Source organism: Roseibium sediminicola, from assembly GCF_023156505.1.
Lineage (GTDB): Bacteria > Pseudomonadota > Alphaproteobacteria > Rhizobiales > Stappiaceae > Roseibium > Roseibium sediminicola.
In genome coordinates, this window is sequence record NZ_JALNMJ010000010.1 from 114,660 (window position 1) to 171,302 (window position 56,643).

Annotated in this window: 56 protein-coding genes (2 of these 56 running past the window's edge); 21 read left to right on the plus strand and 35 right to left on the minus strand. The window is 58.9% G+C overall.

The genetic code is table 11. The annotated features are described in order from the left end of the window. A protein-coding gene (locus M0H32_RS15450; protein WP_248155566.1) for a TerB family tellurite resistance protein crosses the window boundary here: on the minus strand, positions 1-533 show its 5' portion. Its footprint begins 160 nt before the window's first position; 533 of the gene's 693 nt are visible here — the first part of the coding sequence; it begins with the start codon at positions 531-533; its stop codon lies beyond the left edge, outside the window. Positions 534-782: 249 nt separating this feature from the next. Here M0H32_RS15450 and M0H32_RS15455 point away from each other — a divergent pair, with 249 nt between their 5' ends. Continuing rightward, positions 783-2,984 (plus strand): putative bifunctional diguanylate cyclase/phosphodiesterase, encoded by a 2,202-nt coding sequence (locus M0H32_RS15455; protein ID WP_248155568.1) that lies wholly within the window; start codon positions 783-785, stop codon positions 2,982-2,984. 2 nt (positions 2,985-2,986) lie between these two features. On the opposite strand, the gene arsH is transcribed toward M0H32_RS15455, so the two are convergent. The 7 genes from arsH to M0H32_RS15490 form a co-directional block, all read right to left on the minus strand. Next, positions 2,987-3,727 carry an arsenical resistance protein ArsH gene (gene arsH / locus M0H32_RS15460; protein ID WP_248155570.1) on the minus strand — a complete coding sequence of 247 codons (741 nt, stop codon included), beginning with the start codon at positions 3,725-3,727 and terminating at the stop codon, positions 2,987-2,989. Further along, positions 3,720-4,124, minus strand: a complete 405-nt coding sequence (gene arsC, locus M0H32_RS15465; protein ID WP_248155573.1) for an arsenate reductase (glutaredoxin) — start codon at positions 4,122-4,124, stop codon at positions 3,720-3,722. The genes arsH and arsC overlap by 8 nt, the downstream gene beginning before the upstream one ends. A gap of 7 nt (positions 4,125-4,131) precedes the next feature. Next, the gene (locus tag M0H32_RS15470; RefSeq protein WP_248155575.1) at positions 4,132-4,479 is read right to left on the minus strand and encodes an ArsR/SmtB family transcription factor; all 348 of its coding nucleotides are present in this window, start codon (positions 4,477-4,479) and stop codon (positions 4,132-4,134) included. Between the two features lie 68 nt (positions 4,480-4,547). Next, positions 4,548-5,006 carry a winged helix DNA-binding protein gene (locus tag M0H32_RS15475; protein ID WP_282449400.1) on the minus strand — a complete coding sequence of 153 codons (459 nt, stop codon included), beginning with the start codon at positions 5,004-5,006 and terminating at the stop codon, positions 4,548-4,550. A gap of 198 nt (positions 5,007-5,204) precedes the next feature. After that, positions 5,205-6,509 carry a TRAP transporter large permease gene (locus M0H32_RS15480; protein WP_248155579.1) on the minus strand — a complete coding sequence of 435 codons (1,305 nt, stop codon included), beginning with the start codon at positions 6,507-6,509 and terminating at the stop codon, positions 5,205-5,207. Next, positions 6,509-7,066, minus strand: coding sequence for a TRAP transporter small permease (locus M0H32_RS15485; protein WP_248155581.1), 558 nt, complete (start codon positions 7,064-7,066; stop codon positions 6,509-6,511). Before M0H32_RS15485 ends, M0H32_RS15480 begins: the two co-directional genes overlap by 1 nt. 279 nt (positions 7,067-7,345) lie before the next feature. Continuing rightward, positions 7,346-8,341, minus strand: a complete 996-nt coding sequence (locus M0H32_RS15490) for a TRAP transporter substrate-binding protein (protein WP_248155583.1) — start codon at positions 8,339-8,341, stop codon at positions 7,346-7,348. A 410-nt stretch (positions 8,342-8,751) separates the two neighbouring features. Here M0H32_RS15490 and M0H32_RS15495 point away from each other — a divergent pair, with 410 nt between their 5' ends. Further along, the gene (locus M0H32_RS15495; RefSeq protein WP_248155585.1) at positions 8,752-10,179 is read left to right on the plus strand and encodes a glycosyltransferase family 39 protein; all 1,428 of its coding nucleotides are present in this window, start codon (positions 8,752-8,754) and stop codon (positions 10,177-10,179) included. Between the two features lie 11 nt (positions 10,180-10,190). Here M0H32_RS15495 and M0H32_RS15500 read toward each other — a convergent pair whose 3' ends face one another. Beyond that, positions 10,191-10,469, minus strand: a complete 279-nt coding sequence (locus tag M0H32_RS15500) for a hypothetical protein (RefSeq protein ID WP_248155587.1) — start codon at positions 10,467-10,469, stop codon at positions 10,191-10,193. A 166-nt stretch (positions 10,470-10,635) separates the two neighbouring features. On the opposite strand from M0H32_RS15500, the gene M0H32_RS15505 reads away from it, so the two are divergent. The 3 genes from M0H32_RS15505 (at position 10,636) to M0H32_RS15515 (ending at position 17,454) form a co-directional block, all read left to right on the plus strand. After that, entirely contained in the window at positions 10,636-14,220 is a 3,585-nt protein-coding gene (locus tag M0H32_RS15505; RefSeq protein WP_248155589.1) for a hydantoinase B/oxoprolinase family protein, read from the plus strand. Between the two features lie 288 nt (positions 14,221-14,508). After that, complete coding sequence (locus M0H32_RS15510) at positions 14,509-16,263, plus strand: methyl-accepting chemotaxis protein (protein ID WP_248155592.1); 1,755 nt, start codon at positions 14,509-14,511, stop codon at positions 16,261-16,263. 345 nt (positions 16,264-16,608) lie between these two features. Beyond that, positions 16,609-17,454 (plus strand): diguanylate cyclase, encoded by an 846-nt coding sequence (locus M0H32_RS15515; protein ID WP_248155775.1) that lies wholly within the window; start codon positions 16,609-16,611, stop codon positions 17,452-17,454. A 37-nt stretch (positions 17,455-17,491) separates the two neighbouring features. On the opposite strand, the gene M0H32_RS29735 is transcribed toward M0H32_RS15515, so the two are convergent. Together M0H32_RS29735 and M0H32_RS15520 are read right to left on the minus strand one after the other, a co-directional pair. Next, positions 17,492-18,112 (minus strand): DUF1062 domain-containing protein, encoded by a 621-nt coding sequence (locus M0H32_RS29735; protein ID WP_425607324.1) that lies wholly within the window; start codon positions 18,110-18,112, stop codon positions 17,492-17,494. Between the two features lie 340 nt (positions 18,113-18,452). Next, complete coding sequence (locus M0H32_RS15520) at positions 18,453-19,295, minus strand: HugZ family pyridoxamine 5'-phosphate oxidase (protein ID WP_345779331.1); 843 nt, start codon at positions 19,293-19,295, stop codon at positions 18,453-18,455. Positions 19,296-19,413: 118 nt separating this feature from the next. On the opposite strand from M0H32_RS15520, the gene M0H32_RS15525 reads away from it, so the two are divergent. Then, the gene (locus M0H32_RS15525; RefSeq protein WP_248155594.1) at positions 19,414-19,869 is read left to right on the plus strand and encodes a BA14K family protein; all 456 of its coding nucleotides are present in this window, start codon (positions 19,414-19,416) and stop codon (positions 19,867-19,869) included. A 252-nt stretch (positions 19,870-20,121) separates the two neighbouring features. On the opposite strand, the gene M0H32_RS15530 is transcribed toward M0H32_RS15525, so the two are convergent. Further along, positions 20,122-21,342: an alanine racemase gene (locus M0H32_RS15530; protein ID WP_248155595.1), complete on the minus strand. Its 1,221-nt coding sequence runs from the start codon at positions 21,340-21,342 to the stop codon at positions 20,122-20,124. Between the two features lie 72 nt (positions 21,343-21,414). Beyond that, entirely contained in the window at positions 21,415-22,191 is a 777-nt protein-coding gene (locus tag M0H32_RS15535; RefSeq protein WP_248155597.1) for an extensin-like domain-containing protein, read from the minus strand. A gap of 94 nt (positions 22,192-22,285) precedes the next feature. On the opposite strand from M0H32_RS15535, the gene M0H32_RS15540 reads away from it, so the two are divergent. Beyond that, complete coding sequence (locus M0H32_RS15540) at positions 22,286-22,912, plus strand: LysE family translocator (protein ID WP_248155599.1); 627 nt, start codon at positions 22,286-22,288, stop codon at positions 22,910-22,912. A gap of 18 nt (positions 22,913-22,930) precedes the next feature. Here M0H32_RS15540 and M0H32_RS15545 read toward each other — a convergent pair whose 3' ends face one another. The 11 genes from M0H32_RS15545 to M0H32_RS15595 form a co-directional block, all read right to left on the minus strand. After that, positions 22,931-24,004 (minus strand): DUF2336 domain-containing protein, encoded by a 1,074-nt coding sequence (locus tag M0H32_RS15545; protein ID WP_248155601.1) that lies wholly within the window; start codon positions 24,002-24,004, stop codon positions 22,931-22,933. A gap of 812 nt (positions 24,005-24,816) precedes the next feature. Continuing rightward, positions 24,817-25,416 (minus strand): FMN-dependent NADH-azoreductase, encoded by a 600-nt coding sequence (locus M0H32_RS15550; protein ID WP_248155603.1) that lies wholly within the window; start codon positions 25,414-25,416, stop codon positions 24,817-24,819. Between the two features lie 173 nt (positions 25,417-25,589). After that, positions 25,590-25,844, minus strand: coding sequence for a hypothetical protein (locus M0H32_RS15555; protein ID WP_248155605.1), 255 nt, complete (start codon positions 25,842-25,844; stop codon positions 25,590-25,592). Then, positions 25,837-26,181: a hypothetical protein gene (locus M0H32_RS15560; protein WP_248155607.1), complete on the minus strand. Its 345-nt coding sequence runs from the start codon at positions 26,179-26,181 to the stop codon at positions 25,837-25,839. Before M0H32_RS15560 ends, M0H32_RS15555 begins: the two co-directional genes overlap by 8 nt. A 19-nt stretch (positions 26,182-26,200) precedes the next feature. Next, positions 26,201-26,422 carry a hypothetical protein gene (locus M0H32_RS15565; RefSeq protein ID WP_248155609.1) on the minus strand — a complete coding sequence of 74 codons (222 nt, stop codon included), beginning with the start codon at positions 26,420-26,422 and terminating at the stop codon, positions 26,201-26,203. Then, positions 26,419-26,883, minus strand: coding sequence for a lysozyme (locus M0H32_RS15570; protein WP_248155611.1), 465 nt, complete (start codon positions 26,881-26,883; stop codon positions 26,419-26,421). Before M0H32_RS15570 ends, M0H32_RS15565 begins: the two co-directional genes overlap by 4 nt. Next, positions 26,873-27,088, minus strand: a complete 216-nt coding sequence (locus M0H32_RS15575; RefSeq protein ID WP_248155613.1) for a DUF7940 domain-containing protein — start codon at positions 27,086-27,088, stop codon at positions 26,873-26,875. Before M0H32_RS15575 ends, M0H32_RS15570 begins: the two co-directional genes overlap by 11 nt. Before the next feature lie 82 nt (positions 27,089-27,170). Further along, positions 27,171-27,905 (minus strand): TylF/MycF/NovP-related O-methyltransferase, encoded by a 735-nt coding sequence (locus M0H32_RS15580; protein WP_248155615.1) that lies wholly within the window; start codon positions 27,903-27,905, stop codon positions 27,171-27,173. 482 nt (positions 27,906-28,387) lie between these two features. Continuing rightward, a complete protein-coding gene (locus M0H32_RS15585) occupies positions 28,388-28,861 on the minus strand; it encodes a hypothetical protein (RefSeq protein ID WP_248155617.1) in 474 nt (157 codons plus the stop codon). Positions 28,862-29,201: 340 nt separating this feature from the next. Next, positions 29,202-29,582 carry a hypothetical protein gene (locus M0H32_RS15590; protein ID WP_248155619.1) on the minus strand — a complete coding sequence of 127 codons (381 nt, stop codon included), beginning with the start codon at positions 29,580-29,582 and terminating at the stop codon, positions 29,202-29,204. Positions 29,583-30,075: 493 nt separating this feature from the next. After that, on the minus strand, positions 30,076-30,474 hold the full coding sequence (locus M0H32_RS15595; RefSeq protein WP_248155621.1) for a rhodanese-like domain-containing protein: 399 nt from the start codon (positions 30,472-30,474) through the stop codon (positions 30,076-30,078). Between the two features lie 79 nt (positions 30,475-30,553). Here M0H32_RS15595 and ftrA point away from each other — a divergent pair, with 79 nt between their 5' ends. Beyond that, the gene (gene ftrA, locus M0H32_RS15600; protein ID WP_248155623.1) at positions 30,554-31,558 is read left to right on the plus strand and encodes a transcriptional regulator FtrA; all 1,005 of its coding nucleotides are present in this window, start codon (positions 30,554-30,556) and stop codon (positions 31,556-31,558) included. After that, the gene (locus tag M0H32_RS15605) at positions 31,548-31,901 is read left to right on the plus strand and encodes a hypothetical protein (protein WP_248155625.1); all 354 of its coding nucleotides are present in this window, start codon (positions 31,548-31,550) and stop codon (positions 31,899-31,901) included. The genes ftrA and M0H32_RS15605 overlap by 11 nt, the downstream gene beginning before the upstream one ends. A gap of 277 nt (positions 31,902-32,178) precedes the next feature. On the opposite strand, the gene M0H32_RS15610 is transcribed toward M0H32_RS15605, so the two are convergent. The 7 genes from M0H32_RS15610 to M0H32_RS15640 form a co-directional block, all read right to left on the minus strand. Next, complete coding sequence (locus M0H32_RS15610) at positions 32,179-33,519, minus strand: hypothetical protein (RefSeq protein ID WP_248155627.1); 1,341 nt, start codon at positions 33,517-33,519, stop codon at positions 32,179-32,181. Then, positions 33,509-33,928 (minus strand): hypothetical protein, encoded by a 420-nt coding sequence (locus tag M0H32_RS15615; protein WP_248155628.1) that lies wholly within the window; start codon positions 33,926-33,928, stop codon positions 33,509-33,511. Before M0H32_RS15615 ends, M0H32_RS15610 begins: the two co-directional genes overlap by 11 nt. Positions 33,929-34,082: 154 nt before the next feature. Then, positions 34,083-34,604 carry a hypothetical protein gene (locus M0H32_RS15620; protein ID WP_248155630.1) on the minus strand — a complete coding sequence of 174 codons (522 nt, stop codon included), beginning with the start codon at positions 34,602-34,604 and terminating at the stop codon, positions 34,083-34,085. 14 nt (positions 34,605-34,618) lie between these two features. Continuing rightward, complete coding sequence (locus M0H32_RS15625; RefSeq protein WP_248155632.1) at positions 34,619-36,199, minus strand: hypothetical protein; 1,581 nt, start codon at positions 36,197-36,199, stop codon at positions 34,619-34,621. Next, entirely contained in the window at positions 36,114-36,653 is a 540-nt protein-coding gene (locus M0H32_RS15630; RefSeq protein ID WP_248155634.1) for a hypothetical protein, read from the minus strand. The genes M0H32_RS15625 and M0H32_RS15630 overlap by 86 nt, the downstream gene beginning before the upstream one ends. A 61-nt stretch (positions 36,654-36,714) precedes the next feature. Then, positions 36,715-38,310, minus strand: a complete 1,596-nt coding sequence (locus M0H32_RS15635; protein WP_248155636.1) for a hypothetical protein — start codon at positions 38,308-38,310, stop codon at positions 36,715-36,717. Then, on the minus strand, positions 38,259-38,732 hold the full coding sequence (locus tag M0H32_RS15640; RefSeq protein ID WP_248155637.1) for a hypothetical protein: 474 nt from the start codon (positions 38,730-38,732) through the stop codon (positions 38,259-38,261). Before M0H32_RS15640 ends, M0H32_RS15635 begins: the two co-directional genes overlap by 52 nt. 69 nt (positions 38,733-38,801) lie before the next feature. Here M0H32_RS15640 and M0H32_RS15645 point away from each other — a divergent pair, with 69 nt between their 5' ends. From M0H32_RS15645 to M0H32_RS15675, 7 genes are all read left to right on the plus strand, one after another. Continuing rightward, the gene (locus M0H32_RS15645; RefSeq protein WP_248155639.1) at positions 38,802-39,101 is read left to right on the plus strand and encodes a hypothetical protein; all 300 of its coding nucleotides are present in this window, start codon (positions 38,802-38,804) and stop codon (positions 39,099-39,101) included. A gap of 284 nt (positions 39,102-39,385) precedes the next feature. Further along, positions 39,386-40,600 carry an ROK family transcriptional regulator gene (locus M0H32_RS15650; RefSeq protein WP_248155641.1) on the plus strand — a complete coding sequence of 405 codons (1,215 nt, stop codon included), beginning with the start codon at positions 39,386-39,388 and terminating at the stop codon, positions 40,598-40,600. After that, entirely contained in the window at positions 40,600-41,859 is a 1,260-nt protein-coding gene (locus tag M0H32_RS15655) for a M20 family metallopeptidase (protein WP_248155643.1), read from the plus strand. The genes M0H32_RS15650 and M0H32_RS15655 overlap by 1 nt, the downstream gene beginning before the upstream one ends. Positions 41,860-41,884: 25 nt before the next feature. After that, entirely contained in the window at positions 41,885-42,955 is a 1,071-nt protein-coding gene (locus M0H32_RS15660; RefSeq protein WP_345779332.1) for a substrate-binding domain-containing protein, read from the plus strand. A gap of 60 nt (positions 42,956-43,015) precedes the next feature. Continuing rightward, the gene (locus M0H32_RS15665) at positions 43,016-43,969 is read left to right on the plus strand and encodes an ABC transporter permease (protein WP_248155645.1); all 954 of its coding nucleotides are present in this window, start codon (positions 43,016-43,018) and stop codon (positions 43,967-43,969) included. A gap of 12 nt (positions 43,970-43,981) precedes the next feature. After that, positions 43,982-45,193: an alanine racemase gene (locus tag M0H32_RS15670; RefSeq protein WP_248155647.1), complete on the plus strand. Its 1,212-nt coding sequence runs from the start codon at positions 43,982-43,984 to the stop codon at positions 45,191-45,193. Further along, complete coding sequence (locus M0H32_RS15675) at positions 45,190-45,939, plus strand: ATP-binding cassette domain-containing protein (RefSeq protein WP_248155649.1); 750 nt, start codon at positions 45,190-45,192, stop codon at positions 45,937-45,939. Before M0H32_RS15670 ends, M0H32_RS15675 begins: the two co-directional genes overlap by 4 nt. Positions 45,940-45,966: 27 nt before the next feature. Here the strand turns inward: M0H32_RS15675 and M0H32_RS15680 are convergent, their stop codons facing one another. Beyond that, complete coding sequence (locus M0H32_RS15680; protein WP_248155651.1) at positions 45,967-51,600, minus strand: choice-of-anchor D domain-containing protein; 5,634 nt, start codon at positions 51,598-51,600, stop codon at positions 45,967-45,969. 556 nt (positions 51,601-52,156) lie between these two features. Here M0H32_RS15680 and M0H32_RS15685 point away from each other — a divergent pair. From M0H32_RS15685 to M0H32_RS15705, 5 genes are all read left to right on the plus strand, one after another. Then, positions 52,157-52,669: a phage tail protein gene (locus M0H32_RS15685; protein WP_248155653.1), complete on the plus strand. Its 513-nt coding sequence runs from the start codon at positions 52,157-52,159 to the stop codon at positions 52,667-52,669. 15 nt (positions 52,670-52,684) lie between these two features. After that, a complete protein-coding gene (locus M0H32_RS15690) occupies positions 52,685-53,203 on the plus strand; it encodes a phage tail protein (RefSeq protein WP_248155655.1) in 519 nt (172 codons plus the stop codon). A gap of 9 nt (positions 53,204-53,212) precedes the next feature. Continuing rightward, positions 53,213-53,740 carry a phage tail protein gene (locus M0H32_RS15695; protein ID WP_248155657.1) on the plus strand — a complete coding sequence of 176 codons (528 nt, stop codon included), beginning with the start codon at positions 53,213-53,215 and terminating at the stop codon, positions 53,738-53,740. 68 nt (positions 53,741-53,808) lie between these two features. Continuing rightward, positions 53,809-55,032 carry a PLL family lectin gene (locus M0H32_RS15700; protein ID WP_248155659.1) on the plus strand — a complete coding sequence of 408 codons (1,224 nt, stop codon included), beginning with the start codon at positions 53,809-53,811 and terminating at the stop codon, positions 55,030-55,032. Beyond that, complete coding sequence (locus M0H32_RS15705) at positions 55,029-55,574, plus strand: GNAT family N-acetyltransferase (protein ID WP_248155661.1); 546 nt, start codon at positions 55,029-55,031, stop codon at positions 55,572-55,574. Before M0H32_RS15700 ends, M0H32_RS15705 begins: the two co-directional genes overlap by 4 nt. Positions 55,575-55,602: 28 nt before the next feature. On the opposite strand, the gene M0H32_RS15710 is transcribed toward M0H32_RS15705, so the two are convergent. The 3 genes from M0H32_RS15710 to M0H32_RS15720 form a co-directional block, all read right to left on the minus strand. Next, entirely contained in the window at positions 55,603-55,896 is a 294-nt protein-coding gene (locus tag M0H32_RS15710; protein ID WP_248155663.1) for a DUF6916 family protein, read from the minus strand. 158 nt (positions 55,897-56,054) lie between these two features. After that, positions 56,055-56,420 carry a DUF6362 family protein gene (locus M0H32_RS15715; RefSeq protein WP_248155664.1) on the minus strand — a complete coding sequence of 122 codons (366 nt, stop codon included), beginning with the start codon at positions 56,418-56,420 and terminating at the stop codon, positions 56,055-56,057. A gap of 94 nt (positions 56,421-56,514) precedes the next feature. Then, positions 56,515-56,643, minus strand: partial view of a hypothetical protein gene (locus M0H32_RS15720; protein WP_248155666.1) — the 3' portion only. Its footprint extends 36 nt past the window's final position; 129 of the gene's 165 nt are visible here — the last part of the coding sequence; the start codon falls outside the window, past its right edge — the gene reads right to left on this strand; it ends in the stop codon at positions 56,515-56,517.

Consider the following 56,643-nt stretch of genomic DNA (forward strand, 5'->3'; position numbering starts at 1 on the left):
TTACTTGCTTCAGGGCCAAGACCAAGCACCTCGTAGGGATTGCCGTCCTTGCGCACATGTCTGGCGAGGATCTTTGAAAATTCACGATCGTCGATCCCAAAGACCTCCGCCACCTTGGAAAGGTAGCCTATTTCGCTTTCGTGGACGACGCCGTCAGCTTTGGCAATGTGAAAAAGACCATCAAGAATGTCAAAGAGGGTCTTGCGGTCATAGGGGAACAGATCCGCCAATTTTTTGGCGTAGACCTCGAAACCGGCGATATCTTCCTGCGCCAGATTGAACAGGCGGGCAACGTTGCGTTCCTCTTTCGGGGGAACATCGAACAATTCTCGGAAGGCCAGGATTTCGTCTGTGGTCACAACGCCGTCCGCCTTGGCCATTTTTGCCGACAAGGCAATCATTGCCACCGTGAAACCGACGCTGTTGGTGCCTTCCGGGCGCGCCAGGACGAGCTGCACCAGACGGTCGACGATCTGAGCGCCCCCGGTTCCGATCGAACTCACAATTGCGCCGAGGTTACTCCAGACACTCACAAATCAGCTCCCGCAGGACGGCAGACGCACCGTCGGCACCGAACGTGATGAATCGGTGCCTGTTCCCACTCTTATCGGGCCACCCCGGCTTTGACTAGGCTTGGGCAGGTTGGGTGTGAATTTCCGACTGGGAAGTGGCCGAAAACACACGCTTTTCGAAGCGTTTCGACAACTGAAATCGATTCATGATGGTTAAAGGAATTAAGCCTAATCTGGTCGGATACGCGGTTGCAAATGGTGCCTCACCGGATGGCTTTACCCCTGGTAAGAAGCAACATTGTTATTTTTTTCATATCCATGTCGCTGGTCCTGACACTAGCGCTGGGTGTCTACGCGAGCAACCGTCTGCTGACCCATTGGCTCCTCGTGCGCGGACTGGAACAGGCTTATCATCCGCAAGAGGAGATGATCGGCGAGATTCTGGAAGCGGCCGCACAACACGCATCGGAAAATCCGGATGTTCAGGGCCTGCGGCTCTCTCCGGTTCAGGGCCCTCAATACCAACTGCCTCCGGAGGAGCTGACCAGGCTGAAGGCCTTGTTTTTGCAGGAAGATGGTATTTCCGCGGTCGCCGACGCGGCGTTCGTCTATCCAACGTCGGCGCGCACTGAAAACAGATTGACCAATCCGGGCGATATTCCTTGGCATCAGACCGGACAGCTGTGGTCGTCAAACACCCTGGACCTCGCCAACAAGGCGCTGAACGACGAAAAACAGCTTGTCGCGATTCCCGACATGACGTTCCAGGGTAAATTCGGTGCAAACGCCCTGGTCGCCTACCGGCCGGCCGGTGCGGAGGCAGGTTATCCCGGCCTTTTGATGCTGGTGACACAGACGGACATGCTGAAAAGCCTCACGTCACTGATCTGGTCGATCAGCGGCGCTATCGGTGCCCTCTGCCTGGCGTCTTTCGTTTTTGCCGGGATCCTGCTCTGGATGCGTTTCTACGACCAGGTCCGCACCAATCGCGACATCCAGTTCCTGGCCCATCACGACACGCTGACCGGCCTGCCCAACAGAGCCGTGTTCAATGCAAGACTGACGGAGGCCCTCCGGCTCGCCCAGGCCAAGGCCTCCAATATCGGCGTGATGCTGATCGACATCGACAAGTTCAAGGAGATTAACGACACCTATGGCCACGGCATCGGCGACGTCTTTCTCCAGATCGTAAGCGAACGGCTGAAAGCGGTCTTCGGCAACCATCTGGTCGCCCGCCTCTCCGGCGACGAATTCGCGGTGATGCTGACCTCCACGGCCGATCCAGGCCGGATGACCCGGCTGGCCGCCGACATGATTTCGGCCACGGACGCGCCCTGCATCATTGACGGCAAGGAAATCAAGATTTCGCTTTCCATCGGGTTGGCCAGGGCGACGGACGGGTCGTGGCGGGCCTCCCGCCTGCTGCATTGCGCCGATCTTGCCCTCTACCGCGCCAAGCACAGTGGCCGTTCGACCTTTTCCTGGTACACGCCTGGCCTCGACGCGGAAGCCCAGAAACGCAAGGAAATCGAGGAAGGCCTGGGCAAGGCACTCAAATTCGACCAGTTCAAGCTTCTCTACCAACCGCAATACGCGCTGAAGGACGGTAGCCTCAGGGGCTATGAAGCGCTGATCCGCTGGGATCACCCCACAAAGGGCATGATCCGCCCCGATATTTTCATTCCGATTGCAGAAGATACCGGCCTTATCGAGGAAATCGGCACCTGGGTGCTCAACCACGCCTGCCAGGAAGCCGCCCTCTGGTCGGACCAGAGCCGGCGCGTTGCTGTCAATGTCTCGCCTGCCCAGTTCATTGCCGGTGAAACCCAGAAACGCGTTGCCCAGGCGCTGCAGAATTCCAGGCTGGACCCGAAACGCCTGGAAATCGAGATCACGGAAAGCCTGCTGATCTCCAACACCGACGCCGTCATCGAAACGCTCCAACAGATCCGCGACATGGGCGTCTCCATCGCCATGGACGATTTTGGCACCGGGTATTCGTCGCTCAGCTATCTGAGCCTGTTTCCCTTCGACAAGATCAAGATCGACAAGGCCTTCATCCAGAACCTCGGCAAGGATGCCAGCACGGACGCCATCGTGACCTCGATCGTCGGTCTCGGCCGCTCCCTTGATGTCACAATCACAGCCGAAGGCGTGGAGACAGAATCCCAGGCGATCCTGTTGAGCGCAGCCGGCTGCGACCTGGTCCAGGGATATATGTTCGGCAAGCCGGACGCTGTTGCCAAACATGAAAACGCGTATCCGATCTTCCCACTGAACACGTCTGGCGGCCGCTGGTTCCCGCAACAACAACAACGCGCGAAACCAGCTGCGCCGTCGCCCAAGATCAAGTTGGCGCCCCGGCTTGCCCAGGGCGCCAAAGCCGTGCCGCTGCAGCCGACCCGCGCCCCGGCAGAAGGCGAGCCACGCCTGCGCGAAGTGGCCCCGCTGCCGCTCAAGTCGACCGGGTAATCCTACCGACTTGCCTCAAGCACCTCTCTTGCCGCCATCTGCAGCTTCAATCTTTCTGCCTTGCGTTCCGAATAGCGGTCGACCAGATGATCCGACCGGCCCCGCACCAGCAGCGTGAATTTCATCAGCTCTTCCATGACGTCGACCACACGGTCATAAAGCGCCGACGGTTTCATGCGCCCATCGTCGTCGAATTCCTGATAGGCCTTGGGGACTGAGGACTGGTTGGGGATGGTAACCATCCGCATCCAGCGTCCAAGAACACGCATCTGATTGACAGCATTGAAAGACTGCGATCCACCGGACACCTGCATCAGTGCCAGCGTCTTGCCCTGCGTCGGCCGGATGGCCCCGACGCTCAACGGCACCCAGTCGATCTGCGACTTCAAGATGCCCGTCATGGCACCATGGCGCTCTGGCGAGCACCAAACCTGCCCCTCCGACCAGGCGCACAGGTCCCGAAGTTCCGCCACCTTCGGGTGATCGGCCTCCGAATCATCCGGCAACGGCAGGCCAGAAGGATCGAAGACCCGCGTTTCCGCACCGAAGGCCTCGAGCAACCGCTGCGCCTCCAGCGTCAGAAAGCGGCTGTAGGACCGTTCCCGCAGAGAGCCGTAGAGAAGCAGGATCCGTGGCGGATGACTGAGACCGTCCGGTGCAAACAGGGTGTCTTTCGAGATCGGCCTCAGGTCTTCGGTCGAAACATTGCCGAGGCCGCTTGCATCCATTCCCGTATCAGTCATTCGAGGTGACCACCTCACCGTCTTCCTTGGTGAAGGTGCCGATCTCCGTCGCCAGCAGATCCAGGACCCTCTCCGATGGCCGGCACAGGCGCACGCCCTTGTCCGAGACAACAATCGGCCGGTTGATCAAGATCGGATGCGCCATCATGAAGTCGATCAGCTGGTCGTCTGTCCACTTGTCCTCGCCAAGTTCAAGCTCATCGTATGGTGTGCCCTTCTGGCGCAGCAGATCGCGCACGGGAAGGCCCATGCGGCCGATAAGGTCGACCAGTTCGTCCCGGCTCGGCGGCGTTTTCAGATATTCGATCACCTGCGGCTTTTCGCCGGACTTGCGGATCATTTCCAGCGTGTTGCGCGAGGTACCGCATTTTGGATTGTGATAGATGGTGATGGTCATGATCGGGTCAGTCCTGTTCAACGCCCGCAGGCTTTGTGAAATCGGTCGGTGTGAAACTGCAAATGGCGGGATTACCGCCACAGCAATCCTGCATCAGGAACGCCAACAGGTGCCGCATGCGGGCAAAATCGACCGCGTAATGAATATGCCGTCCATCCCGCCTTGCCGTCAGCAGCCCAGCCCGTTCCAGTGTCGCCAGGTGAAACGACATCCGGGTCGGCTGAATCTCCAGCCGCTCGGCAACCCTGCCGGAGGGAAGGCCGCCCGGCCCTTCGCTCATCAGCAGCCGGAAGGCGGCCAGACGGTCCTCCTGCGCAAGCGCTCCAAGAGCGGCAATGGCATCGAGATCTTTCATAATTCGACACTACAAGAAATTTTGTAGCATTCAACGCAATAATGCTGCCCTGCAACATTTTTGGAAGATTACATGGCAGCCGCGGCCCGAGCGGCCTGATCGTAATTTCCGGAGACGAGCCGCAGGGTCGCGGCCAGTTTGGAGAGTTCTGTCTCGTCGAGGCCCAGCGCCTTCATCGGTTCCACCAAAAGCGCCTCGCGCAGACGGCGGTATTCCAGACAGGCGGTCTCGCCGGAGGGCGTGATCTCGGCGGTCTTTTCCTTGCCCCTGCGTCCGGAGGCAATCAGGCCAGCCTTTTCGAGCTTCTTGAGAGCGTAGGTCACCGTGTGGGTGTCCTCGATGTTGAGCACCAGGCAGATATCGGAAAGGGTCTTGGCGCGGCCACGGTGATTGACCGAATGCAGCACCAGCACATCCAGCGGCCCGAGCCCTTCCGAACCGCTGGCCGCCATGCAGCGCACCATCCAGCGGTGATAGGCATTGACCATCATGGTGACGGCAAACTCGATTTCGGAAAGCGCCGGCATTGCGCCGGAAGCAAGGTGGGCGGCCGAGACAACGGGACCGATGGGCAGCTCGGCTTTCGTTTCTGTCTTGTCGCTCACATCCGGTCTCCAGCGCTGTTAGCAAACACGCCGGTACAGGCAACCATGTTGGAAGCCTGTACCGGGATGCTTTTCAAGTCTAGAGCACTTAGTCCGGACCGGGACCGAACGCAAGCTGCCCTAACCGCCCTGCATGGCCTGCGGCAGCCAGAGCGCCAGGCCCGGGAAGGCCACAATCAGCACAATCGCCAGGATCATCAGCAGGAAGAACGGCAGCGCCATCTTCGCGACCTTGAAGATGTTGTGCCCGGTCATACCCTGCAAAACGAACAGGTTGAAGCCGACCGGCGGGGTGATCTGGCTCATTTCCACCACCAGCACCAGATAGATACCGAACCAGATCAGGTCCATACCGGCCTGCTCGACCATCGGCAGGATCACCGAGGTGGTCAGGACAACGACCGAGATACCGTCCAGGAAACAGCCGAGCACCACGAAGAACAGCGTCAGGGCGATCAGGAGCGCATAGGGCGACAGGTTCATGGAGCCGATCCAGGCCGCCAGTTCGCGCGGAATCCCGGTATAGCCCATGGCCACCGTCAGGAAGGCAGCGCCAGCCAGGATGAAGGCGATCATGCACGAGGTCCGGGTCGCGCCCATCAAGGCATCTACAAAGCTTGTCCGGTTCAGGGTCCCGCTGGCCCAGGAGAGCAGCAGGGACAGCATGACACCAATGGCCGCCGCCTCGGTGGGCGAGGCAAGCCCGGCATAGATGGATCCGATGATGCCTACGATCAGTCCGATGACGGGAAGCAGCCGCAGTGTTGCCCAAAGCTTTTCCTGGACGGGCATGGTTTCTTCCTGTTCGGGCATCTTCTGCCTGTTCAGGAGTGCCCAGATCGCGACATAGCCCATGAACAGCACGCACAGCATTGCCCCGGGCAGAACCCCGGCCATGAACAGGCGCGCGATGGACTGTTCCGTCGCCGCGCCGTAGACGATCAGGATGATTGACGGCGGGATCAGCAGCCCGAGGGTTCCCGATCCGGCAAGTGTGCCGATGGCCATGCGCTCATCGTAGCCGCGTTGCCTGAGTTCGGGCAGCGACATGCGGCCGATCGTGGCGGTTGTCGCCGCGGACGAACCGGACACGGCTGCAAAGATGCCACAACCGAGAATGTTCACATGAAGCAGTCGGCCCGGCAAATTGCGCATCCACGGCGACAGGCCCGCGAACATATCCTCCGACAGGCGCGAGCGGAACAGGATCTCGCCCATCCAAATGAACATCGGCAACGCTGTCAGGTCCCAAGAATTGGCAGCGCCCCAGACGGTAGTGGCCATGACGGTGCCTGCGGGCACGGACACCAGGAAAAACATTGCGGCCAGTGCAACGGAAAAGAGGGCAACAGCAACCCAGATCCCGGTGGCGAGTGCCGCCAGCATGCCGAGACCAAGCAGCAAGGCGATTACAGAGAGGTCCATTATTCTTTCCCCTCGATCGGGTCGGCCTTGACCACCGTTTCAAAACTCGGGGCGCGCCCCATCAGCGCAACGATCAGGTCATCCAGAAGGGAGATGGCGAAGACCAAAAGCCCCAGGGTCATGACCGCTTGCGGATAGACCAACGGGACCGGAATGACGCCATAGGACGTTTCATTGAACTTGTAGCTGTCCAGCGCCAGCTGTGCCGCGTTCCAGGTGAAGAACGCCGCCAGGACAAGGGCAATTGCAATCACCCAAATGTTGAGCAGACGCGCGGCTCCCGCCGGGACAGCCTGGAGAAGCATGTTCACACGAATGTGGTCGTTGTTGCGAAGCGTTCCCGCCAGCGCGAGAAAGGAAGCGCCGACGAGAAGAAAGCCGGCAATTTCGGCCAGCGATGGCACCTGGAACCTCAACGGTTCAAACCCACCAGCCGTCATCAGATAATCGGCAATACGACCAAGCACCTGGAGCGCCACAAGCGTGGCGATGACAAGCAGACAACAGGCGGCCAGCGCCGTTGCCGCTTTATAAAGAGTATTCAAAGCCTTTCGCATCGGCTTCCCCCACCGGTAAGAGCAAGTTTTATTTGTAGTTGATCGTTCGGCCGGACCGCAATCGCTTGCCCACAGGCAGCGTGCTTCCTATGCGCCGCCAATGGCGAACGCCTGACAAGTGGCAGTGCATGGGCGCCGATATTGATGCAGTGGCGCAGGCCACTCCAAGGGCTCCATCACGCGATCCGCGTTCCGCCGCCGAACCACCCAATGCGGGTGTTGCTTGCTCTGAGCAGCTGAAAAGGAGACGCCGGGCAAAGGGCCCGGCGTCGGTCTTGTTTATTTTTTGTAGGCTTCGAGGATCGCCGCGCCGGCGTCGCCGGCCTGGGCCTGCCATTCGGCTGCCATGGTCTCGCCGATAGCGGCCAGATCCTGGATCAGCTGGCTGGACGGCTGGACAACGGTGATGCCGTTGTCGGCCAGAACCTGGGTCTTGGTTTTGGTTTCCACCTTGGAGGCTTCCCAGCCACGCTTTTCGGCGAGCTCGGCGGCTTCCAGGACGGCGGCTTTTTCGTCATCGCTCAAGGCGTCAAAAGCGTCCTTGTTCACAAAGACCATGTTTTTCGGCAACCAGGCCTGGGTGTCGTGATAATGGCTGACAAAGTCCCAGGCCTTGGAATTCGCCCCGGTGGACGGCGAGGTGATCATGGCATCGACACGGCCGGTCGAGAATGCCGTCGGAATGTCCGGAGCTTCGATCTGCGCCGTCACGCCGCCGGCCAGAATGGCAAGACGCTCGGTCGCCGCGTTGTAAGCGCGGATCTTCAGGCCGCTCAGGTCACCGACTTCCTTGACTTCCTTCTGGGCATAGACGCCCTGAGGCGGCCACGGCACGGAATAAAGCAGTTGCAGGCCCTGTTCGCCGAGCTTTTCTTCCATGGCCGGCTTGGCTGCCTGGTACAGTTTCCACGCCTGATCGTAGGACGGTGCCAGGAACGGCACGGAATCGACACCGAAGACGGGATCTTCGTTGGACAGGCGCGACACCAGCACTTCGCCGATCGGGGCCAGGCCCTTGCGCACGGCGTTCTTGATTTCAGGATGCTTGAACAGCGATCCCGCGGAATGGATCTGGATGACCAGCGAGCCGCCGGTCTTTTCCTTCACTTCATCGGCAAAGGCGGCAATGTTCTGGGTGTGGAAGTTGCCGTCACCATAGGGGGTCGGCATGTCCCATTTGGTTTCTGCGGAGGCGGCGGTCAAGCCGGCCAGGCTGAGAGCGGCGGCGGTTGCCAGCTGAATGCCGGCCCGGGTCAGAAAACGAGATTGCAGCATGATAGTCTCCTCTAGGAAGCGGGTCGTGCCCGTCGGGATGCTACTCCGGGTGCGTTCTTAATGGCACCTTGGAAAGCGCATCTCAGGAAAGAGTAGACTCAAAATCCGAAAACATCAACAATTTATCGATAAATTGTGATTATGGGCTTTGCAACGAAAGTTTCTTTCTTCCTTCGGTCACTTTGGCTAGCGTCTGCGCAACTAGTCACCCGAATCTGAAGTTCGTCTTATTTCCCGGCACACTCGGAACGAGCTTCAGATTCAAAAGGGTGACTAGCAAGCATATGTTTCTAGTGTGGTTTTCGAATTTGAAATTCGCTTCGATGGTCGCTGCAACAATGAGGCGAATTTCAAATTCACCACACTAGGTGGAGGGATGATTTTTGCGGCAGCAGACCGAGGCAACGCCCATGAGCGGCAGACCGGGGCACCTTGTGCTGCTCGCGCTCATTCTCGCTGTCGCTGCTCTGCTCAGACTGTACGACCTAGACCGCACCAGTCTCTGGTATGACGAAGCCGTCAGCTGGAGCCAGTCCAAGGGCAGTCTTGGAGAGCTCCTTGAAGCTGTCGCCACCGACAATTATCCGCCGCTGCACAATGTCCTTCTCTGGGTGACAATGCCTGTGCTGGGCAACAGCGAAACTGCACTCCGGTTACCGTCGGCGATGCTTGGCATCTTCGCAGTGATGCTGATGGCGCCGATTGGCACGCTGCTGGCCGGTCGCTCCGCCGGTCTCGCGGCTGCCGCGCTTCTTGCCCTTTCGCCGTTTCACATCTGGTATTCAACCGAGGCGCGCATGTATGCGCTCCTGGCGGCGACCGGCCTTCTCTTTCTGCTGGCCACGCTGAAGGTGTTGCAACGCCCCACGAGATTCTGGCTGTGTGCGCTTGCCCTCGGCGGCGCCCTCTTCCTCTACAGCCACATTTATGCGCTTTTGGGCTTCGCGGCTGTCGGCCTGGCCTGTGCCGTTTGTGCCTTGCGGGACGTCACCCGGACAAAATCCGTCAAGGAATCCAGCGCCTTCCAGGCCTGCCTTGCCATGGCAGTCAGCACTCTCCTGTTTTTGCCCTGGCTGGTTATCCTGGCGAACCGTGCCCGCTCCGTTGCCGACGAAGGCTTCTGGATCGCCTATCCCGACCTCCCCTTCCTGAAAGGCTTGGTGTTCAACATCGCCGGGTCGCTCACCCTGTTCTGGCTTCTGCTCGCGCTGGCACTGATCGGCCTGCTGCTGGCGCTAACCCTGCCGAAGCGGGCATGCTCCAGTTTGTCAAACCTTCAAGCCGTGATCGTCTGCAGCGCCTATACCTTCGGCCCACCGCTTCTCGCTTATCTCTATTCCGTTCTGGTTCAGCCGATCCTGTTCGACCGCTATCTGATGGCCGCCTGGCCCGGCCTGTTGCTGCTCGCGGTGACCGCAGCCCAGCGCCTTCTGCCCAACATGGCACCGTTGGCACTGCTGGTGGCGACGCTGTATTTGTCCTTTCCGGAACTCAAGTTCGCCTTGCTGGACAAGATCCGGCCTGAATGGCGGCTGATTGCGCAGGATTATCAAAGCCGGCGGGAGCCTGAAGACCGGCTGATGCTCTACAAGGGTTTCGCCGCGCCTGCCCTCGCCTATTATCTGCGCGAGCCGAAAGCGTTCACGGCAGCGACCACCCTTGAAGACCTCCAGGATCCTGGCTTAACGGACCGTTGGCTGCTGGTGGCTCACTGCGACAACACGGAAACGGCAGCCGCAATCAAGGCTTTCAGCGCCAGGGAAAGCGACTCCGTTTCGCAGCGGTTCGGCTGGGGCGCAAGTGGTCTGCGTCTGGTGAAACGGCCCGAGCCCAACTGAAGCTTAGGTCCTCAAACGTCGTCAGAAGCGAAATACGCCAGTCCCGCAACAGCCGCAAGAACAGCAGTTCCGATAACAAATTCCAGCAATATACCTACGAAGGAAGCGCCCAGGATCAGCGCAGCAAAGAGCACCAGAAGCACCATGGCGATTTCCGCAGTCAGGATACCAACGACAAAATCGACGGCATTTGCGAGCCTAAACAGGAAAGGCTCTCGTTCGCTGGATCTACGGTTTTCTGACATCCCGCTCCCTGTTGTTTCCGATTTTTCCTTTGAGATCAATCTCATATGGGTTGGACACCACCGATAAAAAGATCAAATAGCAGGCCATTCAGATTTTTTCATCGACATTTTATCGATAAAATGTCAGCATAAATTCATCTGTTAGCAAAAACGCTCAATACCGGCGGTGAATCACGCATTCGCACAAGCCGGCAGCATCAGAGGGAAGATCATGACAGCCAAGTGGGATTTTTGGATCGACCGGGGTGGCACCTTTACCGACATCGTTGGACGGGCGCCGGATGGTACGCTGCACCCGCACAAGGTCCTGTCGGAAAACCCGGAAGCCTATCGCGACGCAGCCATCCAGGGCATTCGCGAATTGCTGGGTGTTGAAAAAGGCGCGCCGATCCCCTCGGACATGGTCTCCACAGTCAAGATGGGCACCACTGTCGCCACAAACGCGCTGCTGGAACGCAAGGGCGAGCGCACTGCGCTCTTCATCACCCGGGGGTTCCGGGACGCGCTGGAAATCGGCTACCAGGCCCGGCCGCATATTTTCGCCAAGGAAATCATCAAGCCGGAACTGCTTTACGAAAGCGTGCATGAGATCACCGAACGCGTCCGTGCCGACGGCACCCTGGAAGCGCCGCTCGATCAGGCCGAGGCCCGCGCCGAAATGCAGGCAGCCTGGGACAATGGCATCCGTTCCATCGCCATCGTGCTGATGCATGCATATGCCTATCCGGCCCATGAGCAGGCGCTGAAAATCATCGCCGAGGAAATCGGCTTCCCGCAGATTTCCGTGTCACACGAAGTTTCGCCGCTGATGAAGCTGGTCGGCCGGGGCGACACCACGGTGGTCGATGCCTATCTCTCGCCGATCCTGCGCCGCTATGTTGATCAGGTGCAGGAGGAACTCGGGCAAGGCCCGCGGCTGATGTTCATGCAGTCTTCCGGCGGTTTGACCGCCGCCGATCTCTTCCAGGGCAAGGACGCGATCCTGTCAGGCCCCGCCGGCGGCGTTGTAGGCGCTGTCGAGACCTCGCGCATGGCCGGTTACGACAAGATCATCGGCTTCGACATGGGCGGCACCTCCACGGATGTCTGCCACTATGACGGCGACTATGAGCGCGCCTTCGAAACGGAAGTCGCCGGTGTGCGCATGCGCGCGCCCATGATGATGATCCACACGGTGGCTGCCGGCGGTGGCTCGATCCTCCATTATGCGGACGGCCGCTTCCAGGTCGGCCCGGATTCCGCCGGCGCCAATCCCGGCCCGGCCTGCTATCGTCGCGGCGGCCCCCTGACCGTCACCGACGCCAACCTGATGACCGGCAAACTGGTGCCGGAATTCTTCCCGAGAATCTTCGGCCCCAACCAGGACGAGGCCCTGGACGGCGACGTCGTGCGCAAGCGCTTCACCGATCTCGCCATGCGAATCGGCGATGGCCGCACGCCGGAAGAGGTCGCCGACGGTTTTCTGAAGATCGCTGTCGAGAACATGGCCAACGCGATCAAGAAGATCTCGGTTCAGCGCGGCTATGACGTCACCGAATATGCGCTGACCTGTTTCGGCGGTGCGGGCGGCCAGACCGGCTGCCGTGTGGCCGACAGTCTCGGCATGAAAACCGTCATCCTGCACCCCTTCTCAGGCATCCTGTCGGCTTATGGCATGGGGCTCGCGGATATCCGTGCCGACCGCCAGAAGGCCGTGGTCAAAACGCTGACCGAAGAACTGCTGCCGGAACTGGCAACCCTGCGCGATGAACTCGCCGGCCAGACGGAAGCCGAACTTGAAAGGCAGGCGATTTCCGCGGACTTGCGCAAGACGACCGCCATCGTGCATCTCCGTTATGACGGCACCGACACGCCTCTACCCGTTCCGCTCGGGTCGGTCAGCGAAATGCGGGACGCTTTCGAAGACGCGCACAAGAAACAGTTCGGTTTCGCCTATGACAACAAGCCCGTTGTCGTAGAAGCGCTGGAAGTGGAAACGGCAGGCGGTGGCGCCGGCCTCACGGAACCCGATCTGACGCTGTCCTCCGGCGACCCGGCCGCAGCCACGTCGACCAGCATCTATTCGGACGGTGGCTGGCACAAGGCGGGCGTCTTCAAGCGCGACAGCCTGACACCCGGCATGAAGGTCACCGGTCCCGCCGTGATCATCGAGCCGCACGCGACCATCGCGGTCGAAGACGGCTGGCAAGCCGAGATCAATGCCAAGGATCATGTCATCCTGAAGCGCATCGTGCCGCTGAAACGTACCGAAGCCATCGGCACTCATGCCGATCCGGTGATGCTGGAAGTGTTCAACAACCTGTTCATGTCGATCGCTGAACAGATGGGCGTGACGCTCCAGAACACGGCTTATTCAGTCAACATCAAGGAACGGCTCGACTTCTCCTGCGCCGTTTTCGACGCCAGTGGCGCTCTGGTCGCCAACGCACCGCATATGCCGGTGCATCTGGGGTCCATGGACCGTTCGGTCGAAACCGTGATCAAGCTCAACAAGGGCAAGATCAAGCCGGGCGACGTCTTTGCCCTGAACGCGCCCTATAACGGCGGCACCCACCTTCCGGATATCACCGTGGTGTCCCCGGTCTTTGACGATGATGGCAAGGAAATCCTGTTCTGGTCAGCCTCGCGCGGTCACCATGCCGATGTCGGCGGCTCCGCGCCGGGCTCGATGACCCCGCGCGCAACCAATGTGGACGAGGAAGGCGTGCTCTTCGACAATTTCAAGATCGTCGATGAAGGCCGCTTCTGCGAACAGGAACTGGTCGAACTCCTGACCGACCACCCCTACCCGGCCCGCAATCCGCACCAGAATGTCGCCGATCTCTCCGCCCAGATCGCGGCCAACGAGAAAGGCATCCAGGAACTGCGCAAGATGGTCGCCCATTTCGGACTGGACGTCGTCCAGGCCTATATGGGCCACGTGCAGGACAATGCGGAAGAGAGCGTCCGCCGGGTAATCGAGGCCCTGAAGGATTCCGAATACGCGTATCCGACCGACCAGGGCTCGGTGATCAAGGTCAAGATCACCGTCGACAAGGACAAGCGGGAGGCAACAGTCGATTTCACAGGCACGTCCGGCGTGAAGCCGAACAACTTCAATGCCCCGGAACCGGTGACGCGTGCGGCGATCCTTTATTGCTTCCGTGTCATGGTCGACGGAGACATTCCGATGAACGCGGGCTGCCTCAAGCCGATCAACATCATCATCCCGCAGGATTGCATGCTGCGTCCCTCCTACCCGGCCGCCGTTGTCGCCGGCAACGTGGAGACTTCCCAGCATGTCACCAACGCGGTGTTCGCCGCGCTCGGCGCCATGGCCAATGCGCAAGGGACGATGAACAATCTGACCTTCGGCAATGACACCTATCAGTATTATGAGACCATCTGTTCCGGCTCTCCGGCCGGTCCCGGTTTCAACGGTACCGACGGCGTGCACACCCACATGACCAACTCACGGCTGACGGACCCGGAAGTCCTGGAATTCCGCTTCCCGGTGCTGCTGGAGGACTTCCACATCCGGAAAGGCTCCGGCGGCAAGGGCCACTGGTCGGCGGGTGACGGCACGCGCCGGACCTTGCGCTTCCTGGAGAAGATGGATTGCGCCATCCTAGCCTCCCACCGCACGGTTCTCCCGAAGGGACTCGACGGCGGCAGCGACGGCGAACTCGGCCGAACCGAGGTCCGGCGCAAGGACGGCACGATCGAACAGCTCGAGGGCTGCGATCAGACCATCCTGGAAGCTGGCGAGGCCGTCACCGTCATCACCCCGACCGCGGGTGGCTGGGGAACACCCTGATCCCGATCCGGCCATTGTCTTGAGATTTAAAAAGCCGCGCTGAAAGGTGCGGCTTTTTTTTGCCCCGATCCTCCTCCTCACACGCTCGAAAGCACCTCTGACAACAACAAAACACTGCTAAAACAGGGTGCTGTATCTGTGATACTACACCCTGATATTTCTACTTATACGCGAATTTTTTACGCTTTCAGGGAACAAATTTACCAATTCTTCAACCGGAAAGCGCGTAATCTCAACCTAACGACGTGGGGGAAACGCCTTTTCTATTGAATCCTCGGGATATTTGACATGACCCTTTCGAATCCAGTTGCAACCTCGGTGGCAGGAAAGATCCTGGCACTTGTCGCCTTGTTGTCCCTGGGCCTGGTGATCGTTGCCGCCGTTGCCATTTATCAGATGGGGGCCATCGGCAAGGAGCTTGCCAACATCGCGGAAAAGGACATTCCACTGACTGAAGCCATCACCCATGTGACCAACCATCAATTGGAACAGGCTGCCCTTGTCGAGCGGATCATGCGGCTCGCCGGCGTCCACTCGGGAGATGAAGCCTCCGTGATTCAGTCGCTGAAAACGAGCTTGAAGCAACTGGAAAGCCAGGTTGGTGAGGAAATCCTTAAAGCGGAAGCTCTGGCGCAAGCTGCCCTCGACCAGTCGACAACAGAACTGGAGCGCAGGGAATTTCTGCTGGCAGTCGAACAGCTCAAACGCATTGAAACCGAATACGCGGCATATGAGACGCATGTCGATGAAATCCTGCATCTCATTGAAATAGATGATTTGAAGAAAGCCGGAGAACTTCTCGTCACCCTGGAGAAGGAACAAAAGCAGCTCGACCATGAGCTGGTCGCTTTGCTCGAGGAAATCGAACGCTTTACGCTCGCCGCGGCGGTGACCGCAGAGGCCCACGAGAAGCAGGCGTTTCAGCAGATCCTGTTCACGGCAGTGGCGACGTTTGTCCTCTGTGGCCTCGGCGCCATTCTGTTTTCCCGTTTCATGATTTCCAAACCGCTCGATCAAGTTGCCAGCGGTTTGCTCGAGCTTGCCAAGGGCAACACGGATGTTGAGGTCCAGGTCCGGTCAAGAGATGAGATCGGCAAGGTTGCCGGCGCCTTTGAGACCTTCCGCACCAACACGATCGAAATGAAACGCCTTCAGGACCAGGCCCGTGAAGAGGAAATGCAGGCGGAACAGGACCGGCGGGAGACCCGGCTGCGCCTTGCGGATGAGCTGGAAAGCCTATTGATGACAAGCTGTGACACGGTGGCCAATGCCTTGAAAGACTTGGCGGATTGCGCAGATCAGCTGGCCAGGAACAGTCAGGAAACCGAAGAACGGTCCCAGACGGTTGCGGCAGCCGCTGAACAGGCCAGCGCCAGTGTCCAGTCCGTTGCCTCGGCGTCTGAGGAACTGGCAAGCTCGATCCAGGAGATCAGCCGGCAGATTTCGCTCGCCAACACGTCGACGTCACAAACCTCCGAACAGGCTGGCGTCTCCAGTGACACGGTCGGCTCTCTGTCCGCCTCCGCGGAAGAAATCACGGAAGTGTTGAAACTGATCAGCGACATCGCCGCACAAACCAATCTTCTCGCCCTCAACGCAACAATCGAAGCGGCACGGGCCGGTGAAGCCGGCAAGGGATTTGCGGTGGTCGCGTCCGAGGTCAAAGCGCTTGCCAACCAGACGGGTCAGGCCACGGACCAGATCGGTACGCAATTGACGGGTGTGCAATCGGGTGCCGTCAGCTGCTCGCAATCCATTCTGACGGTTGTCAAATCCATGGCCGACATCCGGGAGCAAATATCCGGAATTGCCTCCGCCATCGAAGAGCAGAACGCGGTTACATCCGAAATCGCCAAAAACGCCACTGATGTTGCGACCGGCAGCTCGGATATTTCTCTCAACATTGCTGAGGTCAACAGGGCGGCCCAGGCATCAGGAAACAAGGTTCGAGACGTCGTAGGTCAAATCCGGGACGTTTCTTCGCAGATCAAGACCATCCGCGAGGGGCTCGGCGACTTCCTGGGACATCTTCGAGCCGCGTGAAGGCGATCCCAACGATCGGCCAACAAGCAATCGGCAAGAGGATGGTGCAGCCTCTAATGCAACGAACGCATTCGTCCAGATACTGTTCGGAAAACTGGCAATTTGAAGAAAACACCCTGCTCTCCGCCAACACCAACGCATAATTGCATTTGCGTGAAACAACCACTCAGGCGGCTAAAAACAGGAAGAAAATCATATATTTCGTCTTAGCGACGATTGTCGCCATCCTCTCCGGCAAGTAAGAATCGATGGAGAACTTGTAATTTAGCCAGATGGGCCAGCGACACATTTATGATTCCGCTACAGACAAAGAAGCAGGAAGAAACTGCCCAAGAACTGGACAGAATGCTGAACAGCCATCGGAACTGGGTCTACCGATTGAACAAGACACTCATTTGCGGTCTTGATCCGACGTCCGAGATGATTGCCGAAGACGCCCATGTTCACTGTGCCTTCGGACACTGGCTGGAACAGCGCGCGCAGCATCTCGATTTGGACACCGAAACCCTCAGCAATTTGGTCGGCAGGCACAAAAAAGTTCACGACCTGGCGCGAGAAATGGCGTTGACCGTCCGAGACGGCCACACCATTGAAGAAAGTCTCTACGACGAGTTTCTGGCGATTTCGGAACGATTCATCGGGCTGATAGAATCCGCCTATGACGCTCTGATCGCCTCCATCAACGCGACGGATCCACTGACCGGGGCTGAAAACCGCTCCTTGATGAATGTCCGCCTTGAGGAGCGTAAGCGCATCGCGGCCGGCAAGAGCAGCCAAGCCTGGATCATCATGATCGATCTCGACCACTTCAAATCGGTCAACGACGATTATGGCCACGAGGTGGGTGACCACGTCCTCAAGGGATTTGGATCTCTGGTTAGAGACCACATCCGCGGCGACGACCTGTTCTTCCGCTATGGCGGCGAAGAGTTCCTGTTATGCATCAGCGGTGTCAGCGAAAACACGGTGGCGCGCGTCGCCGAACGCCTCAGAAAGGCATGCGCCAACAAGGTCTACAAGGTGAAGAACGACAAGGAATTGTCTGTCACGGCCTCTTTCGGGATCGCAGGGCTGACAGATTACAAACAGATCAGCGACGCCATCAACGCCGCTGATATCGCAATGTATGCCGCCAAGAGAGCCGGTCGCAACCGGGTCGTGTTCGACCGTGCCGGCGAGCCCGTTTCCTGAGCGCGCAAAGAATTCGCTTCGCGCGCTCAACGTCCCCCTATTCGGGCAACCGGCGAAGCCGTCGCATGACCTCGTCACCTGCCGCATCATGACATTCGACCATCAGCAAAGCGGGTGTCGGCCGCCTGAGGGCCTTTGACGAAGCATTCCGGACGCGCAGGCCCCCAGTCTTCACCAGGCTGTGTAGGTCGTTCCGGCTTAACCGAAGTCCGCGAACCAGCACCTTGTCGAGCCGGACACGTCCGAGATCCGGGTTTCGGATCACAAGCAGCCCGGGACAACCGCCCTTCCCTGAAACCGGCACATGGCGTCCCGTCAGCGTGAAATCGTTCTGCGGCTGAACGTCACCGTTTGCGCAGATAAGCGGCGCCTGCGCGATACGTGCAGCAAATCCAGGGTCATTCGACTGCAGGGCTAGAAGATCCTTCTTCGACAAGCTGGCGACAGCTTTGCGCTCGAAAACGGAACGGTTCCACGTTCTACCGCAGCACTGGCAGCTGTAGATCAGCCAGGCATCCAGTCGGCTGCCATTTGCATTGAGCCGAAACTTGCCCATGGATGAAAAGGATTGCGTTGTGCCGCAGCGACCGCAGGGGCGCCGGATTGCAGCGGACGAGGAACAGCATATGGTCCACTCGACATTCAAAAAAGACGACATTCCGATGGCCTTCCAGAAAAGGAAGTCCGTCAACGGGCTGCCGGGACGGTCCGCCAGGCGGGTGACCCCGCAGGTAGACACTCAGTCTGGCTGTCTGGAAACAAGAGGGGCGTATCGGAGAGTTCAGATACGGTTTGGCCAAGCCACACCGGTCCCGATCCGCCACCATGACGAACAAGTCAAATCAAGCATTTGAAAAATGCAATGGTGGGATCGAAGACCGGTCAGAGCGTAGGCAAATCAATCATCCTGATTGAAAACAATGCTCTTGGGTAGCCGTGGGCCATTGGCAAAGCAAGGGAGAAGACGTTGCGCAGGGCGCACTATCGAACCTTTGCCGTCAACTGTTGCGCGCTTGCAAGGCAAGCGCAACCAGCGTCGGCCGTAAATCCTGCGGGTCCGTCAGGCGTTCAGAAAACCACAACCGCTCTATTCGGTCTCCGGCAGCAAGATCCAGTCCCTCAGGATCGAGACAGGCCAGGCGCCAATTGGCCTCTCCGGCTTTGAGCAACACTTCGGCATAAAGCGTGACGGCGTCACCGTGATCCTCGTTCATATGGGCGACCGCGCCTTCCTCCATTACCGCCCACTGATGAAGGTCGCCCAGAGGTGTGCACAGATCTGCCTGATCGAGAGCGAAGGCCTTGCCAAAACCGCCATTCAGGCTTGCCCTTTGAAGCTCCAGTCGGAAGAAAGCAAAATCGCCGAAATCGACATAGAGCTCCGCCTTGGGATGGCGCGCCAGGTAGCGTCTGCGCAATCGGGTATGGTCTTCGCTGTCCCGCGCGATTTGTCGGGCCTCGCAAAAAAGCGACACTCTGGGATGGGCCAGCGGGTCGCCCTTACCGGGCTCTCCGACGAGCAGGGAACAGGCGGGTGTTTCTGTGATGGCAGCCGTATGGCCCGAAAGGGTGCTCGTCAAAATGACCGGTGTGCCGTCAAGATCGGTCGCCACTGCAACCCGGCTGGCAAGCGGATGTCCGCTCCCCGCTTCCACCGCGGCAAGTGCGCCGAAACGGGCGCTTCGGATGAGACCTTTTGCCAATTGGCGCGCCTGGTCGTCTGTTGGACGGATGACCGATTTCGATTCCTGTTTCTCTTCACCCGAGTTTGCCACATAGTCCTCCGTGCGCGCTGCCGTTTCCTGATCCGGATAGGATTGTCCGACGGTTGCCGAAGCCACAAGAAAAATATGAACGCCAGATGAACGGGCATCTCAGAACCGGTTCAGGGCCGGTGTGCGATTTTCGCGTCATCAGCTACGGCGCCACCTGAGAGGCGCGGCCCTTTGGAGAGAACCGATGAACATCACCAGCAAACGCCTTATCGCAGCCGCTCTGACCGGCGTCCTTCTTCTTCCGACCGTTGCAACCGCAGAAGCCGGCCCGCGGCATGGCTGGAACGATCGCGGCGGTCACCATCACAAACATCACCGCAAGCACAACAACCATCGCCGTCACAAGAACAACGACAATCTCGGTGCGGCGGTTGCAGCGGGTGTCATCGGCCTGGCAGCCGGCGCGATCCTGCTCGGCGCGACCAGCCAGCCGAGCTACGCCGGGCCGCCGCCGGTCAACAACTACCCGCCGGCGAACTACTACCCCCCGGCCCCCTATCCCGGCCGTGTACAGGGGCCCGTTGGGTACCAGCCCTGGAGCCCGGCCTGGTACCAGTACTGCTCCTCGAGATACCGCTCCTTCAACCCGTCCACGGGCACGTTCACGACCTATAGCGGCGAGCAGAAATTCTGCCAGTAAGGCCTAGTGTGGTGAATTTGAAATTCGCCTCATTGTTGCAGCGACCATCGAAGCGAATTTCAAATTCGAAAACCACACTAGAAACATATGCCCGCTAGTCACCCTTTTGAATCTGAAGCTCGTTCCGAGTGTGCCGGGAAATAAGACGAACTTCAGATTCGGGTGACTAGCGACCTTCGAAGCCAAGCCCCGTCAACTCTAGGCGGCAAGCAACAGGCCAGCCGAACTGGTCGCCTGCTTGCCGCCGCTTTTTCAGTCAGCCATTGTCTCGATCGACGCAAATCCCTCAGGTGCGGCGCCGGCATCAAACGGTGTGTCGACCTCGATCACCTTGTCCGGATAAAACCCATTGAACCGCGTTCGCAAAGAGAGGGAGTAGGCACCGATATGGCCGATTTCTATCCAGTCTCCGGTATCGACTGTCTCGGGCAGCCAGAACGGCCGCGACAGAATATCGACACTGTCACAGGTTGCTCCGCAGACCTTGAACGGCACGATCTTGTCGTGCTGACCGGAACGTGTTTTTCGGGCAGGATCGGGAATGAAACGCGCAGGCAACGTGATCTTGCCGGTCCAGCTGTCCGACAGGGACGCCCATATCCCGTCATTGATGTAAAGCCGGCGCCCTTTTTTCAAAAGCACACGCACGATCAGTGAAATCGACCGGGCGACAATCACCCGGCCGGGTTCTGCCACCAGCGGCAGGTCGTTGAATTCCCAGTCCGCAATGTCGGACTTCAATTGACCCATGAGTTCTTCGAGTGAGGGCATCTCGCGGACCTTGCGGCGCGGATCATGGCCATAGACTGCCGGAAAACCGCCCCCGACATCCAGTTCCACGATCGGAACGCCTGCGCGCGATCGGATCCAGTCCGCGGACGCCAGGGCGCGTTCATAGGTTTCAGGCTCCTCGATCTGGCTGCCGACGTGAAAGCACAACCCGCATTTGAAGCCGATCCGATGGATCCGCTGGAGCAGCTCTACCGCGTGTCCCGGCGCGGCACCGAATTTCTTGGAGAGTTCATAAGCCGCATGCCCCTTTGTGGCGATACGCACAAAAAGCGTGATCCTGCCCGGGTCGATATCCAGCGCGCGCACGATCCGCAGGATCTTGGCGACCTCGTCTTCGTGATCGAGAGACATGGTCCGGATGCGGTAGTTCTCAAGGGCAAGCCGAATATCTGACTGCGCCTTGATCGGATGCATGTAAAGCATCTCCGCCTTCGGCGCCGCCTCGCGCACCGCCGCGAATTCCGCAGGCGAGGCAACGTCGAAACAATCGACCCCGGCTTCGGCGAGCGCCTTGAGAACAAAGGGTTCGCCGTTGGTTTTTACCGCGTAAGCGGTCTTTCCGGGAAAGAGACTTTGAAACTGCTGCGCGTCCTGTTTCAACACCTGCGGCCGAAAGCAATAGACAGGCTCGTCCGGGCGAAGATCGAGGGCGGCTTCAACAGCGGTTTCATAACGTTCCATAAAGAGCACCGTCGTTTGGAGTCAGTGCGTTAAGGGAACAATCTTCAGCGGGAATTGCAAGGTGGGAATAGTCTATTGACAGATAAGATAGGTGCAGTCCCGCCCATGGCAGCCAGTGTCCAGATGAAAGTGGGATCTGTGGTTGGGATCGGCGTCCGGACCCAGAACCGTGTTGAACCGCTTGCAGGCAGCCGCATGGATTTCCTTTAAGAACCGCCCCTTTGCGGTGTCCTTGCCCCAATCCTCTTCAATTGAAACTGTGGCACCGTCGGAAAACTCGAAATGTGTGAGATCAAGCGCCTTGCCCAAGGCATGCTCGGAGAGTTTTCCATCCGGCAGGTTGTTGCGCCTGCGGCATTGGTAGCCGGGTCCGCTGCCGACCCTGACAAGCGGGCTTGCCATTTGGTGTAGTGCAGCCTGTGCGACATCCTCAAGCAGCCAATCGGAAACGACCTGCGCGAAACCGCAAGACACAAGAACGGTTCCGGGGAAAACCATTTCCGTTTCATTGTCTCCAATGCCCTGGAGACCGACCGGATTGCCAATCCCGCAGTCCTCGTCATCCATCGGGCTTCCCTCCAGCCCACCGGAGACCGGCGCGTGTTGCACAAATTGAGCACCGGAAAGCTCGCACTTGGCTTCCAAAGGGCCAACGTCTCTTGATATTGTCGCTGGGCTTGCTGCCGCCCCAGGTTTGGCCCGCGGCGTATCGACACCTTCGATGAATGGCCCACGGTGTCCATCACTGAGAGGTTTGAGTGCCGGCGCCGTGTCCGCCGCCTGAGTCGGTAGCACCCAAACCCACATGCTAACCAGCAGGATGAACCGTCTCCATTCGGAATGCCGCATCTGCTCCTATCCGCCATTTGCCGCAGGTGCGCATGATTGAACATTCGCCGGGCCGGGTCTATCCTCTTTCAACCGTTTCAAAAGGAACCTTCTCGTGACGTTTGAGCTCTATGTCGCCTATGTGGCAGCCACGCTTGTTGTGCTGGCCATTCCGGGTCCGACGATCATGCTGGTGGTCAGCTATGCGTTGACGCAGGGACGCGGATCCGCGTTCGCAAGTGTCATGGGGGTCGGATTGGGTGACGCCACGGCCGCAACGGCCTCGCTCATGGGGCTGGGCGCCATCCTGGCGGCCTCGGCGGTGGCATTCAGCGTCCTCAAGTGGATTGGCGCGGCCTATTTGATATGGCTCGGCATCAAGATGTGGCGCAGCCGGCCTACGGCCCTTAGTCCGCATCAGGTGGCGGACGTGCCAGCAAAGAAAATTTTCTGGCATGCCTATGTTGTGACGGCGTTGAACCCCAAGGGCATCATTTTCTTCATGGCCTTTCTGCCGCATTTCATCGCGCCGCAGGCACCTGTCGTCCCCCAGCTGACCCTGCTCGGTTCCACCTTTGTTGCGCTCGGGATTTTGAATGCCGCCGTTTATGCGCTCGCGGCCGCCGCGCTTGGCCAGAAAATGCGCAGCCCGTCGCTGATGCGCCTAGTCAACAGGATTGGCGGGACGTTTTTGATATCCGCTGCGGCCATGACGGCAACGCTGCAGAAAAGTGCAGGCTAAGAACAGAACGAAACCGGATTAACGGCTGGACGCGAAGGGAATATTTTTCTTTGCGGATGCCGCTTCCTCGGCCGCCTTGTCTGCGCTGGACTTCTGCCCGAAGGCACCGCCCGACTGTTTCAGCGTTTCGAGCGAGCGTTTCGCGCCTTCCTCGCTCAGTGCGGAATAGCGCTGGATAGCGGCATTCAATTCCAGCCCGCCAATGCGCAACCGTCGGGCCCGCATGGTCAGGATGTCCTTATAGGCATCAGCGGTAACACCATTGGCCTTGCACAGAATGACGAGCGGCTTGTCGCTGGCGCTGAACAGCAATTGCGACACAGCGGCGGGCGGCAGATCACTGACCCTGGCCAGCAACATACCCAGCTCCGCGGTGCGGTCGGACCGTGCGAAAAGTCTAACCGCGTCATCGATTTTCGTTTTTTTGCTGACCACGTCCTTGATCAGGGCGTTGGATTGCTCCCGTGCCTCTTCCAATTTGTGTGCGCGCGCAGCGACCTCGGTCGCAGCCCGTTCCGCCAGCAATTGAACAAGTGTGTTGTCAGCGCCAAGCGCACTGACCCGTTCCTTCAGCTCTTCGGTCAGAAAAGGCAGCAACGCATTGGCAGCCTCTTCCGGTAAATCCGGACGGTTGATCAAGGCAGCCTGAATGCTTTCGCTGGACCGTGCCTTTTCCACCAGCTTCAAGAAGGAATCGTCGGCAAATTCCGCACCCTGGTTTTCTGCAACCTTGCTCAAAACCGCTGTATCCCCCCGGTCCACCAGGACCGTGGTTACGGCCTTGTCAACCGTTTCACGGCCGGCGATAGCTCCCAGGTGCGCCATGGAGGCCGAAGACGCGATCGCAACAAGGTCTTCCGATGTCAGCGTCGGCGATTTTTCCAGGACGGGCTCCGCAACCGCGATGGAATCCTGGGCCAGCTTGACCATCAGCTCGTGAGGCGCGTCTTTTTCCCTGCACACCCTTTTCGACAGGATGATCCGGGTTTCCTCTTCCAACTGACCGAGAACCTTGAGAACAATATCGCCGAAAAGCAGGCTGATCTGTTCGTCGCGGTCATCGCCGGAGCTCACAAACAGATCGGTCAACATGCCGACAAGGCTCTTACGGCCTGCAGCACTGGGATCCCTCGCCAAGTCAGCAAGTTTTGCAAGGTTGATCATCGACACTCCGACGCGCTGATCGCGTTAACGGCAAAACTAGCATCAAGGCCCTTAACATTAACCTACTGAAAGCCACTGGATTGGAGGAAATCAACACTCGTTCGATGCCGCCGATTTGTCTTCTGTCCACAGGCAACAAGGCCCTTTCAGAACTCGCCGCAGCATCGTTAGCCGGAGAAAAAATGTCGCATGAGGCCAAATCCACGTTGCGTTTGCGATCAATACCTTACTTAACAAACTTTCAAATTATGCAACCCAGACTGCGTCCGGACGCTGCATTGCAGCATCTTTTTCGCTTCGTTTCGCTGAATGCCTGACTTAGTATCGCACGGTCAGACAGAGGTGATCGGGAGTAACAACATGACTCTTGCACGCAACCTGAATATGATTGCCTTCCTTGCGGCTTTCGCTTTTTTGGCCGCGATTGTTGTCGGAGTTATCTGAGCCGACGGGCAAAACCGAAGGGTTTTAAGTCCTGCCATTGAGGTGGCGGGCAAAAAATTCAAAACAACAACGTTACAAGTTCGAGCCTGCCGCACCAGAAGGTGCGGGCTCGCGACGTGCTGGATTGAGACAAATGCTGGCACCGCTGCCCATTGGTGAAACGATGCCGCCGTTTTTGAGCCAGTCCTCATGGATGCTGATCGGCAGCGAAGGATAGCAACCTTTGATTGTAGATCCTTTCGCGCATTCGCCAAATCAGGGGCGAAAGCAAGAGACACCCCCGCTCCGAAGACCTCCTAGGCGGCAAGCTGCAGGGTTTCTGCCAGCGCGGCATCCTTTTTGGCCGGATCCTTCATGAGCTGATCCGCGGCAACGATGGTCACATCGGTAATGCCGACAAATCCGAGCACGTGTTTCAGATAGGTCGCCGCAAAATCAATCTCTGATCCGACTTTGGTTCCGCCGGACGCCACAATCACATAGGCCTTCTTGTCCTTGAGCAACCCTTCGGGGCCAGTTTCGGTGTATCGAAAAGTCTCCCGGGCCCGCGCAATGAGATCCACCCAGGCTTTTAGAGCCGCGGGCACTGAGAAGTTATAGATCGGCGTTCCGATGACGATCGTATCCGCGGTTTTTAGCTCGCTCACAAGGGTATCGGACAGGGCCAGCTTCATCCGCTGCTCAGCAGTCCGCTCCGCCGGATCGGTGAAATTGGCACCGACCCAATCCTCGTCGAGAAACGGAAGCCCCTGTGAAACGTCCCGGCTGATCACTTTTGCCTCGGACGACTTTTCCAGAAGCCGCGTCACAAGGCTGTCTGTCAACTCCCGCGTCACCGACCCCGTCTTGCGGGCCGAGGCATTGATCTGAAGGATCGTTTTGGCTGACTTGCTCATCATTCGCTCCAATCTCGTTCAACCGGATACCGGCTCGTTGTTCCTGAAATTGAGATAATTTCGTGAACTACGTTCAACTAGGAGCAAATCATTGAACAGTGTGTCACCATGTTGGCTGCCGAGCGGAAGTCTGGCGAACCGGTGATTTGATCGATGCGCAGTCCCTGGCAGCCTCAGCCACCCCATTTGACCCCAGACAGCAGCCTGTAAAGCCCGGCAAGGGCCAGAGCTCCGACGACCGTGTTCAGGATCTTGCCCTTGATGCTTGAGGTTCCCTTGCGCAGATCCCTGAGGAAGTGCATGTCCTTTTGTGCTTCCAAAGGATGTTCAATGTCCACGCCAAGGGCCCGCAGGACTTCCCGTGCGGCCTCGCGGCCGCCTTCTTTGCCGCTTTTGAGTGCGAGTGCACACAAGTCTTCTTCAGTCACGTTGATCCCTCGCATAGCCTGCTTTGAGTGTGTCGTACCAGCGCCCGCACCGCGCCACTCTGGCATTGGCACGGCCAAGTGCCTGGTCGGCGCGCAAGAGCGCCACGTCCAAAGGCTCACCGGAGCGCACGCCCGACCGTTCACGCTTCCGGCAATCCTCGGGATAGGTCGGTAAAAGCTTGGTAGCGGCCGTCAGACCAGTTTTTGTCCCTGCCAGCACCAGCCGGTCGTCAGCGGTCGCGCAGGCGCTTAACAAGGTCAGGGTCAACAACACAATTGGATTCAACAGTCGAAACATACTGTTCCAGTTCCTCAACTGCGGCTTCTGCGAGCGCATTGGCCATCTCGATTTCGGATTAAAGCTGCCGCTTGGCGCCGTCTGACACCGCCTTGCGCCGTTTGAGCTCTTCGAATTCCACTCGGATAGCCGCCAGCTCACTCCGGGCGACATATTCTGCGACGGCGCGGTGAACGGCACTTGAGCGGTCAATTTCGTGCCAGACAAAAAAGCCGCCCAGGACGGCGGCCAGAACCAGCAGTGAACAGGCGGCGCGGCTGCGCAGGACAACCCCGATCATGTGAGCCCTTCCAGACACAAACTGTGTTCCGCCTTGCGACGGTTGACGAGACCGCGAAGCGTTCGTCCGCCCGCCTTGTTGAACCAGGCGCCAGCATCGCACGCACCACGGATGTCACCGCGATTGAGACGCCGGGCTGTAGTCGAGCGGCAAAAGGCGCCGACCCCGATATTGTAGGTCAGGCTGACAAAGGCGACATAGGTCTTGGCCGGCAGAGCGTCCGGCTGCCTCAGACAACGCCGCATGCCTGCTTCATGCCGTTTCAACGAAGCCAGCAGCATCCGGTCGCAGGTGGCCTTGTTGTGGTTGTCGCCCAGCCGCACCCCCCGGGTTTCGCCGTAACAGATCGTCGGCACGCCGACCACATCCCGATAGGCGGTCAGGCGCAAGCCTTCCCAGCTTCCCACCAGCGCGATCGCAGCAGCGGCCACCGCGCCCGCCAGGCGCGTTTTACCTCCCATGATCAAGATCCTTTTGAACGAGAAAACGGGCGGCAAAGGCGCCCGAAGATGCGATCGCCGACAGCAAGGCCAGCAAGCCCGGCGGCAGTTGGTCCCCCAGCAAAGGCAGCACGAATTCCGCTCCCGACAACGCTGCGGCCAACACAATCAGCCGCACGCTCCAGGCCCGGCGGAGAACGCAGTTCCAATCTTCGATAAATGTCATGGATTGTCCTTCAGACACAAAAAAACCGCCCAGAGGGCGGTCTGTTTTCTTAGATAAAAAGGCGAATTGGTCCGGTGCTAACCTAAGGTTTTAGCAGGACACCAGACCCCGTCGGCATGGTGAGAATGGAACATCCTTTGGACGCTGCGAACTCATTCCACATTTCATACTGTTCTTCATGGTTCTGAAAGGCATAGTCGTCGATCAGAATGATCGCCGACCGAGCAAGTCGATCCCAAAGTTCCATGATAACCTCGTACTCGTACCTAGCGTGATTTAGGTCCACCGAGAGATAGGCAATCTTCTCTATTGGAGCCTGTGGGAGGGTTCCAGGGAGCGCGCCTTTTATCAACTTAACATTTGGGAACGGCAAAAAGTTTTTCTCTGCTATTTCAAAGCAATCGAAATATGCTTCGTTCTGCTTTTTGATCAGGTCCCCACCGTCGTCGGGTATGCCGTCAAAGGTATCAAAGAGGTAGAAATTCCTAGGGATCTGATCAAACTTCAGACTGTGGCAGATTGTTAGAGAAAGAACACCCAAGAACACACCGCATTCGACGAAGTCACCCTCTAGAGTGAGGCCATGTTTTGCAGCCCAGACTGCCGTGTGCGCGCGCCACCGAACGTCTTTATTCCGACCTCCCCATGCTGGTCGATTTCCCTCAACAGCTTTTTCCCAAGCAGATGAAAACGTTTCTTCTTCCATAAAGGAGAGATTCTTTTTCCGAACAGCAATGTTGTCGCCAGTATATTCAAATTGCTCAGACTTCTGGGGTTTCAGCGATTTTTTTATTTTCCGACCGATCCCAAACACCATAGCAACCTCATGACAACTGACGTGATTAGATACGATTTATCGCCTGCGAGAAAATATATACAACTCTCCTCATACGCCCATCAATATATTTTACTGTAGAATAGGCGAAGACTAATTTCATCTCGCATTTCTCTCAATATAGAAAACAGCTTTTAACCCCACCAAATTCATCCATCATAATTTTCTAAAATAAGAATCTGAACATAGATTGAAGGTATAAAAGCAAAACGAGGCAAATTGAAAAATATTTTTTCTTCCAGAATCTACGGCCTCAATCACCGGACTACACAAAAAATTGCGTAGATCACAACCATTATTTGAATGAAGTGTGTCCTTATTTCGAAATTGAGTGCAAATATTTAGAACCATCGAGCAGTACTAGTCATCGCAACTCGAATTATCCGAAATAGCACGCTCGCGTGGCCTTCGAGCGAGTATCTGGAACCGCATTTACCTAGCGAAAATCCTATATTGCCGCATCGCTATGCCACTCGCGTATAAATCGCGTAGGAAGAAGAAAGCAATCCGTTTGAGCGATAAGTCCCTGTTAAAGCCGCACCTTTCGGCCCAGAATGCGTATTGGCAACGTATTGGTCATTGTCACCACCATACAAATAGAGCGTTCTATTTGCCCGTCTGTCGGGTCTAGAACCAAACGCTGCTGGCAACATATGCCCAATCGGAAAATTGGTCGTTCCGGTACTGGAATCCGTGGACACCAGTGCGACCCGGTGGTGGCCGCCATCATTTTCTTCCGCGACAAAACAGTTGGAGCTGTCGTCCCAGCCGAAACTGCGCCATTGGTTGGAATTGTCGTCGTAGAAATAGTGCCAACTTTCGCCGCCCCCGTCCTTGCCGCTATACAAGTTCCCGTGAACGGTGAGGTTGGATGTGATGGTATAGCTGCCCGACAGTGTGTCGGACGTATCTGCCCGGACAAATTTCGTGCTGTCCAACCCGTCAAGCGTTCCTGCATTGTAGCTTGTGGAGCCAGCCGGTCCTTGCGGGCCTTGGGGCCCCGTCGCTCCGACGGCTCCGGTCTCGCCTTTGGATGACAGCAGTCCCCAATCCTCGGGTGACGTGCTCGGATTCTGGCCGGTATTGACTCTCAGCGAAATATAGGACGACCCGTTATAGGTGACTGTTTCGTCCGAATTATAGGCCAAGCCCGAAGACCACAGACCACGGTAGATCAGTCCGGGGTCGCCTTGCGGCCCTTGCGGGTGAGATCACGCCGCCCGGACCTGACTGCTACGCCGCACCGCATCTGAAACGCGATACTCAACTCTCGAAAATTCAAAGCGGTGCAGCACCAACAGCAGCGCCTGCTCCAATGATGACAACAGCGCAGAGAAGCAGCAAAGAGACGCAACGCAATATCCTGAAATGCGGGCCGCGTTCTGACCGAAAAGCCCGGATGACTTGCAGAACGCTGCAGATGAGGTCAGCTGCGACCAGGGCACCGGCAAACCAGGCCCCGTCAAGAGACAAAAAACGAATGAGGTCGCTTCGCACGAACATGGAGTCAAAACCTGCGTAGAGGAAAAACAGGGTCGACGCCAAAATAACACTCAGGCAAATGAGGTTTAGAAGTCCGTGTCGATCATGACGAAACAGGTTGAAATTCAATACAATTCGATAAATCGCGGCCAGCAGCACCAATACCCCAGCTAACATTCCGCACCTCAATCATGTGACTTTGTTCAACGCTTAGAGCGTGTCGCGCTTATTTGAATTCAGTTGACCGAGACAAATTTTGTCATCGGCGAGGCGGTTTGCGCGCCGTGATGTCCCCACTACTGGGGCAAGCCAACGACGCAGGTGGTCAAAATTGTCCGGCCCACTAGAGTTCCAAAGCTAGGAAGCTCGCACTTTTCCGAGTGGTGCGAAACGGCCCATCGGCAGCGTTGCGCCGCTTGCCCAATGCACCGCATCGCGCAGCGCGACGCGCCTTGTCGAGTGAACCGGTTCGCGCCATCAAATGAACCCGAAAAAACGCGACATGCTCTAGAACTGGCAGCCAACCGATATTTGTTCACTCAATGTTCCAAGTCAACTCTGAAGTGAGGTCCTGACAAATACATTCAGCAATTTGCATTGCTTGCGCGGGGATACCGGGCCGAGCACAGGAAAAGATGCCCGGCACCACGACGATCACATGTCGATCCTGTCACTTTGCTCCCAAAGCCAGCTCGAAGCCTTCATCAATCCAGCCGGTGATCCCGCCTGCCATGATCTTTACAGGCCGACCGAGTTCGGCAAGGCGCAATGCGCCACGTGCCGCACCGTTGCAATGCGGCCCCGCACAATAGGTGACAAAAAGCGTGTCCTCCGGCCAGTCGGCCAGTTTCGATCGGATGATCTTGCCGTGTGGCAGGTTGACCGCGCCCGGAACATGGCCCTTTTCGAACAGCGCCGGGCTTCTGACATCCAGAAGCACAAAATCCGGTTCCCCTTTCAGGGCGTCGAAAACGTCCCAGCAATCGGTCTCAAAAGTGAATTCCGCTGCGAAATGGGCCTTGGCAAGGTCGCTCGGCGCGGCGGCAATGGCGGTTACGTTGTTGGTCATGGGACACTCCTTTCCATGCCGTTCTGGCGGGTCCCGTTGATCTTGGCAATTGGCGCGATTGTCTATATACGTAAAGATCATGCCAAACAGAACAAATCGCATCTCCCCCGGCGCAGAAGCTACGTTGTCCGGACCGCTTGTCGTCGCTCTGATCTATGACGGCCTGTGCACGTTCGAGTTCGGCATTACGGCCGAAATCTTCGGACTTTCCCGGCCTGAATTCGGCTCTGACTGGTATCGCTTTGCCAGCTGCGCCATCGAAGACGGCCCTCTCTACGCGGCAGGCGGCCTCACAATTACCGCTGATCATAACCCTGACCTGATCGGCGAGGCCGACATCGTTGTGGTTCCAGGATGGCGCGGTTCCGCCGCCGAGGTGCCAGCGCCCCTGATCGACCGGCTGCGCCGGGCTCATCAGCGCGGTGCGCAACTGGTATCGATCTGTTCCGGCGCCTTTGTTCTGGCCGCAACCGGTCTCCTCGATGGCCGGTCCGCCACCACCCATTGGCGTTATGCCGATGAGCTGCGCCGGCGCTTTCCGGCTGTCACGGTGGATGAAACCTCGCTGTATCGCTTGGAAGACCGCATCCACACGTCGGCCGGCAGCGCGGCGGGCATCGACCTGATGATGGAACTCATCCGCCGCGATTACGGTGCGGACAAGGCCAACAGCGTCGCAAGGCGCTTGGTGATGCCTGCGCACCGCAGCGGCGGTCAGGCCCAGTTCCTCGAACGTCCGATTGCGTGCCGTCAGGGCAGCGCCATTGCTCCGCTGCTGGAACAGGTACGCGGCGGCCTTGCGGAAAGCTGGACCATCCAGCGAATGGCCGCGCTATGCCACATGAGCCCACGCACATTCCAACGCCGTTTCACGGAGGCAACCGGGCTTGCACCCGGCGACTGGCTGACCCTGGAGCGCCTCGAAGCTGCCAAGGACATCCTGAGCAGCGGGCAGGATGACATGGAAACCGTCGCCGCACTGGTCGGTTTTGGCAGCGCTCATGCGCTCCGCCACCATTTCCGGCAAAAAATTGGCCTCCGCCCGACCGATTACCGGTCGCTGTTTCAAAAGGGTGCCGCTTGAGATCATCGACCAACCTGAAGAACCACTGTTCTTCCGCCCTATCGAACGCATTGGCACTCATGCCGTAACGCAAAGTTCCCCCGCCTTCTACGCCGGAACCCTGCGCAACATTCTGGTTCTCATGATCAAGCACTGGTTTTTTCAAAGGTTCGTCAGGAAACTCTGGGCCGATCCGAACCGGTTCGACTACGTGGATGCCGCCATCGCCCCAGTGGGCTCGGCTGATTTCGAGACCTTCGAACTCTACACCGCCACAAGAGGCGGCAAGGAGGCGCTCGCCAGCCACCGCAAGACGGAAGGCATCAAGAAGCGGGCCAGGGCCAAAGTGGCCGCCGGTGTTTGAAGCACTAGTCACCCGAATCTGAAGTTCGTCTTACTTCCCGGCACACTCGGAACGAGCTTCAGATTCAAAAGGGTGACTAGCAAGCATATGTTTCTAGTGTGGTTTTCGAATTTGAAATTCGCTTCGATGGTCGCTGCAACAAAGAGGCGAATTTCAAATTCACCACACTAGTGTTTGGGGACAATTAGGATCAGGACGCTTGTTCTCGGCTCATGGCACTTCTGACGTCGGCCTGGAAGCTGTCTGAGACCCAATGGTGCTCCCCGGTTTCGGTTTCCTACGACAGCGTCATGCGCGGACCAAGGCCCTGCTCGTCAACACCGCCGCGGCGCCAGTCGCTGCCGGTCTTGTCGTTGGGCGACAAGTACCATCGCACGGCCCCGATGCCTTGCCTTTCAAGCTGCGCTTCGGCATCTTCCCGGACATAATCATGTCCGGTTTCCCGAAGGGCTGGATACACATTTTCCAGGGGGAACTTCAGAACTGTTCCCTCTGCATCGGGCGTATGGCTTGAAAGACCCCAATCTCGTGCAAATCGGTCGATCGCCAACAATCCGGCGGCATCCGGATCTCCGTTCATGTCGACAAAACTTTCCCGGTAAAGCGTGCTGTAATCGGCAAGCGCGGAGGCTTCCTCCTCCAAAGAGCGGCCCAGTTGGCGGTACCTGTCGAATGAACTGGTGCGCGGGAGAGGAGCTCCCCCGTTTCCTGACAGTCGCACGACCTGGGCAGCCGAGGGACCGGCTGGCACGCTGCCATCAGGAATTCCGGCGCTGAGACTGGTACCACTTTCGAGCGGGAGGCCCATGGGAGCCGTCATTCCGTCGCCGGTCGCTGCAAAGGTTTCCATGCCCGGCCCTAGTCGGTCGGCCGCCGGTGGCGGGAAATCCAGTCCGGACTGTTCCTCCAGCTTCTCCTTGTCAGGATCTGCTGACGACGCATTGGGACGCCCGTCCCGGTAAGCTCCGGTTTCCGGATCCCGTTCGATCACGTCGGGAACAATGCCGCCGTCGAAGGCCTTCAGGACCAGCATGAGCCGTGTATCTACGCCGCCGGTTGCACTGAACTGAACGTCATCCGAAGACCACGTCCTCTTGGCGAGCCGTTCATTCCAGTGTCCGAGAGGTCCGTTGCCAACTCCTTCGGTGACAATCGAATAGATCCCGCTTGTCTCAACCACCTGGCGAACCACGATGCCCGGATGGAGCTTGTGACTGGGCAACGTGACATTGATGAGCACACCGTGTTCGGGAAAGAGCACGTGCGTCACGTCTCCGAGCACCGCCACCTTTATGACGTCCCCGGTGCTGACCGCCTTGCCTCCGATATGTGTCGCCGAAACGAGGTTTTCCGGCGCTGGCACGTGCCGTAGAGCCTTGTAGACATTCTCATAAGTCATCGGCCCCATATTGAAGGGCCGGCCAACATGAGCGCCATATCTGTTGTTCCAGTCTTCCTGCGACAGGAACCCGACGACACTGTCGCTGTCATATTGGTGAAATGTCGCTTCATCGTGCAGATCGAGCTTAAGTGCGGTGACCACCTCCGGAAGAACAAGTATCTCACCATTAGCAAGCACGACGGTTACGACCCCGTCGTCGGAAATCTCAATTGGCATCAGTAAACCTTTTCACAAAACCGGAAACAAGAAAAGAAGTCAAAAAAAGAATCAGAAAGACCAAAATATAGTATTCAATCTTATCGTATTTTCCAGCCTCCGTTATTTCCCCTTGAAAATAGAGATCAACCCCTCCATCGCGAAGTGTGAGATTTGAACTTCTGGCCTCCACGATCGAGAAATAATAATTAATTGGAGCGTAGATCACAGCCGCAATAACACTGGAAAAAAGCGCTCTTTTACTGACAAGAAAAACAAGCAGAAACCAAAACAGGATCGGGTAGGTATCCAGCACAAAATAATAGGCTGCCAACAAGAAGGGGTAGTCGTGCATCAGGACGTAGTAGACGCAAAAGAAAAGCGGAAAAAAGATCGTAATTCCAACGGAAACAAAAAATCTCTCGGCCAACTGATCGTACTCCGTGTCGGTTGCAGCCCTATCCTACTGGCGCTCCAGGTCAGGGACTTTCGACATCTTTGCCTTGAACACCATTCTGCGTCACAGTCTTTGAAAGAAGGGACCTCCCACCAGCCGCGCAGCTTGTTCCTTATTTGTTCCATTGTCAACCAACGGTAGCAATCGGATACCGGGAACCAAGCCCGTCTCTTATGGATTTGCAGTCCGGTTGCCCTTGCCCCTTCCGCACCCAGGCATAGATCCAGAAATCCTCGCCGCCCCTGCCATAGGATCGGAGCAAACCTTCCGGCGCCGCCCCAAGCGCTTCAATCCAGCGATGGGCAATGTCGTGCTCCTGCAACGAGATCACCTGAAGCCGCCGGCAGTCACGTTCGATTTTCGACCTGAGACTGAGAATATGCCGCGTCATCAAGGGGACACAGCGCTTGAAACGCTCGGTCCCGAAGGCCCAGGCCTGCCAATGCTCCGGATCGAAGGCGGAGGCCCGGCTGAAGCCGAAGGCTGCCGCAGGCTGTCCGTCATACCAGACCGACCACACCATGTCCGGCACCGCCGTTTCCAAAGCGCAGAGCCCAAGAGCACGCGTGTCCCAATGCTGCCACAGGCAGGCAATTTCCCGGAAGTCTTCCGCCCGCATATTGGCCGCAACATAGCTTGCGTCTCGCACACATAGCGGCCTGATCAAAAGCCGGCGAGCGGATCGTCCATCGGCGCCATGCCGCGCTCCGTGTTTGTTTTCAGGACTTTTTGTAAGTCGGCTCTGTCTTTCCATCCCCATGCCTCGACAAGGGCGTCGGCTTCGTCCGGTGACGCGCCGAGCCTTTCCTTGATGTCTTCCTTGCTTTCGATCAGGATCTTGCCACCCTTCATCATCCAGCGATGGGCAGTCAGCTGCGCCTTGATCGTGGCCGATCGCCTGATCGCCAGTCCCGCCCCGCTTTTTGGATGCAGCGCTTCGCGCAGGCGCCAGTAGAGTTGGGCACGCAGGTTGTAGAAGGGAATTTGGCTATCCCGCGCGCGTTCGCCAGACTGAGCCGAGAACACGCATTTTTCGACCGGGATGCTGTTTTCCCGGGAAAGGAATCCGACCGTGTCGCCGCCCCAGCCGCCGGTGCAATCCACCACGATCAGGGCATTGTCGCGCCGTTCGCGGATGATCAGGCTGCCGACAGCCGAACCGTCCTTGGTATCGGCGCCCTTGCGGATGACGTTCTGCTCGAAACGCCGCCCGTGAAGCGGCTGCAAGACCGTCCAGTCCTTGCCACCCTGGGCGACATCGACCCCGAGCACATCCATCGGCAGATCCTTGTCGACTCCCTCGTCATAGCGTTGAAACGCCAGCTCAACCCAGTCGGAAGGGATCACCTGCCAGTCATGGTCCCGCCGCGCGGCCAGAAAATCGCCGGTCTTTAACGCGGTACGCATCGGCTCGGGCATCTGGTCGAGTTGCGCATCATAGACAGCGCCCAGATATTTGTTGTCCTGACGCCGGGCAGGAATGAAGGTCCGGCTCTTCGGCACGCGGATTTCGCCATCGATCTCGACCGGCTCCGGCCCATCCACCCAGACAGTCCGGATGGCGTCGCCATCGTCGACAAACACCGCCCAGAGCAAGTCGCCCGGCTGAACCTTTCCGTAAAGCGGATGCAGCGGATCCAGCCAGGGACCGAACCAGTCGCTCAAGTAGTCGCCCTGACCGCCAAGCGGTGGATTGGTGGCAATCAGGCCACGGCAGCGCTGCCCTTCGCGGCTTGTGCGCAGCCAGCCAAGTACGAAGATGATCTTGCGCGGATCCATCTGCGCGCCCTCGTCAAAGGCCTTGAGATCGTGGTCCCGCCCCTGCCAGTCCTGCTCGGCTCCGGGCAGGCCCAGATGTCCGAACTCGATCATGCGTTCGTCCGGACCGACCCAACGCGGCGGGTTGCCGGTGATTTTCCCCATGCCCGCCAGCCTCATCAGTGCATTCATGCGCTCGATCAGGCCTTTCAGCGACTTCAGCGATTGCCGGAAGATCGCCACCTTGTGATGGGCAAACAATGCCAGACCGGCGATCAGATCCGTCTTGCCGCCTCCGGCCGCGCCGCCATAAAGCGTCAGATCCGCTTGACTGAAATAACCGTCCGCCTGCGGTCCCGGTTGAGGCCTCCAGACCTCGAACTGGTCCAGGATACCGGCTTCATCCAGCTTCTTCTGCAGGGCGACGCGCCTGGGCGGCTCCATCTTCTCGATAGTCTCCAGGAGTGTTTCGAGAGTTGTCGTCATCTACCGCCCAATCTCCACGCGAGAACAATTCCATTACGGCCAACGCGATTTGCTCGCAGCTACGCGGTTTCAATGCGTCGAGCTCCGCAGCCTCTCCGACACCGCCGAGGACATTCCAGGTTTCCAGCTCGGATCGGTCGCGCCTTCCCGCTCGGTTCTTCATAGTGAGGCTCCAGGCGCTGGCGTTGAATTTCGGCAATTCGCCACTAGCACCTTGTTTGCCGATCTGTTCCCAAACCAGGAGCCCGCGGCGTGCGGCTTCTTCCAGCCGATGTGCTGGAAAATCATCTGGAAACTGTTCCGCGTAGTACCGGATGGTCTTGCGATCGGCCTCCGGGAAACTGTCGATGGAATAACCGGCTGCAAGGTGCGCACAGAAATCGTCACAGGCCTTTGTGCGCGCCTGTCGGGTCGGCCATGGACGCAGGCACGGCCCTTCCTTTGGCTTGGACATGTTCCACCTTTAAAATCTTGTTGGATGAAAAACAGTGCGCCGCCGCGACAGCGCTGATCAGTCAGGCCGCTGCCTCAGCTTGTGCACCTGGCAACCGCGCCTGAAAGCGGTCGGTGACCTCAAGCTGTGCACCCGTTTCGCTTTCGTAGCTCAGCGTCAGACGAGGACCGAAACCATCGGCATCTCTCCCTCCTTGCCGCCAATCCGATCCTGTCTTGTCGTTCGGAGAAAGATACCACCGGCCGGTTGATAGGCCGGAAGACTGCAAATAGCGTTCAGCTTCGGTACGCAAATAGGCGTGACTGTCTCCATTGACATCCGGATAGACCTTTTCTGCAGGGTAATTCAAAACAGTGCCAGGGGAAACTGAAGAGAACTCGGAGAGCCCCCAGGTTCGGCTGAAACGCTCAATCGCTAGATTTGCAGCGGCGTCGTCATCGCCCACCATCTCCACATAGGCCTGGCGGAGCAGCGTTTGGTATTCGGCCAACGCCTTCGCTTCTATTTTGGCGTCTGATCCGAGCGCTCGGAACCTATCGAAGGATGTTCGGGCAGTCGCCTTGGTTTTCCCGGCGTTTTCACCCAACTGACTTTGGTCTGCGACGCCAGTTGGACCAACGACATCAAAATCTCCGTTCTGGCCCGCCTGGGCCCTTCGGTCACGCTCCTGGTCGCCAAACGCGGCTCGGTCTCCGGACTGAAACAAAAGACTGGCATCCGGGTCCTGCTCGGATGGCAGACCAATCCCGCCGGATGGCAGTGTCTTGTCGAATTCCGGCCACGGTATTTGTGCAGCACCAGGCAGGCTCGGTGCATTTCCAAGCGGAAATTCCCTGAAATCCTGGCGCAAGGTCCGCCTGCGCTCGTCCGGTGAAAAACGGAGGCTTGGTGCGGCATTGCCCGTCTCGTAGACAAAGCCGCTTCCTTCGAACCAGGCATCTGTGGGAAATTGCGACTGACTGACGTTCAGCTCCACCTCTTTGCCGTCGACCATGACATTGGGATGCTTGCGCCAGTGTTTTGAACTCGTCATCGCGGCCGGCTCCAGCGTCAGTTTGCCGCCTTCCAGCACAACCACGCCGTCCCGCGCACGAAACGCATATGCTTGATTAAATTGCTCGGCGAAATCGGAATAGGGCATCGGGTCGACCACCCACGACTTCCGGGAAGTCTTGTATGTTTCCAGATAGTCCTGATAGGCCTTGCGAATGCCCTCTTCGGCCCTTCGTTTTTTCCATCCTGCCACCTCGGCGAAACTGTTTGTGGCGAACGAACTGTGGATTGCAGCTCGGGACAGGCGGACGACATCTTCCCAGCCGCCGTCGTTCTCACGAACATATTGGCCGATCCGCATGCCGATGGAATTGTTCCACATGTCGAGGCCATTGTCGGCACCATTCACAGCGTCCAGTTCGTGGTCTGTCAGGATTGAAAATGCAGTATCCGGCCCATATCGGCGAGTGCATTCGGCGGACAACAGAATGTGCCTGTAGGCATCTGCGGCGCCACCGTTTTGTCGCCCCGGCAATTGAGACGCAATCGTTTCGCCAACAATGAGATTTTTGGGTAACTTTTCGTCCCACCAATCCTGAAACAGTTTTCGGTCTAAGACAAATCTTCCTTCCTTGAGCTTTTTCCAAGCTCCTTGAGCGTCCATTGAAATTTTTCTCCCCTTCGCTCTTTGCGATATCCTGAAAAACTTAAATACAAAAACAAAACAACAAGACCGATGTGAGTAATTATTCTCTCTTCATCGATATGCATGTGCATATCAAGATTATCTATCGTGTTTGCATATAGTGCCATCGCCAAGGTGATCACATTCAATATGAAGACAACCAATAGAATAATTGTAGAAACAACATTTCTCAGAAAAACCACACTCCGAAAAAATGAAACCACTACATAAATATTATTTACCCAAAAGCTTATATCGACAGTAATACCGACAATCACAAAGATCCTATAGTCCCTTATCTGATCGACACCAGAAAAAAGCATGGCAAAATCACTGTCTGCGCCTCTGGCGAAGACTGTAAATACAAAAAACCAAAACAGAGCAATCAGCCTGAGCTTCATATCGAATGACCTTCGGTAAAAGCAGCTGGTCCCTGTGCGCCACGTTGGTTGTGTGGGGAACTGACCAGCTTGCCAGCGTTCGTCCGCTGGCTATCTCTTCAGATACAACGCCAGCTTGTTCACTTATTGTTCTCTTGTCAACCTATAGCTGAAAGGCCCACCGATCATAACCCTGGCATCCAGCCTGGCTTTCAAAACGGGAAAGACGCCGCCGCCCGAAACGAAATTCGAATTGCCGATCTGCCTCGGCGCGACACCGCGCAACTGACTGAAACCGATGCCGACACGGCTGCTCGGGTCTGCGTGTTCAAACGCGGCAGGCAGAATTTCTCACTCTATCAACTACACCCGGTTTTATCGCAGTTTTGACGAACCTGTCCAATCGGCGAACGCGGCTGAACCATCTGTTTAGATTTACTTTTTTAGCTTTCCGGTTCGATTCAAGGGGTTCTGGAACCTTCCCCTTGTGCGCACTCACGACTTTTTTGCGCAGCCCGTTTGTCCGTGCCGAATGCTCTTTCGCGTTCGGATGAGCCCTCCCCTTCAACGTCATCAAACTCAAATCAGTTTTACCTGGCACCGCACTTCCGGCTTGACTCACAATCGAAACTATAATTAGTTCGGTCATAGAACGAACTAATGAGGTAGCAGTCTTGGCCGACCCGTCCAACATTTCCAGGCGCATGTCCTTGAGTGCCGTGGTTCAGGCAATTGCCAGCTACAGCCCGATCTCCCGCGCCAGCGTTTCCAAGATCACGGGTCTGTCCAAGCAGACGGTCTCCGAGATCGTCGGAAACCTGGAAGAGGAAGGCTGGGTCAGAACGGTCGGCCAGACGGAGGGTCATGTCGGCCGGCGTGCCGTGGTCTACGAGATCGTGCCGGACGCGGCCTCCGTGGCAAGCGTCGACCTCGGCGGCACCAAGATCCGCGTCGCCATCTGCAACCTGACCGGTGCCGTTGTTTCCGAACGGGTTGAACCGACCGACAAGGCCGGTGGTCAGGCCGTGGTCGACCAGGTTGCCGACCTGATCCGGCGCACCGCCAGCGACGCCGGCACAGCCTCGAAATTGCCGCGCATTGCCGTGATTGGTGTACCGGGAGCCCCCGATCCGTCAAGCGGCCGGATCCGCATGGCACCGAACATTCCCGGCATCGGCGACCTGGACGCGCCCGCGCTGTGGCGCGACGAGCTCGGCATTGAGGTTTTTGTCGAAAACGACGTCAATCTGGCGGCTCTTGGCGAACATTGGCTTACCAAACGCGGCGACAAGGACGACCTCGTCTATGTCTCCATCGGCACCGGCATCGGTGCCGGCATCGTCATCGGAGGCCAGCTCCACCGGGGACTGAACGGCGCGGCTGGCGAGATTGGCTACCTGCCCTTCGGCGCCGATCCGTTTGAGCCTGAAAGCCTTAAGACCGGTGCCCTGGAGCGCGTCGCCGCAACCCATGCCATCACGGACCTTTACACCGCCAAGACCGGCAAGGTCCTTGACGTGCCCGCCGTCTTCGACGCCGCCAACAATGGCGACGAAGCGGCCTGTGCAACCCTTGATCAGACCGCCCGTCAGGCGGCCCGTGTCATGGCCGCGCTTGCCGCGGTCCTGGACCCGTCCTGCATCGTGATTGGCGGTTCCATCGGCGCGCGCGGCGAACTCTTCACACGTGTCGAGACACATCTGAAGGCCTGTTTCCCGCGTCCCGTCCAGATCGAAAAATCAACGCTCGGCAATCACGCCGCGCTCGCCGGCGGTGCCTCAGTCGCCCTGTCCCGGTTGCACCTGTCTCTGTTCACGGAGGGTCTCAAGGGCGTCGAAATCGCCGTCCCGCCACCCTCGATCGAAACCTTCAGGAAAGGAGCGGCCTGATGCGGGACGCCCTCCTCCGGCAATTGGCCGCTGCCCAGGACCGCGATGCCGATCTGAAACTTTTGCAGGACGCCATCGGTATCGACAGCGTCACCGGCAACGAGACCGGATTTGCGTCCTTTCTCAAGGCACAGATGGAAACGCTTGGCCTTCAAACAGGTTCAGGCGACTTCCTGCCCGGCCGGCTGAATGTCTGGGGCGAGACGATACCAGACGTTATGGATGCCAAACGGCTCATGTTCCTCGGCCACACCGATACGGTCCATGTGCGTGGCTGGGAAGACAACTGGCAAGGCGCACCTCAGCAAAGCCCGTTCTCCGGCGCGCTCATAGACGGCGACATCTGGGGGCGTGGCGCATGTGACCTGAAAGGCGGCATCTGCGCGGCCCTTGCCGGTCTCCGCCTGCTGCAACGGGCCGGCTACCGGCCCAGAGGCGGGCTCTCCTTTGCCTTCATCGGCGACGAGGAAAGCGGCGAACCCGGCACTGGCGTCAGCGCCGGTGCTCATGACCTGGTAAAGCGTGTGCGTGCCGGCGAGATCGCCAAACCGGATTTCGCCGTCTATGTCGAGCCGACAAAACTGGATGTCTACACCGCCCAGATCGGCTTTTTCATCGCTGACGTTACCGTGACCGGCAAATCCGCCTATTTCGGCACGCCGGAACTCGGCACCGATGCCTTGAAGGCCACTCATGCTGTCCTTGAACGGATTTGGGAGCATGAAGCCGAGCTGGCGGCTGGACTGAAACACGAGCTTGTCGGCGCCTCTTCGATCCTCGTTACGGACATTCAAGGCGGCGGTTATATCGCTGTGCCCGGCGAGTGCCGGTTTTCCCTGATCCGCAAATTGCGCCCGGGCGAGGACCTCGATGAAGCCGTCAGGGTCCTTGAAGGCGTTCTCCGGGCCGCACCGGTCGCCGACGGCATCACCTTGAAAATCGATTACACGGCTGGCCGCGATCACAAGTTCGGCGGTTCGCCGGTCGAAATCGCTCCCGATGATCCGGACGCCCGCCAGCTGTCGCGCTGTGTCAGCGACGTCCTGGATTCGGGCGGCGCGCTTGGCGGCGCGCCCTATTGGTCGGAAATGCCTTTTCTCGTCAACGAGATCGGCTGCCCGACGGTCTATTGCGCCCCCGGCGACATCGCCCTGGCGCACACGTTCGAAGAGCGTATCGAGGTGGAAAGCTACCTGGCGGCCGTCAGGGCTTTTGCGCTGTTCGTGGCCGACTATTGCGGCCTGGAAGAAGCACGGTAACAACTAACAACCAGAGGGTACCGACATGAAATCTGCAGCAAAATACCTGGCGGCATCCGCCCTGTTCGGGTTGATGAGCGTCACAACACTCTCGCCGTCGGCCATGGCACAAACCATTGGGCCTGGCGGCGAAACGGCAACCCCGTCCGCGGAGGTCGTTGTCGGCGCCGACAGCCTGGAAGCCATTCGCGGCGCCGGCTACAAGGCGGCCCTGCTCTGGCACGACCAGTCCGATTTCGTCAACGCCGTCAGCGCCGGTGCCAGGGACGAGTTCGACCGGCTTGGCATCGAGGTCGTCGCCACCACCAGCGCCGGTTTTGACGCCGCCAAACAGCGCAGCGACATCGAAACGTCCTTGGCCAAGGAACCGAACATCATCCTGTCGCTGCCGCTTGACCCGGTGACCTCCGCGGCCGCCTTCAAGGAAGCCCGCGATGGCGGCGTGTCTCTGGTGTTCCTGTCCAACCTGCCGGCCGGCTACGAGCATCCGCGCGACTACGCGGCCATCGTCACCGACGATCTCTTCCAGATGGGCAAACAGGCGGCCGACGCACTGGCAAGCGCCATGGGCGGCAAGGGCACCGTTGGCTGGATCTATCACGACGCCGACTATTACGTGACCAACCAGCGCGACAATGCCTTCAAGACAACCATTGAAAACGACTATCCGGACATTTCGATCGTCGCCGAACAGGGCATCAGCGACCCGGCCCGCGCCGAGGAAATCGCCAATGCCATGCTTTTGAAAAACCCGGATCTCGGCGGCATTTACGTGACCTGGGCCGGTCCGGCCGAAGGTGTGTTGGCAGCCCTGCGTGCCAATGGCAACAAGACCACCAAGATCGTCACGCTCGATCTCTCAGAACCGGTTGCCCTCGACATGGTCCGCGGCGGCAACGTCGCCGCCATCGTCGCCGACGAGGCCTATGAGCTCGGACGGGCCATGGCGGCGGCCGCCGCCCTGCGTCTTGCCGGCAAGGACGTTCCCCCCTTCGTGACCGCCCCGGCCATCACCGTGACCGCCGACACGGTCCAGGAAGGCTGGAAAAAGTCGCTGAACATCGACGCGCCGGCAAGCGTATCCTCCGCGCAGTGACCGGCAATGCGGCGGGCAGGCTCCCTGCCCGCCGGCACTTCTTGCAGCAAAGAGACTGATATGACCACCATCGCAGCGCGCCTGCAGCGCCTGGATCTTCAGCGGTCCGTAATATATCTCGGCTTCCTGGCGATCTTCCTGTTCTTCGCGATCACGCTTCATGGAGACGGCTTTCTGACCAGCCGGAACCTGACCAACATCGTCCTGCAGACCGCCCCGGCCACGATCATGGCAATCGGTCTTGTCTTTGCCCTCTCCGCCGGAGAAATCGACCTCAGCTTCGGCTCGGTGGTGGCGGTCTCCGCGCTCTCCGCCGCCGTTGCCATGCAGTCCTACCCGATGGCGGTCGGCGTTCTGGCCGGCCTCGGCGCCGGCGCCCTGATCGGCGCCATCAACGGGGTCCTCGTCGCCTATCTGCGCCTGCCTTCTTTCCTGGTCACGCTTGCGACCATGGGACTCTTCGCAGGCATCGCACGCTCAATGACGGACCTGCGCTCCATCCCTGTGCTGAACGACACGTTCACCGGCATCTTCGGCTCCGGCTCCCTGTTTTCCGTTCCCTCGCTGGTCATCTGGACCGTGGTTGCCGTCGCCATCGGCCACATCGTCTACCGCAACACCCGCTTCGGCGCTCATGTGCTGGCCACCGGCGACAACGCACGCGCCGCCCAGGTCTCCGGCATCAAGGTGCCACGCATCCGCCTCGGCGTGCTGATGCTCTGCGGCACCATGGCGGGCCTTGCCGGACTGCTCTATGCCGGCCGCCTGCAGGCCGCCAAATACACGCTCGGCGAAAGCGACCTGATGACCGTGATCGCCGCCGTCATCGTTGGCGGCACCGCCCTCAATGGCGGCAAGGGCTCGATCATCGGCGCCCTGCTCGGCTCGCTTCTGATGGGCATGCTCAACAACGGCCTCATCCTGATGGGGCTGGATGTGTCCGACCAGATGATCGTCCGCGGACTCATCATCCTCATCGCCGTCGCCGTCTCGCTGCGCGACGCCAGCCGGTAACCGGAGATCCTCATGTTTCTCGACACCCTGATCCGCCGCAACCCGGCCTTCATCGAAGCGGCGATGGCCCTGCATCAGCAGGGAAAGATCCCAGCCAATGCCTATGTACTCGACCTTGATGCGGTGGAAAACAACGCTCGCCTCTTTCAGAACGAAGCGTCCAGACACGATCTCAAAACCTTCGCCATGACCAAACAGGTCGGCCGTCACTCCGGCTTTTGCCAGGCGGTCATGAAAGGTGGCATCGACCGCTCGGTCGCCGTCGACATGGCCTGCGCCGTCGCTTGCGACCGCGCCGGCTTGAAGACCGGGCATCTCGGTCATCTGGTTCAGGTCCCCCGCCAGGAGGCAGCCTTTGCCGCAGCGCAACTGCAGCCGGATTACTGGACGGTCTTTTCCGATGAAAAGGCCGCCGAAGCCGCCAGCGCGGCAAAGGCCGCAGGCCGGACCCAACAGCTTCTCGCCCGCATCCAGACCGAGGGCGACACTTTCTACCGGGGCCACGAAGGCGGTTTTGCCGCCGAGGACGTCGTCGAAGTGGCCGCCCGGCTGGACGCCCTCGACGGTGGAGCCTTCGCCGGCATCACCACCTTCCCGGCTCTGCTCTTCGATCTCGACACCCGCAAGGTGAAGCCGACTCCGAACCTTGCCACTCTCGGCCGCGCCGCCGAGGCCCTGGCAAAGGCCGGACGGTCGTCCATCGAGATCAACGCCCCCGGCACCACCTCCTCGGCGGTTCTGGCGGCACTGGCCGAAGCCGGCGCCACCCAGTGCGAGCCCGGCAACGGCCTCCACGGTACCACGCCGCTTCACGCGGTCGAGGACCTGCCGGAAGATCCGGCCGTTCTCTATCTCTCGGAGGTCTCCCATCACCATGGCGGCAAGGCCTATTGTTTCGGCGGCGGGCTCTATATCGATCCGGTCTTCCCGAAATATCAGGTCCAGGCCCTGGTTTCCTCCGAGCCGACGTCCAGCCGCTCGGCGCTACTGGACGTCGAGATCCCCGACTATTCGGCAATCGACTATTACGCCATGATCGACGCGACCGGCCCGAAGCCGCCTGCCTCCGGTGACACGGTCGTCTTCGGCTTCCGCGGACAGGCTTTTGTCACCCGGGCTCTTGTTGCCGGCATCTCCGGCGTCAGCACGGACAATCCGAAAGTCACCACCATCGAAAACGGCTTTGGCGATGCCGTCAGCTGGCCGGGAGCCTTCCAGCAATGAACAAAAGCGATCCCGTTCTCTCCCTGACCAACATCCACAAGGCCTTTGGCGGTGTGGTCGCCATCGAGAACTTTTCACTCGATCTGAAAGCCGGCGAGATCGTTGCCCTTGTCGGCGACAACGGCGCCGGCAAATCCACCCTGGTCAAGATCATTTCCGGCGTTCACAAGCCGACCACCGGCGAGATCCGGCTGGACGGCGAGGCTGTCAGTTTTTCCGACGCCAGCTCGGCGCGCAGCCGGGGCATCGAGGTCGTCTACCAGGATCTGGCGCTGGCCGACCAGCAGCCGGTCTACATGAACATGTTTCTCGGCCGCGAGCTGACCAAGCCGCCCTTCGGCCTGCTTGACAAGAAGCGCATGCGCCGGGATTGCCAGCAGCTGGTCGACGAGCTCGACGTGCGCATCCCCTCCGCCACGTCCACCATCCGGGACCTCAGCGGTGGTCAGCGCCAGGGCATCGCCATTGCGCGCGCGACCCACTGGGCGTCGAAGCTGGTGCTCTTGGACGAGCCGACTGCGGCACTCGGCGTCGCCGAAACCGCCAAGGTGGAAAAGCTGGTCGCTTCCCTAAAGGAGAAAAACCTCGCCATCCTGATCATCAGCCACTCGCTCGATCAGGTCTTCCGTCTCTCAGATCGCATCTGCGTCCTGCGCCGCGGTCAGCAGATCGGTGTGCGGGAAACAGCCCAAACCGACAAGAACGAGATCGTTTCCATGATCACCGGTGTCTCGGGTTCGGCGTAACACCGGACCCAAACCTCAGAACGGGCCTCAGAAGGGGATAGTCACGTTGACCGTCGCGCCATAGGAGCGGAAGTCATCCGTGCCTATGCCATCGAAGAAGCCCTCGCCCGAAATCCGGATGCCACGGCCCGGGATCAACAGCCCGGCGCCGGCTTCCAGCCGTGCCCGCAGATCCTCGTCCGACGAAGCCAGCGTCGCGTCGGTCGGCAGATCGTCCTGCAGCTTGTTGAAATCATAGATCCCGGAGAGTGACAGGAACGGCGAGAACAGAAGCCGGTCGTCCAGCACCAGGTCCCAGGTCACCTTCGGTCCGAATTCCAGTCGGCCGAGATCGAAATCCTGCGACGGGATCAGCCGGCCCAGCGTGTCGGTATAGCTGTCCTGCTCTTCGTAATAATAGGTAATCCGCGCAAACGGGCTGACCCGCGTGGTTTCGGTCAGCTTGAAGTCACCGGTCAGCCCCCCCTGCAGCAGGAAACGCTGGGTCCGGAAGTCGTCCTCGAACAATCCGAGCGCATTGACGGTGTTGTAGGACTGGCCGTAGGTCGCCAGACCGTCCAGATAGAAATTCTGGTGCACACGCAGCGCAGCGTAGGGACCGGCCATCCAGCCCACGCCGTTGGCAGAAGTGTTGGCCGCGCCGTTGGTCTCCTCGGTGATGTCGAGCTGCCCCAGAAGGCCGAAGACGGCCCGGTCCTTGTAGCGGTAGTCGACGCCGGCGAACAGGAGACCCGTATGGCTGTTGCTGCTGTTGTTGTCGGTGATGGCGAACGTGCCCTGGGCCCAGAAGTCCCAGCCGGACTGAGGGCTGCCGCCGTGGCCACCATCCTGGCCACCTGCTGTCGGAGCCGCACCATTCGTCCCGCTGAGGATCGCCAGGGCATCCTCCGCCGCGACTGGTGCCGCAACCGCCGTATAACTCATCGTGCCTGTGGAACTGAAGCTGTCGAAGGCCGCGTACCGGTCCGCTGTCGCCAGTCCGGCCGCACCGGTGTCCTCGTCACCTTCCCCGCTACGTGAACCGCTCTGCAGGGAGTTCATGAACGCCCTCATGGAGAACTGAAAGTCACCGGACTGCGAATAGGGTGTCACGTTGAAATTGAACCCGTTCTGGCCGCGCTGGCCGCCAAAGGGCCCATTGGTCAGGCGCGAAACGATGTCCGGCTGACCGGAGACGATCGCATTGGCCCTGTTGGTGACAAAGGATGCAATGACTTCCTTGGTCTTCTGGATATCCGCCTCGGCATCGCGTTCATTGGTCAGCGAGAACGACACGCTTGTCAGCCCGGCGGCACTCGCCGAGACCGAATAGGCGGTGAGCGCGCCCCTGTCATAGCTGGACGCGGTCGAATTGGCGGTCATCGCCGAGCTGGTGGCAGTACCGTCGGAACCGGTGGTCACCGTCTCGGTATTGGTTCCCGAACCGGCGAAGGTCAGCGACGCCCCGCTGGCCGGCGCCGTGAAGGTCACGCTCACGCCTGCGACACCGTTGTTGCTGCCATCCGTGACGGTGGCCACGAGCACCTCGGAGAACTGCGTGTTGATTTCCGTCGATTGCCCCGAACCGGAGGTCACCGCCAGTCCGGAGGCAGAGCTTGCCGCCGTGCCGCTCACGGTGATGTTGAACGGGTTCTCGTCCGTATCGTCGTTGACGAAATTGAAGTCGAAGCCGAAGGCGCCCGCGGCGGTCGGCGTGTAATCCACCTCGAGTGTCGCCGTGCCACCGCCGCTGGCAACCGTGGTCGAACTCAGCGCAAAACTGTTGACCGTCGCATTGGTGGTGCTGGTCACATTGGCGCCAACGGTCGGCGTCGTGACGGAAAGCGCGCCCGTGCCGCTGTTTGTGATCGTATAGGTGATCGTCGCGGACGAGCCTGCAGCCACGGTCCCGGACACGGAATCGGTGCCGCCGTCCGTGATCGCGCCGCTCTCCGAGGACGACACCTCGATCTCCGCAACGCCTGACGCCGTGCCGCTCACCAGAATGTCGTAGGTCCCCTCGTCGGCATCGTCGCTGACAATGTCCAGCTGGAAAGAAAACGCCCCGGCGGCCGTCGGCGTGTATTGAACGGTGAAGGTGGTCGTTGCGCTGCCCGCAAGGGAACTCGAGCCCGGCGCCGAGATCGAATCCACACTCACATTGCTGGCCGCTGCGCTGGTCGGCGTCCCCGTCAGGGTAAGGGTTGCGCCGCCAAGGTTCTCGATCGTGTAGGTCAACGTTTGCTGCACGCCGAAGGTCACGGTGCCCTGGCTGTCCGTGCCGCCATCGGCGATCGAGGTTCCCGCCGGGCGCTGCACATCGATTTCGGCCGGCCCGAGGGCCGTTCCGCTCACCAGAATGTCGTAGGTGCCCTCATCGGCATCGTCACTGACGATATCCAGTTCGAAGGAAAACGCCCCGGCGGCCGTCGGCGTGTACTGAACGGTGAAGGTGGTTGTTGCGCTGCCCGCGAGCGAGCTCGATCCGGGCGCCGAAATCGTATCCACGCTCACATTGCTCGCGGCCGTGCTGGTCGGTGTGCCGGTGATCGTGAGGGTCGCCGTACCGGTGTTCTCAATCGTGTAGGTCAGGGTCTGCTGCACACCCGCGACGACGCTGCCCTGGCTGTCCGTGCCGCCATCGGCAATCGAGGTACCGGCCGGACGCTGAACGTCGATCTCGGGCGAGGACACCGTCAGGGTATCGGAGGACGTGCCCGAATTGCCGAGACTGGAGGTCAGATCCCCGGTCGTATTGACATAGGCCCCGTCGCTGGACGCAGTCACATCGGCTGCGACGGTACAGGTCGCCCCAGAGCCGACCGTGCCGCCGGTGTAGCTGATGACACCCGAGCTGCTCACCGCCGTAATGGTCCCGCCGGTACAGGTGGTCGATGCATTGGCAGGTGTCGCCACCGTCACGCCCGACGGCAGGTTGTCGGTGAAATCAAGAGACGTCGCGGCCGATCCGTTGGCGGAGTTGTCGATCGTGAAGGTGACGGTCGATGTGCCGCCGATCACGATCGTGGACGGTGCAAAGGCCTGGGTGAAGACAGGCACTGCCGTCGCGGTGCCACTCACTGTGAAGTTAAATGGGTTTTCGTCGGCGTCATCGTTGACGAAGGTCAGGTTGAACGAAAACGCACCGGCGGCCGACGGAGTGTACTGGACGGCAAAGGTTGTCGTGCCTCCGCCCGCGGTGACGGTGGTGGAGCCAGGCGCGGATATCGAATTGACGGTGACATTGCTCAGCGTGTTCGAGGTCGCCGTCGCAATGGTTAGGTCGTCAGTGCCGGAGTTTGTAACGGTATAGGTGACGGTGGTTGTGGATCCCGACACTTGGGTACCTTGCGCATTGGTGCCGCCATCCGTCACCGCACCACCGATGTCTGCCGAAACCGAAATCTCGGGCGTTCCTGTGCCCGTTCCGCTGACAGTGAAATTGAACGGGTTCTCGTCACCATCGTTGTTGACAAAAGACAGCCCGAAGGAGAACGCACCGGCAAGTGTTGGTGTGTACTGCACCTGGAACGTTGTCGTGCCGCCGCCACCCGTCACAGTCGTTGAGCCCGGTGCGCCAATGGAATCAACGGTGACATTGCTCAGCGACGAAGAAGTCGCCGTTGCCAGCGTCAGGTCGCCGGTCCCTGAGTTTGTCACCGTATAGGTCACCGTGACAGCGGAGCCTGCAGTCTGGGAGCCCTGCGCATTGGTGCTGCCATCCGTCACCGCACCGCCTATATCCGCCGAAACTGAAATCTCGGGAGCGCCTGTCGCCGTGCCGCTGACCGTGAAGTTGAACGGGTTTTCATCACTGTCGTCATTAGAAAAGGAAAGGTCGAAAGAGAACGCACCGGCGAGCGTCGGTGTGTATTGGACCTGGAACGTCGTCGTTCCGCCGCCACCAGTAACCGTCGTCGAGCCCGGTGCGCCGATGGAATCAACGGTGACATTGCTGAGTGACGAAGACGTTGCTGTGGCAATCGTCAGATCACCCAATCCCGAGTTGGTCACGGTGTAGGTGACGGTCACGGTGGATCCCGCGGTCTGGGTGCCCTGCGCATTGGTGCCGCCATCCGTCACAGCGCCGCCGATATCCGCCGAAACCGATATCTCCGGTGTGCCCGTACCTGTGCCGCTGACCGTGAAGTTGAAGGGATTCTCGTCGCTGTCGTCGTTGGTAAAGGATAGGTCGAACGAGAACGCTCCGGAAAGAGTTGGCGTGTACTGGACTTGGAAAGTCGTTGTCCCGCCGCTGGGCGCTACGGTGGTCGAGCCGGGCGCGCCAATGGAATCGACGGTGACATTGCTCAGCGAAGACGACGTTGCTGTGGCAATCGTAAGGTCGTCCGTGCCCGAGTTGGTCACGGTATAGGTCACGGTTACCGTCGAACCTGCGGCCTGGCTACCTTGGGCATTGGTGCCGCCATCCGACACCGCTCCGCCGATATCCGCCGAAACGGAGATCTCCGGTGCTCCAGTCGCCGTGCCGCTGACCGTGAAGTTGAACGGATTCTCGTCGCTGTCGTCGTTGACAAAGGACAGCCCGAAGGAAAACGCACCGGCGATGGTCGGAGTGTACTGAACCTGGAAGGTCGTCGTGCCTCCGCCGGCGGTCACTGTGGTGGAGCCGGGCGCACCAATGGAATCGACAGTGACATTGCTCAGCGAAGACGACGTTGCTGTGGCGATCGTCAAATCATCCGTGCCCGAGTTGGTAACAGTGTAGGTGACTGTCACCGTGGAACCGGCGGTCTGCGTGCCCTGCGCATTTGTACCGCCATCTGCAACCGCGCCGCCGACATCCGCCGAAACGGAGATCTCTGGCGTACCAGTCGCCGTGCCGCTGACCGTAAAATTGAAGGGGTTCTCGTCGCTGTCGTCGTTGGTAAAGGAAAGGCCGAAGGAGAAGGCTCCGGCGAGGGTTGGCGTGTATTGCACCTGGAAGGTCGTCGTGCCGCCACCGCTTGTCACGGTCGTTGAGCCGGGAGCGCCAATGGAATCGACGGTGACGTTGCTCAGCGACGAAGAGGTCGCCGTCGCTATCGTCAGGTCGGCAGTACCGGAATTGGTCACGGTATATGTGACAGTCACCGTGGAACCGGCAGTCTGCGTGCCCTGCGCGTTGGTGCCGCCATCCGACACCGCGCCTCCAATATCCGCCGAGACCGAAATCTCTGGCGCCGCCGAAGCGACCGACCCGCTGCCGGCATTCTGCGTGTAGGTTACGGAAAAGGGACCGCTGATCGGCGCCGCATCGTAGTTGCCCGAAACCGTACATCCGGACGAACAGTTGAAGACACCCGAGAAATCATTGGCCTGACCAAAACTGGTCCCGTCGGAAACGTTGGTCGTGCCGCCATCGTGCGCGATCGAGATGCTGGAAAATTCTCCCGATGGATCATCGATACCTATGAGATCGATGGTTACCGAAGAGCCACTCCCTGGCGCGAAGTTTATGTAATCAAAGGTTCCGTCAACAACGGCAGTTGTCGAGCAAGTATCGTTGGTTATGTCGAGAGTCAGGTCGCCCCCTGTCGTGACCGACAAACTGGAACAATCGTCCCAGGCAGCGCGCGCGCTTTGCAGGTCGAAAACGCTCAAGGTAAGTGCGGCGGCGATTACCGTCAGCAGCGTCCGGACGATCAAGACAGACCAGAACCGGTAACCCGGCCATATCATCAACTGTCCTCGACCGCTTCCCACTGCACTGACACTCACAGTCATCCCCCTGATTTGGCACTCACTGCTGACTGCCCCCGCAGCCGTTTTCTTTGTGAAAGGAGTTACCGGGGAACACAACTAAAACGAGTTGATCCAAATTGCAATCTTACAGAAATAATTGCGATTTCCTCACCCTATAATAGAATCAAAGTGTCACACAGAAGCAACAACTCCACTTGGAGCCTGTCAGTTCATCATTCGACACCGGCTTGAATTTACTCGTAAAATAAGAATTTCAGTAAGATTTAGTAAGATTTGCAATCTAAAGAAGCAAAATTCCCTCTAAGAGGGCTGTTTCCAGACCTTCAATATTTAATAGTGCGGATGTCACAAAAGACTAGACTCTCAAAGTTCGACTCATTTTCGAATTGCAAATAAAAAAAAATCATGTGAAAGTTGCGATTGAATTTGCTGAATCTTTCTAAAATTACAACCTTGGATTCCGTTTTGCCTGACGCCAGGGTCAAGTCTTAATACAAGAAATTCTTCTCCTTTGAGAAGAATTGGGGGGGACATGTCAGAACCTTTTCTCGCCGAAGTCCGAATTGTCGGATTTAATTTCGCGCCGCGCGGATGGGCCTTCACCGACGGACAGATCCTACCGATCAATCAGAACCAGTCGCTCTATTCGCTTCTGGGAACCACCTATGGCGGCGATGGACGCACCTCTTTCGCGCTCCCGGACCTGCGCGGCAGAACGCCGGTTCACCGGTCGGAAGGTCACCGCCTCGGCCAAAAAAGCGGTGCGGAGACAGTTACCCTGACCGCGGCCGAGATCCCGGCCCATACGCATACGGTGAAGGCCGTGTCTACCGTGGGCAACAACAGGTCACCGCAAGACTCATTGTTCGCCTCGGAAGTCGCCCCCGATCTTCCCTACAGGGCCCCAGCGGCCGCGACCAACACAGCTTTGCGGTCCGGAACGGTGACCAATGCCGGCGGCGGTCAGGCGCATAACAACATGCAGCCTTACATCACCTTGAATTACTGCATCGCCCTGCAAGGGCTTTTCCCTTCACGAAATTGACCTGGAGGACACGGGATGTCTGAACCATTTGTCGGTGAAATCCGTATGTTCGCCGGAAATTTCGCGCCGCGCGGCTGGGCTTTTTGTGACGGCCAGCTGCTGGCCGTTTCCCAGAATGACGCGCTTTTTTCTCTTCTTGGCACGATATATGGCGGCGATGGCCGCACCACCTTCGGTCTCCCCGACATGCGGGGCAGGATACCGATCCACGCAGGCACAGGACCAGGGCTCAGCCCGCGCCGACTTGGCTCAAAGGGTGGCGCTGAAAAGGAGACGCTGACAACCAATCAGCTTGCCAGTCATTCGCATGATTTCAACGCGAACACCGCGCTCGGTGAAGAAGTCAATCCGCAAGGCCGCGTCCCTGCCGAGGGAGACGGTGTGAACTTCTACATCGCTGAAGACCAGGACATCGATATGGCATCGGACATGATCGCCAACAGCGGCGGATCACAATCGCACACCAATTTGATGCCAACGCTGTGCGTGTATTTCATCATTGCTCTCTTTGGCATCTATCCGAGCCGGCACTAGGAGGCGACCATGTCAGAACCGTTTATCGCTGAAATCCGAATTTTCGCCGGAAACTTCGCGCCGCGTGGATGGGCATTCTGCGATGGCCAGCTCTTGCCCATTGCCGAGCACACCGCACTTTTTTCGCTGATCGGCACCACTTACGGCGGCGATGGCAGAAGCACAACCGCCCTGCCGAACCTTGAAGGCCGGGCCCCGATGCATCCGGGCCGGGGGCCGGGCCTGACCGCTCGACGGCTGGGCGAAAGGGTCGGCGTCGAAACCGTAACTTTGACGGAAGCACAAATTCCGTCACATCGCCATACGGTCCGGGCAAACCTGAACGTCGGCAATCTCCCGAACCCGGGCACAACGCATTCTCTCGCGCGTTCCGGCTCCGACCGTCTCTACCACAGCGACACGACAACCAATCAGGTCGATATGGCCTCTGAAACCTTGTCGACGTCCGGAGGCAGTCAGGCTCACGCCAATGTTCAGCCCTATCTTGTGCTGAACTACATTATCGCGCTAGTCGGCCTCTACCCCTCCCGCAGCTAACCAATGCAGAACGGAATCGCCACTCGAACCAAGGGGCCGGTTCCAGATCAGCATAAAGGAAACGCATCATGTCAGTTGAACAAGCTGCTTCAGAAGAATTCGAAGGCAACGTGACGGCCGATCCCAGCTATTTCCGGATTTTCTTTGCCGCCACGACGCCTGGAGGCGTGCTGGAATACAAGGACCAGACCCAGGAAAACGGAGGCTTTGCCGCCGATTTCACGCAACTTACTCAGACGGTTTTCAAACCCGCTCCTCTCAACGCCTCGGTCACCCAGGAAGGCTATGTCGCGCTTCTCGCCGCCGACGGCGCGTCGGGCAATCTCGTCTATATTCGCGAAAGCCGGAACCAGGACGCGCCCGAGCGATTTGCCCCGCCCCAAGATCTCGGCAAGCCGGACGGCGTTCCGGATTTTCTCGACACGGTCCTGATCAATGGCGTCACCGGCCGGCAGAACGTGTTTGTGACAAGTTCGGCAGCCGGCAATGCGATCTGGTGGAAGTTCCAGAACGTCAATACGGTCAAGATGGAGACGATCACGGTCGTGCCTCCGGGCACCGACACGCCCGTCGAAATCACCGTGCCGGTCGAAATCCCGCCAAGCCAGCCCTGGGCGGATTGGCAGCAGCTTCCGGGCGCGCTTTGCAGCATCACGGCCACCCAGAATGCAGACGGACGGATCATTCTCGCCGGCATCAATGCGGACAGCGTACCCTACATGAACATGCAGTCCAGCGACCGCCCGCTTCTGCCCGAAGGCTGGCTGGGCTGGAAGGACATTGCCGGCGGGCTCACAGGGTTCGAGCAGCTCGTCTGCGGCATTGACGGCAACGCGCTTGTTCATATCTTCGCGCGCATCGGCAGCAAGATCTACATCATGTCCCAGCAGGAAGTGTCTTCCGAACAGTTTTCAAGCTGGGCCCTGTTTGCGTCTTTCAACGCCCCTGTCCAGACCATGACCGTCTCGGTGTCATCCAACAACGGCCTTTATCTGGCGGCCCAGGTCGGCTCGGGGGCGGACAGCCCGGTTTATGCCAAGTACCAGACAGGTGGCGCAGACGACAACTGGTCGGCACCTCAGGTCATTGCCCATGTCGCCAATGACAGCGCATTGCTGCTGCAACCCAATGCGGACACCAGCCTCAGCCTGTTTGCCCTTGAAACCGGCACCGGCGATGCGGCAGTTCTGAACCAGTTGACGCTCGCCCACTGGTCGGCAACATGGACCCCGCTCGGCGGCCCGCTGTCCGCGATCGCCCTGACCCAGGACGTCACGCCCAATCCGTCATGACGGACCCGGCCGCGATGGACCTGCCGCATCCGGCGCCCGAACTTGCATTGCCGCTGTGCCCGCGCGCAGCGGCAATCGGCATTTCCTATCGCCCCATGAGCGAGGAAGACCTCCCCTTTCTGGCAGCGCTTTACCGGTCGACGCGGGAGAGCGAGCTCGACCGGACCCCCTGGACCGAGGCTGAAAAACAGGCCTTTATCGGTATGCAGTTCGAGGCCCAGCATACGCACTATCAAACCCATTATCCGGATGCGCTCTGGCTTGTCATCGAACGGGAGGCCGCGCCCATCGGCCGGCTTTATCTGGAACGCTGGGACCAGGAACACCGCATCATCGACATTGCGCTGATACCGCGGGTGCGGGGCCACGGCATCGGCCAGGCCATTCTGGAAGACCTGATCGACGAGGCGGCCTCAGCCGGTAAATCCCTCAGCATTCATGTCGAAAAGGAAAACCCGGCCATGCGGCTGTACCGGCGGCTCGGTTTCCAAAAGCTGGAAGACAAGGGTGTCTATGATCTGCTGGCGCATCCTTGTAGTTGACCGCCACGCCAGATGACACCTTCATGTCTCAGGTGAAAACGGCCTCATACTGGATGCCGGCGTCTTTTTCGGCGACGGGAACCAGAAAAAGATCCTGCTCCCCCAAATCCGGCTGAAACAATGTGTAGATCGATTGCTCGAGAACCGGCTCCGGCGGCCCCTGCAGCAGGACGGAGAAAGCGCCGCCATCACGCGCGCCGGCCCCCATCGCCTTGACCTCGACCAGAGACAGCTGAAGCCCGGCTTCCGCCGAGCGGACCTCGAACGCCGTGTCCACCAGCTTTTCGAAGTCCTGGATGGTCAGTGTCTTAAGGTCCGTCATTTGGCTCTCCTGAATTCCGGTTCACGCCCCAGGAAGGGCGCCTTCTCGAAAAGTTGTAAAGCAGGCGGCACTCAACCGCAAAAGGCTTTTTTTCCGCCACCTGCATCGCATGTCGAAACACCGCACAAACGCCGATCGGCATCGACGCTATTGGTCGATCAGCTGGCCACTCTGTCCGCCAGCCCCTTCAAGACCACCTTGTTGCGGCTGGTCACAGTCGAGCGTTTCCATCCATACTTGTCACAGATCCGGCTGAACTTTCCAGCGCCTGCCTTGCACATGACTTCGAACTGAAGCGCCCGCCGGGCTTCGGGATCCTCGACAAGCGAGAACCAGGTGATTGCTTCCTCGGCCCGGCTGATCTCCCGGGGAGAATAGGACCGCCGGCGTCTGGAAGCCTTGCGCCGGTAATCTGGCCAGGCCGCCAGAACGGCTTTCGGTCCGTCGCCCTTGCCTGTCGCCGCGATCACTTCAACCGCCTCGACCAGCCGTTCCATCACCATGTCCGGAGCATTGGTTGTCATACTATCTCCTTGGCAAACCCGGTCGAACGCCCGGCGAGATGCCGGGTCAATTCTGTCGACTGAAACGGGAGAAGGAGCCAGACGACTTGCCAGCCTAATTGCTGCGGCCACCCTGCTGCTTGAGATACCCTTCTTCCCAGAAACCGTAATAGTCGGCCTGCGGCGGATAGGGGTTTTCGTCCCGGGATTTGCCGTTCCGGCACGCTTCGGCACCGCGTTCTAA

Coding starts and splice junctions, on each gene's coding strand:
- M0H32_RS15455 (WP_248155568.1), top strand. CDS start 783: ATGGCTTTACCCCTGGTAAGAAGCAACATTGTTATTTTTTTCATATCC.
- arsH (WP_248155570.1), bottom strand. CDS start 3,727: ATGACTGATACGGGAATGGATGCAAGCGGCCTCGGCAATGTTTCGACC.
- arsC (WP_248155573.1), bottom strand. CDS start 4,124: ATGACCATCACCATCTATCACAATCCAAAATGCGGTACCTCGCGCAAC.
- M0H32_RS15470 (WP_248155575.1), bottom strand. CDS start 4,479: ATGAAAGATCTCGATGCCATTGCCGCTCTTGGAGCGCTTGCGCAGGAG.
- M0H32_RS15475 (WP_282449400.1), bottom strand. CDS start 5,006: ATGCCGGCGCTTTCCGAAATCGAGTTTGCCGTCACCATGATGGTCAAT.
- M0H32_RS15480 (WP_248155579.1), bottom strand. CDS start 6,509: ATGGACCTCTCTGTAATCGCCTTGCTGCTTGGTCTCGGCATGCTGGCG.
- M0H32_RS15485 (WP_248155581.1), bottom strand. CDS start 7,066: ATGCGAAAGGCTTTGAATACTCTTTATAAAGCGGCAACGGCGCTGGCC.
- M0H32_RS15490 (WP_248155583.1), bottom strand. CDS start 8,341: ATGCTGCAATCTCGTTTTCTGACCCGGGCCGGCATTCAGCTGGCAACC.
- M0H32_RS15495 (WP_248155585.1), top strand. CDS start 8,752: ATGAGCGGCAGACCGGGGCACCTTGTGCTGCTCGCGCTCATTCTCGCT.
- M0H32_RS15500 (WP_248155587.1), bottom strand. CDS start 10,469: ATGAGATTGATCTCAAAGGAAAAATCGGAAACAACAGGGAGCGGGATG.
- M0H32_RS15505 (WP_248155589.1), top strand. CDS start 10,636: ATGACAGCCAAGTGGGATTTTTGGATCGACCGGGGTGGCACCTTTACC.
- M0H32_RS15510 (WP_248155592.1), top strand. CDS start 14,509: ATGACCCTTTCGAATCCAGTTGCAACCTCGGTGGCAGGAAAGATCCTG.
- M0H32_RS15515 (WP_248155775.1), top strand. CDS start 16,609: ATGCTGAACAGCCATCGGAACTGGGTCTACCGATTGAACAAGACACTC.
- M0H32_RS29735 (WP_425607324.1), bottom strand. CDS start 18,112: ATGTCGTCTTTTTTGAATGTCGAGTGGACCATATGCTGTTCCTCGTCC.
- M0H32_RS15525 (WP_248155594.1), top strand. CDS start 19,414: ATGAACATCACCAGCAAACGCCTTATCGCAGCCGCTCTGACCGGCGTC.
- M0H32_RS15530 (WP_248155595.1), bottom strand. CDS start 21,342: ATGGAACGTTATGAAACCGCTGTTGAAGCCGCCCTCGATCTTCGCCCG.
- M0H32_RS15535 (WP_248155597.1), bottom strand. CDS start 22,191: ATGCGGCATTCCGAATGGAGACGGTTCATCCTGCTGGTTAGCATGTGG.
- M0H32_RS15545 (WP_248155601.1), bottom strand. CDS start 24,004: ATGTTGACCGATCTGTTTGTGAGCTCCGGCGATGACCGCGACGAACAG.
- M0H32_RS15550 (WP_248155603.1), bottom strand. CDS start 25,416: ATGAGCAAGTCAGCCAAAACGATCCTTCAGATCAATGCCTCGGCCCGC.
- M0H32_RS15560 (WP_248155607.1), bottom strand. CDS start 26,181: ATGCGCTCGCAGAAGCCGCAGTTGAGGAACTGGAACAGTATGTTTCGA.
- M0H32_RS15565 (WP_248155609.1), bottom strand. CDS start 26,422: ATGATCGGGGTTGTCCTGCGCAGCCGCGCCGCCTGTTCACTGCTGGTT.
- M0H32_RS15570 (WP_248155611.1), bottom strand. CDS start 26,883: ATGGGAGGTAAAACGCGCCTGGCGGGCGCGGTGGCCGCTGCTGCGATC.
- M0H32_RS15575 (WP_248155613.1), bottom strand. CDS start 27,088: ATGACATTTATCGAAGATTGGAACTGCGTTCTCCGCCGGGCCTGGAGC.
- M0H32_RS15580 (WP_248155615.1), bottom strand. CDS start 27,905: ATGGTGTTTGGGATCGGTCGGAAAATAAAAAAATCGCTGAAACCCCAG.
- M0H32_RS15590 (WP_248155619.1), bottom strand. CDS start 29,582: ATGTTAGCTGGGGTATTGGTGCTGCTGGCCGCGATTTATCGAATTGTA.
- M0H32_RS15595 (WP_248155621.1), bottom strand. CDS start 30,474: ATGACCAACAACGTAACCGCCATTGCCGCCGCGCCGAGCGACCTTGCC.
- ftrA (WP_248155623.1), top strand. CDS start 30,554: ATGCCAAACAGAACAAATCGCATCTCCCCCGGCGCAGAAGCTACGTTG.
- M0H32_RS15610 (WP_248155627.1), bottom strand. CDS start 33,519: ATGCCAATTGAGATTTCCGACGACGGGGTCGTAACCGTCGTGCTTGCT.
- M0H32_RS15625 (WP_248155632.1), bottom strand. CDS start 36,199: ATGACGACAACTCTCGAAACACTCCTGGAGACTATCGAGAAGATGGAG.
- M0H32_RS15630 (WP_248155634.1), bottom strand. CDS start 36,653: ATGTCCAAGCCAAAGGAAGGGCCGTGCCTGCGTCCATGGCCGACCCGA.
- M0H32_RS15635 (WP_248155636.1), bottom strand. CDS start 38,310: ATGGACGCTCAAGGAGCTTGGAAAAAGCTCAAGGAAGGAAGATTTGTC.
- M0H32_RS15640 (WP_248155637.1), bottom strand. CDS start 38,732: ATGAAGCTCAGGCTGATTGCTCTGTTTTGGTTTTTTGTATTTACAGTC.
- M0H32_RS15655 (WP_248155643.1), top strand. CDS start 40,600: ATGCGGGACGCCCTCCTCCGGCAATTGGCCGCTGCCCAGGACCGCGAT.
- M0H32_RS15660 (WP_345779332.1), top strand. CDS start 41,885: ATGAAATCTGCAGCAAAATACCTGGCGGCATCCGCCCTGTTCGGGTTG.
- M0H32_RS15665 (WP_248155645.1), top strand. CDS start 43,016: ATGACCACCATCGCAGCGCGCCTGCAGCGCCTGGATCTTCAGCGGTCC.
- M0H32_RS15670 (WP_248155647.1), top strand. CDS start 43,982: ATGTTTCTCGACACCCTGATCCGCCGCAACCCGGCCTTCATCGAAGCG.
- M0H32_RS15675 (WP_248155649.1), top strand. CDS start 45,190: ATGAACAAAAGCGATCCCGTTCTCTCCCTGACCAACATCCACAAGGCC.
- M0H32_RS15680 (WP_248155651.1), bottom strand. CDS start 51,600: ATGATATGGCCGGGTTACCGGTTCTGGTCTGTCTTGATCGTCCGGACG.
- M0H32_RS15685 (WP_248155653.1), top strand. CDS start 52,157: ATGTCAGAACCTTTTCTCGCCGAAGTCCGAATTGTCGGATTTAATTTC.
- M0H32_RS15690 (WP_248155655.1), top strand. CDS start 52,685: ATGTCTGAACCATTTGTCGGTGAAATCCGTATGTTCGCCGGAAATTTC.
- M0H32_RS15695 (WP_248155657.1), top strand. CDS start 53,213: ATGTCAGAACCGTTTATCGCTGAAATCCGAATTTTCGCCGGAAACTTC.
- M0H32_RS15700 (WP_248155659.1), top strand. CDS start 53,809: ATGTCAGTTGAACAAGCTGCTTCAGAAGAATTCGAAGGCAACGTGACG.
- M0H32_RS15705 (WP_248155661.1), top strand. CDS start 55,029: ATGACGGACCCGGCCGCGATGGACCTGCCGCATCCGGCGCCCGAACTT.
- M0H32_RS15710 (WP_248155663.1), bottom strand. CDS start 55,896: ATGACGGACCTTAAGACACTGACCATCCAGGACTTCGAAAAGCTGGTG.
- M0H32_RS15715 (WP_248155664.1), bottom strand. CDS start 56,420: ATGACAACCAATGCTCCGGACATGGTGATGGAACGGCTGGTCGAGGCG.